This is a genomic window from Xenorhabdus bakwenae (genome assembly GCF_030272115.1).
In the GTDB taxonomy this organism is placed as follows: Bacteria; Pseudomonadota; Gammaproteobacteria; order Enterobacterales; family Enterobacteriaceae; genus Xenorhabdus; species Xenorhabdus bakwenae.
The window spans coordinates 2,189,329-2,246,999 of sequence record NZ_CP119194.1; the positions used below are offsets into that span (position 1 = coordinate 2,189,329).

Sequence of the window (57,671 nt, forward strand, 5' to 3'; positions counted from 1 at the left end):
TCGAATTGAAGAGAGTGGATGGAAAGTTATCGCGTATATCTCAGCAGATGACCTGTCTTTCTCCGTAACGCCCAGAAAAGGCGAATTGCCCGAACATGTCTGTTATGGTTATGTGGCAAAAAAAGTGGCAGAAAAAAACCATTCTTCAGGGGAATATATTATTGCTATACGGGGAACCGATCCCACAATTTTGCTGGAAGATGTTCATGATGGACTGATTGATTTTACCTCACCGTGGACTCGTTTCCCCAAGATAGCAGTCAGCCAGGGGTTTTTTAGTGTCTATGACTCAATGAAGCTGATTCCCATTGAGCCTGAGTCTCACCGTGTTTACAGCAATCTTAAATTGGCGGAAGCGATTGCCCGGCTTATCGGGGTAAATGGTCAGTTCACTATAGCTGGTCACAGTCTGGGGGCAGCAATTGCGTCTTACCTTATGTATGAAATAGGCTCGATAGCCCCCAATCATTCAGCCTGTTTATTTGCCTGCCCAAGACCAGGAAACCGAGAATTCGCCAAACTCGTTACCCAAAACTTTAGCAATTTTGCGGTGTTCAACTATATCGATGACGTCATACCTCATCTGCCTCCTAAAGTCCTGGGATATGCCTCATTGGACTATATCAACGCGTTTAAGCCTCAAACCAATTTAGCTATTTCAGATGGGCCGTTATGTAGCCACTATTTAATCAATTATATTGCCAGACTCGATCTGGAGGTGTGCAGAAGAGCCACAAAACAGGGTGATATCGATTCTTGCATTAATTTATAGTTAGGAACTCATCATCAACAAAGGAGCATAAAGATGAAATGGCGTGGTTATACATACAGTGCAGTATTAATGGCAAGTAGCCTGTTTTCCCCTGCATTATTATGGGCAAAAGGGGAAGCTCACTTGTTATTCCACATGGGACTGGGAGCCAACGGTACATTCTTTGTAGGCGGCACACTGCAAAATCAAGGCGACCAACCTGTGGCGGGAGGTTATCTGGCTATTTTACCCCTTAACGCAAAATGTGAGCCAGGTACACTGACCGTATACCCATTTGAACCATTGGCACCGGGGGAAAAGAAAGAATTTCGCGTTCCAATAAATACCCCGCTAAACAGTTATCGTTTAATGGGTTTTGGTGCCTATGACGATATGGGCTTTCCTCTTCCCGCCATAGATGAAACCGCAAAAATTATTCAAGAGCGCGAACCCGGTGAGCGCAAAGCTTGCCAGTCAGCCCGAACACCAACCTCTGTCAGTCAACCTGCACCCCAAAAGGGGGCATAAAAAACTATTGTGTAATTCCTCTATTCGATATTGTGTTGAGCCACTTCAGCTACATGGGGATCTTTTTCCAATGTCAACATTATCCCATCATCAGGCAATCCTTTTGCCATATATTGGGCGCTATATCCTCCCAATGTACCAATTTCGAGAATACGTCTTGCGCCACTCATTTGTACCATCATCATCAAAAACTGCCCTTGCAGCGCAGAAACATTAATAGCTGGCAATCCTTGAGCGGACATATGTTCAAGTGTTTATTCCAGGTGCGGGGATTGAGGTAACAGGGCTTGTTTAAGATAGTCGTCAACGTCTGTCCACTGTTGCTGGCGTGCTGCTAGCTGTGCATCGGAACTCATGATCATATTCCTTTCATTGTTAAGGTTAAGTATTGAGAGAACATATCATTTAGAAAAAATAATCTCGACGCTCTCTCTTTTGCTTATTCCAGTTGGCTGACACCTTTTTCAAACCTGTCTTAGCCTCATATTGTTGCTCAATCGCCTTTTCCACATTTTTCACCAAATCAGGGGGAACCAACGCCACCACACAACCGCCTCCTGTCATACGGACACCACCATGATCGCCAATCACGTCTTTGACTATTTCCACCAGCACATCTATTTCACGGACAGTAATGTCAAAATCATCACGCATGGAAATATGCGATGCAGCCATAAGCTGACCAAGACGAAACAAATCACCCGCATTCAAAGCATCAGCCGCCAGTTGAGTACGCAAATTTTCCCTGATCACATGGCGAGTCCGTTTGACAAGCAATGTATCGAGCAACGCTTGTTTAGCATTGAACTCCTCAAGCGTGATATCACACAACATATTCACTCCCAACAAATGGGCGGCTTCTTCACATTGCTGCCTGCGCATATTGTATTCGCTATCCACCAACCCCCGTTGTTTATTGGAATTGATGATCATCACAACCACGTTATCAGGCATACGTACAGATTGCGTAGCCAACGTAAAGCAGTCGATCAACAAGGCGTGACTTTCTTCCCCACAAGCAGAAATTAACTGATCCATGATGCCAGAATTACAACCAACAAATTGGTTTTCTGCTCGCTGTCCACTCAACGCAATCATTTTGGGACTAATATCAAGCTGATAAAGCGATTTAATGGCTTGCCCAACCACAACTTCCAACGACGCAGATGAACTCAAACCCGCACCTTGTGGAATATTGCCACTAATAGCAAGATCCATACCGCCAAATGCATAACCGCTTGCCACCAGAGCACTCATCACACCACGGATGTAATTTGCCCATATTTTTTCTGACTGAAAGAGAATTGGCTGGCAAAGATCAAATTCATCACACTGATTATGATAATCAACCGCTATCACCCTGACCCGCATATCCCGACGTTTAGCGGCCGCAACCACTGTCTGGAAATTAATTGCGCAAGGCAAGACAAAACCACCGTTGTAATCCGTATGCTCACCGATAAGATTCACCCGTCCCGGTGCCTGAAAAAAAGTGCGTTGGAGAAGAGTTAAAGCATGTATTAAAAGATTCAGTGACGTTTTGGACTAAAGTTTGCGTCTCTTTTCCCCCAGAAACGTTTCTTAGCGGAAATCAGCGTACCTTAAAATGAATGTCGCTGACATCCCGTAACCGCTGGGCAGCCTGTTCCGGCGTTAAATCACGTTGGGCTTCCGCCAACATTTCATAACCCACCATAAACTTACGGACGCTGGATGACCGTAATAACGACGGATAAAACAGTGCATGTAATTGCCAGTGATCAATCTTGTGTTTTTGTGATTTAAGATTGGTATCGCATTGATGCTCGAAGAAAGGCGCAAAATGCCAGCCCATTGAATAGGGAAAAGCGCATTGAAACAGGTTATCGTAGCGACTGGTCAATTTTTTAATCGCTACCGCCAAGTCATCACGTTGTGCTTGCGTCAGTTCATTCATGCGACGGATATGACTTTTCGGCAATAGCATAGTTTCAAATGGCCATACCGCCCAATAAGGTACAACTGCAAGCCAATATTCGGTTTCCACGACCGTGCGTATACCGTCTTTGCGTTCAGCCTCAATATAATCCATCAACAAATTAGATCCTTGCTGGTGATAATACTGCCGCAACAATTCATTTTTACGCACCAGCTCATCCGGCAGGAAATCACTGGCCCAAATCTGCCCATGAGGATGAGGTTGAGAGCACCCCATCATTTCGCCTTTATTCTCAAAAATCTGGATCCAAATATAACGCTGGCTCAACTCTTCAATCTGCGCATTCCATGCATCAATGACACGACGGATTTGCTCCAATGGCAGCTCCGGCAATGTCTTGCTGTGATCAGGAGAAAAACAGAGTACCCGACAAACACCACTCACTGGCTCAATTTTAAATAATGGGTTATCGGTAGGATGAATATCAAAGCGTTCCGGTAACAAGGCAGAATAATCATTCTGGAATATATAGACGTCCTGATAATCTGGATTGATATTACCTGAAGCGCGGGTATTGTTCGGGCATAAAAAACAGTGTTCATCGTAATCTAGCAAGGTAACGTGGAGAGGTTTTTCATCGATGCCACTCCACGGTCGTTCTGTTCGGTGTGGTGAAACAATAATCCATTTACCCGTCAAAGGATTGTATCGCCTGTGTGGACGATCAACAGAATTGAATCGTATCTTTGACCTATTGGATACCCCTTGTTTTCACCACACAACGCTTACAGAAAGCCAAACGTTTTTTGCTGTTTCTTACTTCGCTTTATAGCCATTGGGATTTTGAGACTGCCAACGCCAGGCATCCGCCGTCATTTCCACGATAGTCCGATTTGCTTTCCAGCCCAGCTCTCGCTCGGCTTTCTCCGGGCTTGACCAACATTCGGCAATATCTCCCGGACGGCGTGGACACATTTCATAAGGAACTGGCTTGCCGCAAGCACTACTGAACGCGTCTACCATTTCCAGTACGCTGGTGCCTTTTCCAGTACCCAAATTGTAGATATGCAATCCCGCTTTCTTACCAACGGCATTGAGGGCCGCGATATGCCCGTCAGCCAAATCCATAACATGGATATAATCGCGAACGCCAGTGCCATCGGCTGTTGAATAATCATTGCCATACACGGACAGTTTCTCCCGACGGCCTACCGCAACCTGGGCAATATAAGGCATCAAATTGTTGGGAATTCCCTGAGGATCTTCCCCCATCGTGCCGGAAGGATGAGCACCAACTGGATTGAAGTAGCGCAATAACACCACAGACCAATCGTTTTCTGCATGATGGAAATCAGACAGACAGCGTTCAACCATAAACTTACTGGTGCCATAAGGGTTAGTGGTATTACCTACCGCAGACTGTTCAGTAATAGGCACAACATCCGGATCACCATATACCGTCGCGGATGAGCTGAAGATGATGCTTTTTACCCCCGCTTTACGCATACTACGCACCAGCACCAGCGTTCCATTGACATTATTGTCATAATATTCGATAGGCTTGGCGACGGATTCCCCAACCGCTTTCAAGCCGGCAAAATGAATAACTGACTGGATTTGGTGGCAGGAGAAAATAGCATCAAGGAATGATTCATCTCGAATATCCCCTTCATAAAACAGTGGCTGCACTCCCGTCAATGCCTCAATGCGCGCCAGAACTTCATGATTGGCATTGCACAGGTTATCGATGATGATCGGCGTCATTCCAGCTTCAATCATCTGAACACAAGTATGGCTACCGATATATCCCATCCCGCCGGTTACTAATATTTCCACAACAACCTCTTTTCAAAAATGGTAATAACGAGGAGTATAAAAAGAGTTAGTACGTTAGTGAACTAAAATTAAGATATGGCAAAATCAGACCATAAACATTTTTAATTGATCCGCTCTCTAATAATCGCAGCCGATAATAAAAAACCATGATGAAAAAAATAACTTTTACTCCTTTCCTTACATCTGCTCAATCTACTGCCATAAATGATCCTTTTTTTACAGACGTACAGGCAGGTACGCTGTCAGAACACCCCGATCTTCATGTCATAAAAACTTATTTTGACCCGTCTTGCTATCGGGATGCACTATTTGACGAATATGGCATTACCTACCCAAGCCAATTACAGAATGCAGTGAATAAACGACGAGCGGAATATCTGGCTGCCCGTTATTGCACTCAACAGGTTTTAAACCGTTTGGGTTACTCTGGCTTTCAGGTAACCAATGCCCAGGATCGCTCCCCAATCTGGCCTGACAATATTTGTGGTTCGATTTCTCATTCAGCCAGCTGTGCTATTGCCTTAGCGGCTTCTTGTAATCAATACCGAATAATGGGCGTAGATATCGAGCAGGAGATTAAGTCAGATACCATCAAAAGTGTTTCATCCAGCATCATCACTGACAATGAAGTGAAATTACTGACAGAATGTCCATTCCCTTTTGCACAGGCATTCACGCTTGCGTTCTCCATCAAAGAAAGTTTATTTAAGGCACTTTATCCCCACGTAAAACGCTTCTTTGATTTTCATGCGGCTGAAATTACGTCAATTAATTGCAGCGATTACGCCATAAGCATAAAACTACTGCAAACATTATCTGATGAGTATCGAGCGGGTTCGCAATTCCACGGAAATTTTGCCTTAATGCCGCAGCAGCAAGTGTTGACGTATATTGTGCAGTGATATGCTTTATTTGAAAAAAAAGCGAAGCCTAAATTTTTTCAAACATTGTAAATATCGCAAATTGCGATATCATAAGGAAGTGATATGCGAGTTATCACGGCAAAAGTCATCATCGAAGCGATGCAAAAACATGCTCAATGGAAAGTTGGGTTAAAGCTCTGGTTGGATGTTTTTGATAAAGTATCTTTACGGTTTGAATCTTATGCTCAAATCCGTGAATTATGGCTTAAAACATCGACATGGAATGTTGATCGTATACCTCACGAATTACTGGAGGCAGGAAGCAAAAAAGGGCCGTTAGATATTTATCTATTTGATATCCATAAAAATAAATGCCGCATTATCACATGGCTTAATCCCAGATCAGGCACTTTTTACATTAAAGATGTTTGCCCCCATACCGAATATGATAAATGGTGGCGTAAGCAGACTAAATCAAAACGATCAAAAAGGTGAAGCATGAGAAAAACATCACTCGTTACTGATAAAAGGATTGATGGACTCATCGAAATTTTACCCCAAATGATGCAGTCAATATCTGAGCAAATCAGCCCGCTGGCACTTTTGTTCTCAGCCTGTATTGAGCCTGTAGAAAATGATGAAGATCTGAGTGCCCGCATGGCACTGATTGATGAGTTATACTCATATGCTGAAAATACCGAACATACCGCAGCAAAGTTCGCTGATTTTATCACCGATCGTGTCTATGAGTACGAAGCTAAAAATCGCCAAGTCCCCAATGTTACTCCACGTGAGGCATTGAGTTACTTGATGAAAGAAAGAGGCATAAGGCAGCTTGATCTGCGTGACATTGCAAACCAGAGCGTCATATCAGAGATACTGCATGGAAAACGTTCTATGAACATTGGGCAAGTAAAAGGCTTTGCCAAATTCTTTAACGTTCCTGTTGAAACCTTTATGGGTTCAGACTGAGAAAAAACTACATTTCTAGAGACACACTCAAATTAAAGGCTCACCTTTAGATGAGCCTTTATACGCGATAAACTTCAAGTTGCCATCCGCCAGACGGCGTGAAGCCTTATATTTCCCCGCTGCGCGGGGAAATATAACACGCATCTTGAAGCTGGATTGGTATAAAATCAATTTATAAGATTAATGCATTAAAGAGCTTTCTTTGATGCCTGTAAATACAGCAACTCCAGCCCAATTGTGGCGGCCGCCAATGCCGTAATTTCAGATTGGTCATAAGCCGGTGCCACTTCCACCACATCCATTCCAACAATATTCAATGGTTGTAAGGCACGCACTATTTTCAATGCCCGATCTGACGTCAATCCACCAATCACCGGCGTTCCTGTCCCTGGTGCAAATGCCGGATCAAGGCAATCAATATCGAACGTCAGATAAATCGGCAAGTCACCAACCACCGTTTTAATCTGCTCAACAAGATCATCAACACCGCGATCATTAACCTGACCAGCATCTAATACAGTGAAACCATTATCCGTATCATGTTCAGTACGAATACCTATTTGTACTGAGTGGTGAGGATCTATCAGCCCTTCATTTGGCGCATGGTAAAACATCGTACCATGATCAAATTGACTGCCATTTGGATAAGTATCTGTATGGGCATCAAAATGGATCAGCGCCATTTTGCCAAAGTGTTTTGCATGGGCACGTAACAGTGGCAAAGTGATAAAGTGATCACCACCAAATGACAGCATATGCTTACCCGATGCCAGCACTTTTTCAGCATGTGCCTGCAACTTATCACTCATATCCTGGGCATCACCGAAGCTAAATACCAGATCCCCGCAATCCACCACATTCAGGCGCTTGCGTAAGCTGAAGTTCCACGGCCAACGGCTGCTTTCCCATGCCAGATTAGTCGATACCTGACGAATGGCAGCCGGCCCGTGGCGGCTACCCGCGCGTCCCGATGTTGCCATATCAAAAGGAATGCCGGTAATCACCCATTCCGCATCACTGGAATAGGGTTGAAAGTTCAACGGAAAACGCAGGAAGCCAAAGGCATTTGAAACCAAAGAATTATCAATTTGGTTTCCTAAGGAGCTAATACTCATGATATATCCTCAAAAGTCCCATACTGGCTTATTACCAATCTCCAATAATTGGCAGTAACAAGTAACACAAGGGCTTATTTACACTATACCCATCCAACTTCAGATGCGTGTTATATTTCCCCGCGCAACGGGGAAATATAAGGCCTCGCGGCGTTTTGCGGATGGCAACCTGAAGTTTATCGAGTTATTATACAAAACACATGATCAGGAATGACTATTGATACAGATTAATGGCTAATCAGGATTACTCATCTTCCAAATAGGTGTAGCCATACAGGCCACTTTCAAACTCTTGCAAGAATTGTTCCTGCAAATTGTCATCCAGATCAGTCGATTTCACTTGATCACGGAAACGGGTCAATAATACCTGCGGATCCAGTTTGACATATTGAAGCATATTGGCGACAGAATCACCTTCCTCGCTCTGCTTATAAGTCACTACGCCATTTTCTGCAACATAAACATCAATGGCAGCCGTATCACCAAACAAGTTATGCATGTTACCCAAAATTTCCTGATAAGCTCCAACCATAAAGAAACCAATCAGTGGCGGGTTTTCTGGATCATAAGCGGGCATTGGCATCGTTGTTGCCACACCATCACCATCAACATAGTGATCAATTGTACCGTCAGAATCGCAGGTGATATCCAACAAAACAGCACGACGATCCAGCGGTTTATCCAGACCTTCAATTGGCAAAACAGGGAAAAGTTGATCAATCCCCCACGCATCCGGCATTGACTGGAACAGCGAGAAATTCACGTAGAATTTATCTGCCATGCGTTCCTGTAATTCATCAATGATCGGACGATGGGCACGGTTGCTTGGGTCAAGGTCTTGCTGAATGTGGCGACAGATATTTAAATACAGTTCTTCCGCCCACGCACGTTCTGACAGATCCAACATACCGTGAGCATACTGGGTATGGACATCATGCAGATCAAACTGGCTGTCATGCAGCGATTCACGCAGGGAACGGCGGCTACTGTCAGATTGCATCTCCAGCCAGGTTTCCCACAAACTGGTCAGAGGGCGCGTCGCACCTTCTGCCGGCGGCGTAGTTTGAGTAAATTCATTGTGCTCTACCCCAATAACATTGGAGACCAAAACGGTATGATGGGCGGTCAATGCCCGGCCGGATTCCGTAATCACTGTTGGGTGAGGCAGGCCATGTTCTTCACATGCATCCCCAATGCCCCAAATAACGTTATTCGCATATTCATTCAAACCGTAATTAACCGAGCACTCAGACTGGGAGCGTGTTCCTTCATAATCGACACCTAGACCACCACCAACGTCAAAGCACTGGATCTTGACGCCCAGTTTGGACAATTCGACATAAAAACGGGCAGATTCACGCACCCCCGTTGCCACATCACGGATATTCGCCAATTGGGAACCCAAGTGGAAATGCAGCAATTGCAAGCTATCCAACCGCCCAGCTGAACGCAATCTTTCAACTAATTGCAATACCTGCGCGGCAGCCAATCCAAACTTCGATTTTTCACCGCCACTGGCCTGCCATTTACCAGACCCCTGGGATGCCAAACGGGCCCGAACGCCCAAACGTGGGATCACATTCAGGCGCTTGGCTTCTTCCAGTACCATCTCAATTTCAGACATCTTCTCGATAACCAGATACACCTTGTGTCCCAGTTTTTCACCGATCAATGCCAGACGGACGTATTCGCGATCCTTATAACCATTACAAACAATCACCGTACCTGTCATGCCTGCATGAGCCAACACGGCCATTAATTCCGCTTTGGAGCCTGCCTCCAATCCAATCGGTTCATCAGCATTTGCCAATGTCTCAATGACACGGCGATGCTGATTGACCTTAATCGGATAAACAAGGAAGTAATCTCCTTTATACCCATAAGATTCACGTGCCCGTTTAAACGCGGCATTAATCGAACGCAAACGATGTTGCAAAATCTGGGGAAAACAAAACAATGCCGGCAACCGCAATTGTTCTTTTTCTTCCTGAACTTTCTTCACCAGAGTGACGAGTTCAATTTTAGCTCCCGGTAAGTCAGGGTTTGGGAAAACACTGACATTACCCAGATCATTGACATAGTAATAGCCGCCGCCCCAGTATGCGATGTTATAGGTCTGTCGCATTTTGCGAGCGATATTATCATTCATGGCAGTCTCCTTCATGGAGTCGAGATTTGCCTTCGCCTGTAAGGTCAATGACCCAAGACACTATTTTATCGTGCGTATCTTGCGCATTAAAAAATGTCAGGGAACAGCATGCTCTTAGATTATAGGAACGTTTAGAGAGGACTAAACAATATATTTACTGTGACTCATAATGATACCAACTCAATATTACCTGCTGCTTATATACTGCAAGTAACTATGCTGCGGGTAACATCGAAATGACTGCATATTTAAAAGGAAGGAACAAGATGTGGATACATCAATGGCATAATGTGGCTGTTGGCCGTTAATAATCAACAGATAATGGTTCATAACCCCATTCACCCCCACATGGCTTACCCACCGCAAGCCGTTTCTCAATTGAGAAGCAGGACATGTGTACATTTCCTGCAAGCGCCCGTAACTTCAAGTACAAAAAAAATGACTTATGCTACGCGCGCAGTTTATACCTGTAATCCAGCAAAATTGCAAAATGCAATTTACCTAAATAAGGCCGAACATCCCTCATACTTTTTAGATGGTGAAGCAAAAATGTCACACAATGGAAGATAATTAGAATTAAAAAAACTGGTAACCTTAGCAAGAGTGACTTAAAATAGCCGTCTAGACGGTAAAACATCCGCCATTAATCCAAGATTATATTTAAGGTAATAAAATATAATGACTACACATCTTTTTACTTCTGAGTCTGTCTCAGAAGGACATCCAGACAAAATTGCCGATCAGATTTCCGATGCCGTCCTTGATGCAATTTTAAAACAGGATCCTAAAGCTCGCGTGGCCTGCGAAACTTATGTTAAAACAGGCATGGTCATGGTTGGTGGTGAAATCACGACCAGCGCTTGGGTTGATATAGAGGAAATTACTCGCAGTACAGTACGTGAAATCGGCTATACCAGCTCAGATATGGGGTTTGATGCCAACTCATGTGCAGTTATCAGCGCCATTGGTAAACAATCTCCAGATATCAACCAGGGTGTTGACCGTACAGATCCTCTGGAACAAGGTGCAGGAGATCAGGGCTTGATGTTTGGTTATGCGACCAATGAAACTGATGTTCTCATGCCAGCACCTATCACTTATGCACACCGTTTGGTTGAGCGTCAGGCCGAAGTTCGTAAAAACGGCACCCTGCCGTGGTTGCGCCCTGATGCAAAAAGTCAGGTCACTTTCCAGTACGAAAACAACAAGATTGTTGGTATTGATGCTGTTGTCCTTTCAACCCAACACAGCGAAGATATTGCTCAAAAAGCACTGCATGAAGCCGTGATGGATGAGATCATCAAACCGGTATTACCTGCTGAATGGCTTACCCCGATGACCAAATATTTCATCAACCCAACAGGTCGTTTTGTCATCGGAGGGCCAATGGGTGACTGTGGTCTGACTGGCCGTAAGATCATTGTTGATACCTATGGTGGTATGGCTCGTCACGGTGGTGGCGCATTTTCTGGTAAAGATCCCTCCAAAGTTGACCGTTCGGCAGCCTATGCCGCGCGTTACGTTGCCAAAAACATCGTTGCGGCAGGTCTGGCTGATCGCTGTGAAATCCAGGTTTCTTATGCCATCGGTGTTGCAGAGCCAACATCTATCATGGTGGAAACGTTCGGTACGGAGAAAGTCCCAACTTCCACACTGATTCAACTAGTCCGTGAATTTTTTGATCTGCGTCCTTATGGCCTGATCAAGATGCTGAATCTGTTACACCCCATTTATCGCGATACTGCGGCTTACGGTCATTTCGGTCGTGAACAATTCCCGTGGGAAGCAACAGATAAAGCTGAAATTCTGCGCTCTGCGGCAGGCTTGAAATAAAGGCTTTGCTAACCTATGAAGCCCGCAAATACTGCGGGTTTTTTTATGATCAAAAGTACGGTATTCAGCCGTAATAAAATCCGTTAGCGTTAGCGTTACCCGTACATTCTGTGTGCAGTAAGGCATTCACTTAATTCTCGTTGTTCTGTTGGAGGCAACTTAATAAGATATATACTCATTTTTTGTGCATGCTGGCCGCTTTAATTTTCTCTGCATCGTCAATAACTTGATCGGCTGTTTTCCCATGAAGGGATTGAAAAAATTTCTGTTCCAATTTTTGTATATCTGCATGTTTGATATTTCCATTCTTGTTATCCTTGAACAGATCATCAAAGTCGATATTATTGATCATGACAACATTTAATGCGTCATCAAATTGTAATCTTTTATCTTCTGGTAAAGTATCTCTGATTTTCTCAATGGATGTTTTTACAGCGATGTCATTTGTTCCATCAATTTTGAGTTGATTATCACACCCAGTCAATGCAAATCCTAATAAACAAATCGTTAACAATTTTCTCATGATCAACCCCGCGATTACCGATTAAAGTAATCATAGCAAGAATGTGAACATATAAATCGTTTTAAGAAAAATTTTTATTATCAAATTAGGAATATTTATAACTTTATTATTGATTACTTTATGTAATTGAAGATAATCAATATACATATCGAATTCATTTGCTGAAATATTGAAATATCAATCTGCTATTCCTGATATCACTTCCTATAAAAGGATAAACCATGTTTAATATTCATTACCCATAAAACGTTTTCTGTCCGCGTTATTCCTATTACTCCCCATATATACTCGATAAACTTCAAGTTGCAATCCGCAAAACACATCTTGAAGTTGGATTAGTATATACTCGATAAGCTTCAATCTAACGTTAGAATAAAACAAGAAGATATAACATGCCGTTATTACTCTCAAAAAATATATTCCACTAGAAAATCATATTCTATGTAGTTTTTATATGTCGCGCATTTAACTATCAAGGTTTATATTTATTGATATAGCTCTTTTATATTTCAGTTCAGCTTTGCTCAAAATTAAGAATTAGTCTGATAATAAGTTGAGAATATATATCCTAGCATACCTCAAACCAAAGTACCCGGAGAATATAATGAAAAAACTACATGATATCGAAAAAACATTGTTGCCTTGTACATCTTATAAGATGCTGATTAATGGTGAGTGGCGTGATAGCGTTTCAAAAAATACGATACAAAGCTACAACCCTGCAACCGGTGAATTGTTGACAGAATACGCAGCAGGAAATGCCGAAGATGTTGAACTTGCCGTCAAGGCTGCCCAAAAAGCGCTGCCAGCATGGAGCAAAACATCCGCAACGGAGAGGCAATCGTTATTACTGAAAATTGCCGACTTGCTGGAAGCCGAAGCCGAACGTTTTATTGTCCTTGAAACATTGGATGGAGGTAAAACCCAGTCGCTATGTCGTCATTTCGATATTCCTTTTTCTGTTGATCATTTCCGCTACTTTGCCGGCGTTATCCGTGCTCATTCTGATACGACTGATGTCATCGATAATGACACACTGAGCTTAGTCATCAGAGAACCCATTGGCGTAGTCGGGCAAATTATTCCGTGGAATTTCCCGCTATTAATGGCTGCCTGGAAACTCGCGCCTGCCCTTGCTGCCGGTAATACTATTGTTATCAATCCTGCCAGCCTGACTCCAATCACGCTGCTTGAATTGGGGCGTATCATGAATCAAGTTTTACCAGCAGGTGTTGTCAATATTGTTACAGGGCGTGGCTCAGTGGTAGGCCAGGCAATCCTCGACCATGACGGCATTAACAAAGTCGCCTTTACTGGATCAACAGAAGTCGGTTACAACGTTGCCGCAGCTGCGGCGAAAAGGCTTATTCCGGCCACGCTGGAATTGGGAGGTAAATCGGCTAATATCGTTTTCCCTGATGCCAACATGAAAAAGGCCATCAAATATGCAGCCAATGCAATTTTGCTGAACCAAGGGCAAGCCTGTGAATCCGGTGCCCGTCTGTTCCTGCATAAAGATATTCATGATGAATTCCTGAATTCACTGAAAACAGTGTTTGAATCAATCAAAGTGGGCGACCCGATGCTGGCAGAAACAGAAATGGGCTGCCAGGTCAGTGAAGAACAGATGAACACTATTTTAGGTTACATCGACCTCGCAAAACAGGAAGGTGCAACCGTTTTGACTGGCGGAAAACGCATAACCGGGGCAGGATATGATGATGGCTTCTTTATCCAGCCGACGATCCTGACCAATGTCACCAATAAGATGCGGGTGGCGCAAGAAGAAATTTTCGGGCCTGTACTATGCGTCATTCCGTTCAGTAACGAAGAAAACGTTATCGAAATGGCCAATGATTCCGAATATGGCCTGGCAGGTGCCGTATGGACGCAGGATATTAACCGTGCCCTGCACATCGCCAAAGCAATAAAAACAGGCCGTATGTGGATCAACACCTATCATGAATTGCCCGCTCACACTCCTTTCGGTGGTTATAAGAAATCAGGACTTGGGCGTGAAACCCACAAGATGATGCTGGATGCTTATACAGAAGTGAAAAATATCTATATCAGCACCAAAGAAGAGTAACACAATCGCCACCTGCAAGGGTGGCGATTTTGAGCATGGCTTATTTAAACATTAAGAGTCAGAAGGAATTACAACCAGAAAAACCAGGCAATCGCAGAAATAATGGCAATACATACCAAATTCAGCACTATGCCTACTCTGACCATTTCAACTTGTTTGATATAGCCGGTGCCATAAACAATCGCGTTAGGGGGTGTTGCAACAGGTAGCATAAATGCACAGGATGCCCCGATACCAATTATCATGGTCAAAACCATAATCGGCATTCCCAGCGCTTCTGCAACTGTGGCAAAAATAGGTACAAGTAGCGCGGCGCTTGCAGTATTACTGGTAAATTCTGTCAGGAAGATAATAAACGTAGCAATCGCAATGATGATCACAAACCAAGGGCTGGCACCGAAAGCCTCCGCCATCCCATTTGCCATAACTTCACTGGCACCGGAATTTTTCAAAACGGCACTCAACGTCAGACCACCACCGAACAGCATCAATACGCCCCATTCAGTGTTATTTTGAATCTGCGACCATGTTGATACCCCAGTGATACCAATCAGGATAGCGGCACTCACTGCAATAATCGTATCCAGATCTTTGACACCGCCGAGTGCATCACTAATCAATGAACTGAAAATCCAGCACACTACGGTTAGCAGGAAAATGCCCATGGCAATAACACGCTTACCATTCCATTCCAGGTGCTCCAATTCCAGATCAAATTTGTGGTTCAAATTTGGGCGTAACATGAGGTACATCACCCCAATCATGACTGGCATAAGAACAATGACCATTGGTACGCCGTATTTCATCCATGTAAAGAAATCCATACCTAATTGTGCGGCAGCGATAGCATTGGGTGGGCTACCTACCAATGTCCCCAAGCCACCGATGCTGGCGCTATAGGCAACACCAAGCAACACAAAAACAAAGGTATTGCGCTCAGTACGTACATCCAGATTCGCCAGAATACCGAGGATCAGTGGTAACATCATGGCAGCAGTTGCCGTGTTGCTTATCCACATAGAAAGCAGGGCAGTAATACCAAATATCAGCAATACCGCCACAGATAAACGCCCACGGGCAATCATCAACAGACGATTAGCGATTAATCTGTCCAAGCCTTGGATATGTAGCGCTGTTGCCAGTGCAAAGCCACCGAAGAACAAAAAGATTATCGGGTTGGCAAAAGATTTCAGTGCATCGCCGGTATTCATCAATCCCATGCCGACCGCCAGAATAGGAATACACAGCGCAGTAATGGTGACATGAATGGCTTCCGTTAACCATAACACGCCAACAAATACCATTAATGCCAAGCCCGTATTTGCTTTTTCCCCATAGGGCAAAAACTTAAGCAATATCACAAGCAAAATGATGTCCAGCGCGAGAATAATTAAGCCTCTTTTATTTGAGGGTGTAGGCCCAATCGCTGGGGTTAAAGATTCAGAAGCGTCCATGAAGACTCCATAAAACAATGAAACATAACTCTGTAATGTAAAAAGAATAATTGATGAATCATTGTCACAAATGTTAAAGAATTACATTACAAATGAAATAATAAGGAGTATTAACAAGGAATAAAATACGAGTTGTATAATTTTGGGATCTGCTACGCGGGATTTGTCTGGCCACTGCATTATTGTTCAAAAAAAAGAACTGAATTTCTGTTGTTATATCACACTTTCATCCTGCACTTAAGATAAGTACCGGCATAAAAAATAAAATTTTCTTTCAATAAGAAGGCGAAAGAGACGACTCCCTTCCGCCAAAACATAAATAATTTTTATTTTTTAAAGGAAAAAACCGACAATTATGCCTGGCCTTTCACTTCTTTCAGACCGTTGAAAGGAGCACGATTACCCAGTGCTTCTTCGATACGGATCAACTGGTTGTATTTAGCAACACGGTCAGAACGGCTCATAGAACCCGTTTTGATTTGACCCGCAGCAGTACCCACCGCCAGATCAGCAATAGTTGCATCTTCAGTTTCACCGGAACGGTGAGAAATGACCGCAGTGTAACCTGCCTCTTTTGCCATCTTGATGGCAGCCAGAGTTTCAGTCAACGAACCGATCTGGTTGAACTTGATCAGGATGGAGTTTGCAATACCTTTTTCGATACCTTCTTTCAGGATCTTGGTGTTAGTTACGAACAGATCGTCACCAACCAACTGGATTTTGTCACCCAACACTTTAGTCTGGTAAGCAAAACCTTCCCAATCAGATTCGTTCAGGCCATCTTCGATGGAAACAATTGGGTACTCTTTGGTCAATCCTTCCAGATAATGGGTGAATTCCTGAGAGGTAAAAGTCTTGCCTTCGCCTTTCAGTTCATAGTTACCCGTTTCTTCGTTATAGAATTCAGAAGCTGCACAGTCCATCGCCAGCGTAATATCTTTACCCAGTACGTAACCCGCTTTCTCAATCGCTTCTTTGATTGCCGCCAGCGCTGCGGCGTTAGATTCCAGGTTTGGCGCATAGCCACCTTCATCACCCACCGCAGTGTTCATGCCTTTAGCTTTCAGCACTTTTGCCAGATTGTGGAATACTTCGGAACCCATACGTACAGCTTCTTTCAGTGTGCTTGCGCCAATCGGCTGGATCATGAATTCTTGAATATCGACGTTATTATCTGCGTGCTCACCACCGTTGATGATATTCATCATTGGCAGAGGCATGGAGAATTTCCCCGGAGTGCCGTTCAACTCAGCGATGTGCTCGTAGAGAGGCATACCTTTAGCTGCGGCTGCGGCTTTGGAGTTCGCAAGAGAAACAGCCAAAATCGCGTTAGCACCGAAGTTAGATTTGTTTTCAGTACCATCCAGCTCGATCATGATCTTGTCGATGTTAACCTGATCTTTCGCATCCTGACCAACCAGAGCCTGTGCAATTGGGCCGTTAACCGCAGAAACGGCTTTTAGTACACCTTTCCCCATGAAACGAGATTTATCGCCATCACGCAGCTCCAGCGCTTCGCGGGAACCGGTTGATGCACCTGATGGCGCAGCAGCCAGACCAACAAAGCCCCCTTCCAGGTGTACTTCTGCTTCTACCGTTGGGTTACCACGGGAGTCGATGATTTCACGGCCAAGCACTTTAACGATTTTGGACATTAGGTTTTCCTCAGTACAAGTTAAATTACGGGCAACGGATTAAAAATAAAACTATTTCCTTAAATAGTGATGCCCTTAAAAGCAAATTAGCTTAATTTCAATCCATTGCCCCATATCTTATTTCAACTGGCCTTTCTGATATTTGCCGGCAGCTTCGACAAAGCCGGCAAATAGCGGATGACCATCGCGGGGCGTTGAAGTGAATTCCGGATGGAACTGACACGCCACGAACCACGGATGCGCTGGGTTCTCGATGATTTCCACCAGTTTGTTGTCGATTGAATGGCCAGCAATGCGCAAACCTGCATCTTCAATGCGTTTCAACAGCAAATTATTCACTTCATAACGATGGCGATGACGTTCAACAATGTCATTCTGACCATAAAGTTTATGTACCAGACTGTTTTCAGTCAGACGGCACAATTGGCCACCAACGCGCATCGTCCCGCCGAGATCGCTCTCTTCGCTACGTACTTCTACGTTGCCGTTCTCATCACGCCATTCGGTGATCAGAGCAACAACCGGTAACTTACATTCAGGATCGAATTCAGTGGAGTTAGCCCCTGCCATTCCCGCAACATTGCGAGCGAATTCAATCAGAGCCACTTGCATACCCAAACAGATGCCCAGATAGGGAATTTTGTTTTCACGGGCATAACGTGCGGTCATGATCTTACCTTCGATACCACGGCCACCAAAGCCACCGGGGACCAAAATCGCATCCAGACCTTTCAATACGCCAACACCGCGCGTTTCAACATCCTGTGAATCGATCAGCTTGATATTGACTGTCAGGCGATTTTTCAGCCCACCATGTTTCAGCGCTTCAATCACTGATTTATACGCATCAGGCAGTTCAACGTATTTGCCCACCATCCCAATGGTCACTTCACCCGATGGGTTGGCTTCTTCATAAATGACCTGTTCCCATTCGGACAGATCCGCTTCCTGGCATTCGAGGCTGAATCGTTTACAAATATAATCATCTAAGCCCTGAGATTTCAAGAGGGCTGGAATTTTATAAATGGAATCAACATCTTTTAAAGAGATAACCGCTTTCTCTGGAACGTTACAGAACAGCGCAATTTTTGCACGCTCATTGGACGGAATAACGCGGTCTGAACGGCAGATTAATACGTCCGGTTGGATACCAATCGACAGTAATTCTTTCACGGAATGCTGGGTCGGCTTCGTTTTCACTTCACCCGCGGCGGCCATATAAGGCACCAGCGTCAGGTGCATGAACAGCGTGTTTTCACGACCGACTTCCACCGCCATCTGACGAATAGCTTCAAGGAATGGCAAGGATTCGATATCACCGACAGTACCACCGATTTCCACCAACACAACATCATGGCCTTCTGCGCCACGGATGATACGGTCTTTGATTTCATTGGTGATGTGAGGAATAACCTGAATGGTTGCCCCCAAATAATCGCCACGGCGTTCTTTGCGCAGCACTTCAGAATAGACACGGCCTGTTGTGAAGTTATTGCGGCGTGTCATTTTGGTTCGGATGAAACGTTCGTAATGACCTAAATCAAGATCAGTTTCAGCGCCGTCTTCGGTAACGAAAACTTCCCCGTGTTGGGTTGGACTCATTGTGCCTGGATCGACGTTGATATACGGGTCCAGTTTCATAATGGTGACATTGAGTCCACGGGCTTCGAGTATAGCCGCCAAAGAGGCTGCGGCAATGCCTTTACCCAGAGAGGATACGACCCCGCCGGTCACAAAAATATAATTAGTTTTCATGCTGAACCTGAAAGTTTAGGTTTAAAAGGATGATGAATATAACAGGACGGGAAAGCAGTATACCCTAACCTTAATTTCGCTACAAACCATCTAAACGGGGTAAGATGCCACATAAATAGCAGCACGGCGAAACAAATACCCTTCTTTCTCTTTAAATTCATTAAGTTATTGGTATGAAATTTTTTCATCCGCCGCAGGTTATTCAGCCGTTTAAGCGACTTCCTTTTCGCTATTTCCATCTTCTTCGCTATCCCTTCTGACTTTTCACTCGCTGCCACATCGCTTCCATTTCATCTAATGTAGCCGTTTCCAGTGACAATCCTTTGTCGAGGATCAATTTTTCGACATGACGGAAACGGTTTTCGAATTTCCGGCAGGCTTTTTGTAGTGCAATCTCCGGCTTATGCCCCAAATGACGGGATAAATTAACCACCGAAAACAGTAAATCTCCCAACTCTTCTTCCAGTCGATCTTTATCAACCACCGCCTGCTTCGCTTCGTCCATGACTTCATCAATTTCTTCATAGACTTTGTCCAGCACAGGACCAAGAGTATCCCAATCAAACCCGACCGAAGCGCAACGTTTCTGGATCTTATAAGCCTTCATCAAGGCCGGCAGACTGGCGGGAATATCATCCAGCACCGAATGCTGATCTTTTTCAGCCCGTTCTGCGGCTTTGCGTTGTTCCCAACTGCCTATCGCCTCTTCGCCGCTGATACCGGCTTGTTGATTGAAGATATGGGGATGGCGGCGCTCCAGTTTGTCACACACCGCCTCACAGATATCGTCAAACTCGAACTGTTGCTGTTCCTGCGCCATTTGGGCATAAAATACGATATGAAACAGCAGATCCCCCAGCTCTTCTTTTAGGGCGCTGACATCATTGCGCTCAATCGCATCAAGCACTTCATAAGTTTCTTCCAGAGTATAAGGGGCAATCGTGGCAGAGGTTTGTACTTTGTCCCAAGGACAGCCATCCTGGGGATGGCGCAACTGCGCCATTATTCCCTTCAGTCGTTCAATAGCATTCGGTTTCATCTTAATCCATGTCTTAATCAATGACCGTGCAAGCGTCTGGCTTCAATCACATCAGACAACTGATTGAGCTTCGCCAATACCCGCCCAAGCACTTGCAAGTTATAAATTTCAATGTTCATATCAATGGTGGCAAGCTGTTGCTTAACATCACTACGGCTGCTGACGCCCAACACATTAATTTTCTCATTGGCGAGGATGGTCGTGATGTCACGCAATAATCCACTGCGGTCATTGGCAACAACGCGTACCACCAGTGAATAGCCGCTGGAATAACTCTCCCCCCACACGGCATCGACTATCCTTTCCGGTGAACTGGCTTCGAGTTCCGCCAACTGATCACAATCAGCACGGTGGATGGAGATCCCTCGCCCGCGTGTAATAAATCCAATAATTTCATCACCGGGGATAGGCTGGCAACAACGGGCAATGTGGTGCATTAAGTTACCTACCCCTTCCACGACAATACGGCCATTATTTTTGCTGGTATTACGGGGCGTATAGGTTTTGTTCTCCAGATTGCGAAGCGCTTCGCGATCTTCTTCTTCCGCCGTAATTTTATTGAATTTGCTTTGCAGGAAATTCACTAACTGGTGAATGCGGATATCACCAACGCCAATGCCCGCCAACACTTCTTCCAACGTGTGGACATTATAACGGGCAATCAGCTCTTTCTCTGCTTCCTTGACCGTGATCCCCAGATGGGCCAGTTCATTGTCCAGCATCTGGCGGCCGGCAATGATGTTTTTGTCACGATCTTGCTTACGGAACCAATTGTGGATTTTGGCGCGGCCACGGCTGGTCGTCACATAGCCAAGGTTAGGATTTAACCAGTCACGGCTTGGATTTGGTTGTTTCTGGGTAATGATTTCAATCTGATCACCCATCTGAAGCTGATAGCTGAATGGTACGATACGTCCGCCAATTTTTGCCCCAATGCAGCGATGGCCGACATCACTGTGAATGTGATAAGCAAAATCCAACGGCGTGGAGCCGATTGGCAAATCAATCACATCTCCTTTTGGCGTAAAGACATAAACGCGATCGTCAAACACCTGACTGCGCACTTCATCCAGCATTTCGCCGCTATCCGCCATCTCTTCCTGCCATGCGATCAGTTTCCGCAGCCAGGCAATACGGCTTTCATAACTATCGGATTTACCACCAATCGCAGTGCCTTCTTTGTATTTCCAATGCGCCGCGACGCCAAGTTCTGCATCATCATGCATCTGACGAGTACGGATCTGGATCTCAAGCGTTTTACCATTCGGTCCCAAGACGACGGTATGAATCGATTGATAACCATTCGGTTTCGGGTTGGCAACGTAATCGTCGAATTCATCCGGCAAGTGACGATAGTGAGTGTGCACTATTCCCAGCGCTCCGTAGCAATCCTGCAAACGCTCGACAACAATCCGCACAGCGCGCACGTCAAATAGTTCATCAAAGGCGAGGGATTTTTTCTGCATTTTGCGCCAAATGCTGTAAATGTGCTTCGGACGCCCGTATATTTCAGCACGGACGCCCTCTTTCAGCATATATTTACGCAAAGTCGTTACAAATTTCTCGATATACTGTTCACGATCAATTCGGCGCTCATGCAGTAACTTAGCAATTTTCTTATATTCATCGGGATGCAAGTAGCGGAAACAGAAATCTTCCAGCTCCCATTTGAGCTGCCCAATTCCCAGCCGGTTGGCAAGCGGAGCATAGATATTGGAACACTCTTTGGCAGCCAGCACCCGCTCATCTTCACTGGCCTCTTTCACTTCCCGCAAATGGGCAATGCGTTCCGCCAGCTTGATAATCACACAACGAAAATCTTCCACCATCGCCAGCAGCATCCGGCGAACATTATCGACCTGTACCGAGCAAGTCGCATCGGTATGAGTGGCTTTCAGTTGGCGAATGGCATCCATGTCCAATACACCATGCACCAGATTCGTGATGCCCTTGCCAAATGTTTCTGTCACGGTTTCGCTATCGAGTAGTCCGGCATTAAGGATGGGAAAAAGCAGCGCAGCACGCATACTGTCATTATCCATGCTCAATGTGGACAGGATCTCCACCATTTCCACACCGCGCCATAGCAACAGCTCCGCATTAGGGTGACCCTGGACTTTTTCGTGACAATATCGCCAGGTTTCAACCAACTTTTCACTGGATTGTGGGTTAGTAATGTTTAAACTCGCGATCCACTTATTGACCGCAAATTCACCTGCCGGTGTGAGATGCGCACTTCTTACCGCAACCATAATTTCTCCCTACTCGATACCCATTGGCTCACTGCTGAACAGCGCCATAGACTCTAGATGGCCTGTGTGTGGAAACATATCCAGCATCCGCACACTGACAAGATGATAACCCGCCTCCAACAAGACCTTGCTATCCCGCGCGAGTGTTGTGGGGTTACAGGAAACGTAAACCACTTTTTCAGGGACCAATTTTACAATATGTGCCATAACACCCGCCGCACCAGCGCGGGCGGGGTCCAGCAGCACTTTATTGAACCCTTGTGCGGCCCAAGGCTGTTGGTGAATATCCGATTCCAGATTTTCATGAAAAAAAATCGACGTTATTAAGTTTATTGAGCCGGGCGTTATATTGCCCGCTCACCACCAGTTCAGCAACCCCTTCCACACCCACGGTTGCCTGTACTTTCGTGGCGATCGGCAGGGTAAAATTTCCCATGCCACAAAACAGATCCAATACCCTGTCTGTTGATTGTAAATCCAGCCACGCCAACGCCTGTGCAACCATTTGTTGGTTAACGGCATCATTCACCTGAATAAAATCTTGCGGGCTGAACACCAATTTCAATCCATTCACCTGATACCACGGTGCGGTTTGCCCTTCCATCAAGGGTTCAAGGGATTTTTCATCACCAAGCAGATAAATAGCGACATTGTACTGCACCGAAAAAATACGCAGTGTTTCCTGATCTTCCTGCTTAAGTGGATCAAGATGGCGCAACACGACGAGTGGCCCACTCTCAGCCAGAACCAATTCCACATGCCCTAAGCGTTTTACTGCATACAGGCTATTCAGGCACAGGTACAGCGGCTGCAATAATTGTTCTAATTCAGGACGCATAACAGGACAGCGTTTAATATTCACCAAATCGTTGGTCTGACGCTGGCGAAATCCCATAAACAATGTCTGTTGTTTGGCGTGATATTGCAGGCCGAGCCTGGCCCTGCGCCGGTAGCCATATTCCGGGCTGCGAATGATGGATTCGGCACTGATGCTAATTCCGGTTTCCCGTTGGATCAGGTGTTCCAGTACACTGGCTTTAGTTTTAACTTGCAGCTCAGTGGCAACGTGTTGTTGTTGGCACCCGCCGCACACTTTAAAATGTGGGCAGTGAGGTGCTACGCGCTGCGGGCTATCTGAGAGCCTTTTCACGACCTTAGCTTTAGCAAATTGCCGTTTTTCTTCTGTCAGTTGGATTTGTGCCTGCTCACCCGGCAATAATCCTGCAATAAAAATAGTTTTTCCCTGATGACGAGCAATGCCTTGCCCTTGTGCATCAAGGTTATCTGCGGTAACGGAAATAATGCCCCGGTTTACGGAACGACGATTTGGGGAGTAAAATTGCACCATGATTCTGACTGACGTTGAAAAATTGAGTTCTGATTTTCCCACAATGGACGCTTATGACCAAATATAGCCTACGCACCCGTATGATGAGCCTGATATTGGTTCCTGTTTTACTGGTCGGAACGCTTGTGAGTATATCATTTATCTCATACCGCTATTACGAGTTAAAGAGCCTGATAGTTCGCAGTGGGATCAGCATTATTGAACCCTTATCCATCGCCAGCGAGGTTGGCATTAATCTGGACAATTGCCAGCAAGTTGACGCACTGATAAACAGCCTGCACCGCCGAAACTCTGAAATTGTCAGGGCAATTGCGATCTTTGATAAGCATAACAAGTTATTCGATATTTCGAATGACAAGTATGATGTCAATCGCTTGAGGCTCACTGCCAACGAAGCCCTGCCCACAACCTTGTCCAAAACGGAATACGGCAACAGTATCATCCTGAAGATGCCAATTATTTCAGAAACCGCTTCCCCTAATCCCTGGAACACGTCCACCAGCGATGCGCTGCCGGTTGGCTATATCGCTATTGATTTAGACTTACGCGCCGCCCAGCTCCAGCAATACAAGGAGATTGCTACCTCCATCGTTCTGCTGATTCTGTGTCTTGGAGGAACAGCACTGTTTGCCCATGTGCTGGTGCGCAAAGTCACCCAGCCCCTGAACTGCATGGTTGAAGCCGTTGATCGTATCCGGCAGGGACAACTGAACAGCCGTGTAACAGGCGCCATGCCTGGGGAGTTATCCGCACTCCAGAATGGTATCAACACCGTGGCAGAATCGCTCTCGAAATACAAAGATGAGATGCAGCTTCATATCGATCAAGCCACTTCCGACCTGCAAATTACGATGGAACAGTTAGAAATTCAGAATGTTGAACTGACTATCGCTAAAAAACGTGCCCAAGAGGCAGTCAGGATCAAAACGGAATTTCTGGCCAATATGTCCCACGAATTACGCACGCCGCTTAATGGCGTCATTGGCTTTACCCGCCAGATGTTAAAAACTCCCATTACACCACAGCAGATGGAGTATCTGTATGTCATTGACAGATCAGCCAATAACCTACTGAAAATCATCAATGATATTCTGGATTTCTCACGGCTGGAATCCAATAAACTGGTATTGGATCAAGTCCCTTTTTTGCTAAGGGATACCGTCAATGAAGTTATCGAACTGCTAACACCGGCTGCCAACGCGAAAAATCTTCCCCTGCATCACCATATTGATGAGAAGTTACCCAATTTGATGATTGGCGATCCTATTCGCTTACAGCAAATACTGACTAACCTGATTGGTAATGCCATTAAATTCACGGATAAAGGCTCTGTCACGCTGGATATCAAATTACGCCAGCACCACCACCATCTTGTCCAGATCGATTTTACCGTGACTGATACAGGTATCGGTATCAAACCCGAATACCGTCCGATTCTGTTCCAGGCCTTCAATCAAGCAGATGCCAGCATTACCCGCCATTATGGGGGAACCGGACTGGGATTAAGCATCACTAAGCGACTGGTCAGTGAAATGAAAGGAGACATTGACTTTACCAGTGAAGTCGCTAAAGGGACGGTATTTTACTTTGATATCTGGCTGGAAAAAGAGGCGTATTCATTCGGGTCATTGCCAGAACATCGGCCAATCTGTTCTGCATCATCGCGTTTACCCATGACCGTTATGGCAGTAGACGATAATTCCGCTAACCTGAAATTGATCGGTACACTGCTGCATGAACTGGTTGAAAATACCTTTCTGTGCAGTAATGGCATGGAGGCGCTGGAAATAGCGAAACAGCATTCGCTGGATCTGATTTTGATGGATATTCAGATGGCAGATATGGATGGTATCCAAACCTCTGAGCAGATCCGACAATTGCCCCCGCATAAAGAGACGCCGATTGTGGCGGTTACAGCCTTTGCCTGCCACGAGGCGAAGAATGCACCGTTTATTGACTGTCTTTCCAAGCCCTTGGATGAAAACTGCCTGAAAGTATTGCTGAATCAATATTGCCCCCGGAAAAAACCACACGCTATTGACTGGGAGATGGCGTTAAAGCAAACCGCCGGCAAAGAATCATTGGCGCGGGAGATGCTGGAAATGCTGGTAAAATCATTGCCCGACATGAAGGGAATGATTAAACAGGCTTTAACCACCGATGGTGAAGCAATCCGCAAACACTTTCTGCATCATGTCCACCAACTGCACGGCAGTTGTTGCTATAACGGTGTTCCTAAACTGAAAGCCATTTGCGAATTGGTTGAAAAACAGCTGCAACAAGGGGTTACCCTAACTGATCTGGAGCCAGAATTGCTGGAGTTTATGGATGAGATCAATCACGTCATAGCAGCCACTCCTGATGTACTTGAGGCGACAGTCCTGAAAGTGCCTTGTACCGTTGCTCTTGTGCATGATGATTTAAACGCGATGGGGTAATGTGAAGAATTTCAGCCGTTGATTAACCAAGTTAAAACATGACGGACTCATCACCACCTGTTTTTTTCAGCTCTCCATGTTATCGGCTAATGTATTAGCCCGATAACATGGAGAAGACAAGCGCAGTGCGTCAGTATGGTTTTATTAAGCGAGAAACTCTTTTTGGCTGGCGATCAGTTTGGCACCACAAGCGGTTTGCATCCCCTCTACGGCGATCGCTTTTCCATGACTCTTTAAATTTTCACTGCCCTCGACAATAGGAAAAACGCCCTCGCATTTGGGGCACTCAACTAAATCTGATTCCCCAGCAACCGGAATGCCTTTGTAGGTGTAGCCCCCCACAGCAGTAATGACTTTTCCACCGTGATCGGTAGTGTCATTTAATAAAATAACGGCTCTGTTTGTCATATTGAACCTCATGTATGAAAAATTTGGTTATTAATGATTGATATCAACCACAACATCAGAAACTATAAATAAATCATGGAATGTTCTGATGTTGAGGGGTTTTAATAGATACTTATAACTATTCCCATTGGGATGTATTATTTATTTTCCAATAATCAATGGAATCCCTGTCTAAATCTATTTTTCCATCTGGGTATTCAACTCTTGCATTTCCTCGAGGATATATTCCCGGAGGGTTTTCTGAAACAATTATTTTTGGCATTTTAGTTTCATCCAAAGTGGGCATGTAGGTAATTTTCCATTCACTTCCAGGAATCAAATTTAATCCGAACGAAGTTGTTCCACCTGATTCTCCATATAATCCTATTTGATTTGGCGTATCATAATCCTTTCGGAGAAAAGGATAAATAATTGGATTATAATTAATATAATTTGTGAATTTTTTCATCTCCTTAGGTTTTTCTGATTCATTGATATAAATCGTTATACCTGTTCCAGTGTAGGGCACAGCATCTTTTATTAAATGATTAACGTCAGTATACATAATAACGAATACAATAGTATTGATGTGCCATTGACACCAGCCCCCCCCCTTGAAGAGGTATTTTTTCCTTAAAATAACCCGTTATGGGGTTTACTGAAATATTAACATCATCCCCTTGATGCCTAGGGGTATGATAAACAGCTCCTCCAGCAGTATTGTGAGTAGATAAACATTTGTTTGAAATATATCTTCTCTTCAAAATAGGAGTAGTATTCGGAGGAATAACACCTTCAACTGTGATCCATTGATTTTTTTCAGGAGGTGAAAATGGTTCAGAATTATCTTTATAAGTTTGCCAAGTGTCCGAAATGGCATTAGATAAAAAATCACACCCTGTTAGGCACAAAGTGAGTGGTAATAATATAAATGGCATCAACTTTATCATACTCTCTACGATTCCTATCTTTATTTAGAATAACGTTGTAAGGCAACAAAGCCTCTTTCATTTTTTCGGGTTACGTCCAACGTAGTGGCCAATTGATTATCTATTTCTCTTAAGAAATAATATTCTCTGATTTTTTTTCTTTGAAATATTGCACGAATCGAATGCGGTTCACTTTCAAGAAATGATAAATCTTCCTGCTTACTTTGCAATTTTTCATCCGGTGAAAGAGTGCACAGCTCTCGTAATCTCTTATCAATATATTCAGCATATAAGGCGCTACTATGGTCAAGAAGACCTGTCCCACGCTTACCTGTAGGATTTTCGTCACCCTGAAAAAATGAACGTATCTCTTGCTCTCTGTATTTATCTACTTTGGTCTGTTGTTCAATAAATTCTTTAGTCTCTTTTCTGGTTTTTTCATTTAACTCCGGAAGTAAATAAAGTTTTGATTCTGCATCAGGGAGAACATAAAAATAAACTAATTTACCATGGTGTAAAAAGGGCTCGTTATCACGGCTGAGTGACTTAATACTTTTTGCAGTGAGAGCACCAGCTGTACTTAATGATGTTCCAATAGCAGTATCAAATACTTCGATTGCGTATCCTACAAATTTATAATCTGCTTGAAGAGCTATATTATCCATATCTTTGTTAAACGGTACAGATGGAACAAAATCATCTTCATTAACATGACGATAATGAGTAATTTCAGTGAGTTCCTGCACTGCGCTTTGGGTGAATAAACGTGGCATACCGTAGGTATAGAGGCAAGGATTATAGGATTTGAGTTGTGCACTATGTAACAAGGCGAGGGCCCCCCCCAAACTATGACCGCAGACGAATAGTTTTCTTACTTTTGCTAATCCCAAAACATGTTCGAATACTGTTTTCCTTTTTTCTATATCAGGAACTTGGATATCTTTGACAAGATGAAAAGCTTCCCAAAAACCTTTATGAACTTTTCCTTTTTCGCTAAAACCGCTACATACACCTTTAGGTGTACAGCTTAATTCTAGCGGCTGGAATATTCCATCTGTGAGAATATCCTTTGTTTCCGTCATTTCAGTGCCGCGCCATCCAACAATAACTTCATTCTTGTTTGCCACATAAAAAAGCTGAGTATGTCCCTGAGGGACATCTTGTTTATTTGAGTCAATATAGACGACCTCAGTATAACGATCACTGAATGGGACATCATAAACAACCGGGGTAAAAGATTGGTCATTAAACTTATAGGGAAGTTTTGAAATATCAAGCATCTGGTTATTAAAAACATTCACAATAGAGCCAGTGGCGTACTTATTGTCATCACTATAAGTTAATATGCTCATCAATGAAAAATTATAGGCGTTAACCAGTGAATAATCTTTTTGATGATGCAATAATAAAGACCATGCCCTGAATGGGCAAACCTCAATCACATAGCGATAAGTATCGAAAGCGGAAGGTATGACTTCAAGACCTACTGGTTCATTGTTGGGAAAGTGGCAACTAGGAAGAGGTATCTCTTTTTTCCATCCTTTAATAACAGGCATTTTATCAACCAGTTCTCCAATCGTTGCATAATAATATTGACAGCCCAATTTTTGACTTTCTGCAAAAACGGTTGAAATTTTGGACATAGAATCCTTAGAGTGTGCATATTTGTATTCGCCGTTACGCTTCGTTCTCAGTGGGCGTTTTTCCATTTCATCGGCAAATTCTTGCCCACTGAGAAATAAGCGTAAAGGAGAAGCCAATAATTGCTCTTCCTTGATCATTCCATTCCCATCTGTTTTCCCTGTACGTGTAGTTTTGCTGTTTTTTAATGTATAAGGCATATTGGTTATGGGTTTATTATGTTCGTCAACGAGCTGGATTTCTATCTTATTCTTCAGCATATTCGGACAATTAGGGCAATAAACTGAATTTGCATTACTCATAAATCTTTCTCCTGTTCTTTTTCTTGTTCCATCGCTAGCAGATAATCCTGACAGGATATTTTTTCAGCATGATGCCCTGCCTCAATTTTTTTCCGCAACCATTGTTCAATCTGTTGTTCCAAACGGCCTTCAGGCTGATCCAATTGCCTCGCTATTTCTCCGTGGTTTTCCCATAAATCATTATAAAGTGAACTGGTTAACACTTTCAGACCATAAGGAGATTGCAGCCAGACTGCCAGCAAATGCTCACCCAATGTAAACGGAATTTCACTGTTACCTTCTCTACACGCTTCGGGACGGCAAAACCGCATCGGTTGCGGCCTGTCTATCATCAGTTCTGTGACAGGCGACAACATCAGTGACCAGTCGCTGGGCGTAAAAGCCGGCACCAGTGTGCCCAATATCCGTGCATCCATCATGCGAAACAGTACCGGCTCGCCATTCATCATTACCCATTGTCGCTGCTGCCAGTGCCTAAGCTGTTCCTGCCACAATGTATGGCTGCGGTAAGCCCAACCCCAACTGTTGTCACTGAGCTCATGGCGATCCAGCACTACCCCTATCTGAACTAATTGATTAGCCTTCGGTTGTACCAACCACGGACTCTGTTTCAACATATTGCGCATCGGGGTGCCGCTATACAGAGGAAATGCCTGCTCAACCCAGTCATGACGGTAAAATGGTTCTACAGGATTCGGTTTAGCCAGTGAATTGAGAATGAAGAATACAGGCGCTTTATTGGGTTCATTCAGCCAGGCTTGCCAGCTTATTGCTGATTCGGTGCTCTCCATGGTGATAGCTCTTTCCATTGTGTTTACTCTTTAACAGGTTTAATGACTAAACTGGCATCCTGTTGCGCCAGTTCTGCACAAGCCGGTTGCACCGGAAATTCAGTTGCCGGGAGCGCTTCCGCCATCGGGAGTTGCCCTACTTGTGAGAGTGGCGCTACTCCCTCCGGTAATTGCAGTGAAATCCCGCGCCCGCTGCCGCCTGAACCCTGCCCGACATTAATCGGTGAACAGAGAATGCCGCCCGGCGTGACTTTCAGAAAACTGCCGCCCACTTTCAATGTGATTTCTGCTGCCGCTTCCAGCACCACTTTGCCGCCGCTTTTCAGGTGAATTTCCTGTCCGCTGTCAATCACGGTGGCATCCCCGGTCTGGGTATGCTGGCTACCGGCAATCCGGTGCGATACATCGCCTTCGGTGGTGATTTTGCGTGAACCGGCGACCTGATGATGGTCATCGGCGCGGATATCGTGGTAACGGTTGTTATCAATACGTTGTTTCTGGTCGTGTTTGATATGCCAGAGCACATCATTTTCAATCTGGGCGGTAAAATCTTTCTGGCCGTGGAAATAAATTTCCTCACTGCCTTTGGCATCCTCAAACCGAAGTTCATTGAATCCTTTGCCCTTGTGGGTTTTGGTTTTAAACGTGGTGCGGGTTTTTTCTGCCGGTAAATCCAGTGGCGGGCGGTTCAGGCCGTTGTAAACACAACCGGTGACAATCGGTCGGTCGATATCGCCGTTGAGGTAAGAGATAATCACTTCCTGCCCGATACGCGGTATCGCCATAAAACCAAAACCGTTACCGTTCCAGCCCTGAGCAACCCGTACCCAGCACGAAGCGCCATCATCCGGCGGGTCATAGCGGTTCCAGTGGAAATGCACTTTAATCGCCCCGTCTTTATTGACGAAGATTTCTTCGCCCTCCGGCCCGACCACGATGGCAGTTTCATCGCCATCGGCCAGCGGTTTGTAGTGGAACGGCGGGCGGTAATCATCCAGACCGGAAATAAAACTGAAATGGTTGGAAAGTGTGGTGCCGTCACCGTTGTTATCGCCCAGTGTCTGCGGGCAACGCCCGTGGTGGCTGATACTGACCACCTGCCAGCGAACATTCAGAGGCTTATGGGGGTGATTTTTTATCTCGAAAATTTTGCCCGGCATCAGTTTGATGCAGTTACTGTGGCCACTGCCGGTTTGTTTCTGGTTATCCAGCGCTTCCTGCCGGTATTTTAAAAACGGTTTGGCGGCCGCATCTTTCTGGAACCGCCCGTAACTCTCAAACACGGTGTAAGGGGTCTGGCTGCCGAAATCGCGGAAACCTTCGCTGCTGTGCATATGGGAGAGGTGATAGCGCGGTTTTTCCGGGTTGAAATCTTTGTGGAAACTGCGTTGCGGACTCATCCCGACGCCCAGTTGCACCTGATAGATAGTGTCTGTTCCGTGGGCGGTTTCCGGCTGGGGCTGGTATTGCAGCGGCAAGCCCGCGGTCATGCCCAGATGGCTGTCACTGAAAAACAGCGTTTCATCCTCAAACCAGAAACTGAATCCCTCTTCCGCCGCTAACCGGCTGAAAAAATCATAATCGGATTCACGCTTCTGGGTCACATATTCCCGGTCCTGATGCGTATCGTAGCGTTTTGAATCGGCTTTTACCCGGTGTTTTTTCAGCAGGCTGTTTAAGATGGCGGGGACATTTTGCCGATGATAAATCCGGCTGTCCTGATTGAGCGTCAACCGCCAGCAGGCAGGGCGGACGGTGACGGTATAGTGCGTCTTGTTACCGTCAGTGCCCACCCAATTAGCCTGAGAGACAATCCCGGTGATTTTGCGCTGCACCGTTTCACCATAAAAAACCTGCAACACCGCTTCCTGCATTAGCAGCGAGGCCAAATCAATCTCAGTCTGCGGCCTGAACGGGTTCGCGTTACCGGCCCTGACCAGCGTCAGGTTGAGGGTAAACAGTTCCGATAATCCCTCTTGCAAAGAAAAATCGCCGACCGCAAAGGTGTCTTCCGGCACACCCGCGATACGGCAGGTAAAACGTAATCCACTTTTCATGTTTATTCCTTATTCCTTCTCGTTTATGACATGAATGCCTTACATGGCCGGGCGTAATCCATCGACGTGCCAGAACTGCCACAACACGTCAGGGTTGTCCGGGGTGAAAATTTCCAGCATGACGAACGTGGACTGGCTGATAAAGCAGGCCATCGCCTGATTGATTAACCGGCTGAAGCGGTACATCTCACCGGGCGTGCGGTAACAACCGGGAGCCAGCGTGAGCGACAACACAGACCCACGAATCGGTTGCCCACGCCTTAAGCGGTCGGTCAGGCGCTCTTTAACCTGCACAATGCCGTCAATATGTTGCTGGAACTGGCGACTCAGCGGACGGTTTGTCTCGCGGTGCGGGTCAAACAGGCGGAGAAACTGTTTCAGGCTGTCAGTGGCAAATAACATCACCGGCGGGCTGGAGAGGCAGGAGAGCAGCGGCCAGCCGTTATTTTCCTGTAACAAGGGCGGATAATCGGTCACCACAGGAATAATATTTTGTACATCAAGATGAGACGGTGCACTTTCCGGCGTCACGGTAATTGCACCCTGTTCCAGCGTCCGTGCCTGCTCATGGTAGCCGGTGAAAGAGCACGAGACAGCAATATCCGGCAGAGTGTGGGCCGGACTGCCGGTCAAATCAAAAAAGCACAGCCGGTGGCGGGTTCTGCCCAGAAAATCAGATTCAGTCTGGAGCTGGTAGTAAAACGTGTCGGGCTGCTCATCGTCATCGAAAAAACGCCCGGGAACAAACTGCTCAATCGGCAGCCAGTGATAAGGCGTGCCACGCTGCTCGTTGTCCTCGGGCTGCACCACCACCTGAACCTCCCGCAGCCGGTACAAGCACACTGACTCCCCCAATGGCAGCGGATAGCGGTGATCACCGGTTTCCAACCGGACAGGCGGGCTGGTCTGGTTTTCCAGATGAATCGCCGGAACACAACCCAACAAAAATGCCCCCTCGACATCATCCAGCGGCAATTCGCCCTCGAACCGCAAAATCAGCTCAAACGTGCCATCGTCATTGAGCGGCACTTGCGCACAGCGACTACTGATATCCAGCGTGACAAAGTTATAAAGCGCCGGCACCGCATAGTATTCCAGCAACGGTTGCAGGCCGGAACAGGGACTTTTGGTGGTGGGCAGCAACGGCTCGTCCAGCAGGCCATACCAGCCATAAGGAAAACTTTTAATGGTTCGCCGCCCGCCCTGTGTGTTCAGGCTGACATCACAGATATGTTGATCCAGCCACAGGCTGAGCTGGGCGGCACGCGCTGTGTCGGTGCCGAGGAAGAACGTCAGCGGACCACTTTGCCAGAAAGACGATGCCGAACCGGTTTGGCCTAGTGTCAGGATAATTTCACTGTGGGTACCCGTTTTTCTGACGGCGCGCTCCTGCACAATCAACGGTTCAATATGCAAAGGGCGGCAGGTTTTAAAGCCGAGCCACTGCCCGTTAAGGCTGGCAGACACCGATGTACCGATCGGGATCTCGGCCGTGCCCTGATGCTCGTCATCCGCAGGCGTAAACTGGACTATCGTTGTGGGCGGAATAGGCGACAGGGCTAACGGCCAGATACGGGAGAGCATGCCGTGAACAATTTCGGGAAAATCATCCTCCAGCTTGTCCCGCAGATTGGCAGTCAAAAACGCAAAGGCGTCGAAAACACGGACAATATCGGGGTCATGAGAGGAAACCAGAAATTCAGCCAGATGCGGCGACGCTTTCGCTATGTGCTCAGCCAGCTCTCGCAGGTAAGCACGTTCTTGCAGGTACAGCAATTCCTTGTTGTTTTTCATTGAATTTAACTTATGTTTTATCAATCAGGCTTCGGTATTAGGCTGAATATCAGCGAGATAAAATGCGCAATTGAACAGCAAAGCACATTTATTCTACACATTAATCAATCAAATTAATTAACGAATTAAATCAAATTTTGGGCGGATTTTGGCAGAATATAGGGGGATTATCAGAATATGCACGGTCATTCAGGCAAAAATCAGGCTGGCAGGAATCGTTAACGGTTTGGCTCTCTCCTGCCTGACCGTTAATATCTTTTTCTACAAAAATGATCCTTCGCCTGTCAGGATCGCCTTCGGGTGGCGAACGAAAACGCCCGTAGCTTGCAAGGAAAAGCAAGCAGTGCGGTACATCTCGCACTTTGGGAAGCGGATACCGTACCACTCTACCCCGTTACTTTGTGACCATAAACTTACGATATTCTTCGTAAGCGTAATTATCCGTCATGCCACTGATATAGTCCTGAATAAGACGTGCCCGATAATAAAACTCGATCACATCTTTTTCAGCCTCATCAGTGGCAACAATGCCCTCCACCGCTTCACCATAAGCCAAACGATGCTTGGTCGAAAGTTTGTGCAGCAGGCGCGTTTCAATAAAGTATTTTTTATGAAAATTATTCTGGTTCAATTCCATAAAATCCTGACGAGGCAGTGCCAGCAAAGGTTTATAGACATCCAGCAATCCGGTAATAATCTGGTATCCTTGTAATTCCAGCTCTTCCACTTCAGGGTGATTGAGAACCCGTTTACGGGTGACATTTTTCAACGTCTTCAATAAACGGTGTTCTTCCCCATTTCCTTCCAGCAGGGCGTGATTAAATGTCCCTGTATAGATTTCAGGCAGATGTTCAATAAACAATTTAGCGGTATAAGGCACCAATTTTCCGGTGATAAATACCCGTAAGTACATGAAAAACTGTTCGTGGATATTACGACGGACTTCGTTATTGGTGGTTTTCTTATAGGCTTGTATCACGGTAGATTCGAACAGGTCACCTTTCTGGTGTCCCCCATTTTCTTCCCACTCTTTTTTCAGGTATTCCACCAACTGCTCAACATTAAAAATATCCTTTTCTACCGCATCATCCAAATCCGCAATGCAATATGAGATATCATCGGCGGCTTCCATAATGTAGGTCAGCGGGAAGCGACAAAAATCGCCCATGTCCAGTTCTTTTTTCAGTTCACGGATAAAGCTCTCTTCTGACCAGTAGTAACCTATTTTCTTCATCAGGTAACTGAATTCATTCGGTATCTCTTCCAGACGATAGGCCGGACAGGTATATTTCAATATGCAGCCAATCTGGGCATACGTGAGATTCAAGCGCAGCAGATTATGTGCCAGACGGATAGCCTGAGCATTCCCTTCAAACTGACATAAATCTCTGCGCAATTGCCGACGGAATAGATCTTTCTTTTCTTCTCCCGTCAGGCGTAATGCCGCGACCTGACAGGCATCCTGCCGATCCTCCGTTTTCGGCGAATGGAGAGAGTAGTCAGGATCTAATCGGCGGGAGAACCAATCTTTAATCGCTGCCTCGCCAAAATGACCAAATGGGGGATTGCCAATATCGTGCATCAAACAAGCCATCTCAACCAGACTTTCAAAAGCCAGCAAGCGATCACTCAACCCATATTTTTCCAACAAGCCCTGCTTTGACAGCTCGGCAATAATCGTTTTTGATATATAGCGCCCTATTTGCTGTACTTCGAGCGAATGCGTCAGCCGACTGCGTACCGCCGCATTACGTTCCAGTGGAAATACCTGTGTTTTCTGTTGCAACCGCCGGATAGCGGCTGAGTTGATGATCCGCCCACGATCACTTTCAAATTGGCGATTCACTTGCTCTTCATCATCGGGATGAATGGAAGATTTACTGAACTTGCGTTGGTAATTCAACTTCTGCTTGAAATCAATCTTAGACATTAATCCCCCCATGCCAAATATAACGATTATTCAGAATTGGAATCTGCGGTAAATAGCCATTCAATGATACACTTGCCGATTAAATCGGCCTGTTAATAAGGCATCAATCCATTAATAATAAGCGAGTATGACACAATGAAAATAGGTGTAATAGGGGCGATGGAACAAGAAGTGACTTTATTGCGTGACCAGATTGAAGATCTGCAAACATTGTCACGAGGTGGATGCGAAATTTATACCGGTAAACTGAATGGCGTTGATATTGCCTTATTGAAATCGGGTATTGGTAAAGTTTCCTCCGCACTTGGCACCACCTTGTTGATTGAGCATTGCCAGCCCGATATCGTGATTAACACGGGTTCAGCCGGTGGCCTTGATCCTAATCTGAAAGTCGGAGATATCGTGGTTTCCGAAGAAGTTCGCTACCATGATGCCGATCTTACCGCTTTCGGCTATGAATCGGGACAAATGGCGCAATGCCCGGCCGCCTTTATTGCTGACGACAAGTTAATCGCCCTGGCCGAAAAATGTATCCAATCCCTCAACCTGAATGCCGTCCGTGGTCTGGTTTGCAGCGGTGATGCCTTTATCAATGGTTCTGAACCATTGGCACGCATTCGGGCTACCTTCCCGCAAGTTGCTGCGGTTGAAATGGAAGCGGCAGCCATTGGTCATGTTTGCCATCAATATCACATTCCTTTTGTTGTCGTTCGGGCTATTTCTGACGTTGCCGATCAAGAGTCCCATATCAGTTTTGATGAGTTTTTAGTTGTCGCAGCGCATGAATCAACGCGGATGGTCAATGCGATGCTGACCGAACTCAGCAAACAATAAAGCGTCTTTACAGTGGAGCATCGATAATGAAATCATGGTTGAAAATAATTTCCCACCGATCCATTTGGCTGGCATTCTTATTCCTTCTGTACAGCTTTTGGTGTGGTTTCAGTGCTCCACTTTATGCGGCAGCTTCCCGTGTTATTAGCCTTGCCCCATCAACGACAGAGCTGGCATATGCTGCGGGGCTGGGCGACCAGCTTGTCGCAGTTAGCGCTTACTCCGATTATCCCGAAGCCGCTAAAAAGTTAGAACACGTTGCTGATTGGCAAGGCATCAATGTTGAACGGATCATCGCCCTGAAACCTGACCTGATTCTGGCATGGCGTGGCGGTAATCCCCAACGTCCTCTGGAACAACTCGCTGCTTTAGGTATCCCCATTTTTTATTCGGATGTAAAAAAAAGTCGAAGATATTGCATCAGAACTGGAACGACTGGCTGCCTATAGCCCACATCCTGATATAGCCAAGAAATCAGCCACAGATATGCGCGATCAATTCAGCCAATTAAAACAAAAGTATGCCGACCTGAACCCTAAGCCTGTGTTCTTGCAGTTTGGTATGCAGCCGATTTTTACTTCCTCAAGCCATACTATCCAAAGCGAAATTGTCTCCGTCTGTGGCGGTAAAAATATTTTCGCTGACAGCCCCGTTCCGTGGCCACAGGTTAACCGTGAGCAAGTACTTACCCGCAAACCGGAAGTCATTGTCATCGGTGGAATGGAAGGGCAAAAACAACGGGTGGCCGATTTTTGGCGACCACAAATGAACGTTACTATTATCGCCCTGAATGATGACTGGTTTAGCCGTGCGGGACCCAGGATTATTTGGGCGGCAGAACAACTTTGTAAGCAGTTAAATCGTCCCAGTTAACTGGTTTATTTTTTTATCTTGGTGCGTTGTTTTAGCACACTGTGAGCCATGATCCCGCCAATCAATCCCCAAAATGCTGAACTGATACCCAGTACATTGGCGCCCGAAGCGGTGACAAGGAAGCAGATAATTGCCGCATCTCTGGTGTGCTCATCCCTGATCGCTTGATTCAGGCTATTGGTAAAAGTGCCAAAAAGTGCCAATCCGGCCAAAATTTTTATTAACGGGGCTGGAAATGCGCTAAACAGATAGAAAATTGCCCCACCAAAAATGCCAGCCAACAAATAGAAAAAACCGGCACTGACAGCGGCAACATATCGCTTATTGGGATCGGGATGGACATCGCTTCCCATACAAATAGCTGCTGTAATTGCAGCAATACAAATACTAAATCCCCCAAAAGGCGCCAGGATCATTGCCATCAATGACGTCCAGATAAGTAATTTGGAGGCACGGGGAGGATATCCCGCCGCCTGTAAGGTTGCGATCCCGGGTGCATTTTGTGACGCCATCGTGACGATAAAAAATGGAATGCCCACACCAATCAGTGTGGTTGCGCTAAATTGTGGCATCACAAATTCAGGCATGGAGAACATTACTTTTTCACCCGCCAACGTTAAGTCACCGCTAAGAATACAAATAACCAATCCAGCCGCCAGCGTCGAGATTATGGCGTATAACGGAAAATAGCGCCGGAAAATTAAGTAGACAAGTAACATGGCACCACAAAGCCAAAAGTTGACTTGTAGCATTGCAAACGCGTCCAAACCGAAACGAAGCAATATGCCGGCAAGCATCGCCGCCGCGATGGTGTGCGGGATGTAATTCATTAATCTGGCAAACAGTCCGGTGACACCGCATATCAGCATTAATGCCGAAGCGAAGATAAAAATGCCGATAGCTTCGTTAACAGATGTGTCCGGCAAATTTGTCGCCAGTAATGCAATTCCCGGTGTTGACCAGGCCGTTAAAATAGGAGTGCGATAATAGAGGGACAACCCCATTGTCGTGATCCCCATTCCCACGCCAAGCATACTGAGCCAGGCCCCTATTTGTGCTGGCTCAACGCCGATTGCCGCCACTGCCTGAAGAATTATTGCCACTGAACTCGCATAACCCACTAACACCGCAACAAACCCGGTGACAAGTGTTGCTGGTGAAAAATCCCTGAAAAATGATAGCGTAGACATATGACATTACCTTGCCGGACGTTATAACGGACGATGGTCAGAATATCATCGTCCGTTATAACGTTCAATTACGTATCCATTTTTTGAGCAGACGCCAATGAGTGATATCACATCGAAAATTGCTGAAAAATTTAAATCATTAAGATCTTCCCGCGGGCTAAGCCTCAGTCAGGCGGCTAAACTGACGGGAGTCAGTAAGGCGATGCTTGGGCAAATTGAACGCGGCCAATCAAGCCCGACAATTTCGACACTGTGGAAAATCGCCACAGGCTTTAATATTGCCTTCTCAACCTTCTTAGAGGGGGCGGCTCCCCAATCTCAGCCTGAATTACATCGATTTAATCAATTACCGATCTTTGAGCAAAACAACTCAGGTATGCGTGTCACGCCGCTCATCCCTTTTGATGATGAACTCTTCATTGATTTGTTCAAAATAGAATTAGTCCCCGGTGCTTCAAGTGAATCTTCTCCACATGAATTCGGGGTAATAGAGCATGTTATCGTACTCAGCGGGGAACTCGATCTGCGTCTTAATGACACCTGGCATAAAATTTCAGCGGGTGAATCCATGCGCTTTCATGCCGATTGTCACCATGCTTATGCCAATTCAAGCGATAAGACCGTCGTTATCCATAACCTTATTCACTATCCGCATAATTAATTAAAAAATAACCCCATACAGCGGAAAAATGACAGTCTCTTGCAAAATGGCCTTCTAAATAAGAGGCCATTTATTGCAATAGTGAATTTTCCCATTAGACACTGAAAGAAGAGCCGCAACCACACGTGGTTTTTGCATTCGGATTGGCAACAATAAAACGGGAACCTTCCAACCCTTCGGTATAATCCACGCAAGCGCCTATCAGGTATTGCAGGCTCATTGGGTCAACAACCAATTCAACCCCTTGTTTCTGGATCGTCATATCACCTTCGTTAATTTGATCATCGAAAGTGAAACCATACTGGAAACCGCTACAACCACCACCTGTAATGTAAACCCGCAAGCGCAGGTTCGGGTTATCTTCATCAGCAACCAGTACTTTGACTTTATTGGCTGCGGCATCAGTAAACTGCAAAGGCAATGCAGCATCATCGCTCATACTTTTACTCCAGTCCGGTTTTCCGGTAAAAATTCTCGGAAAGTTATTTTATGCTTTCTGATCATGTTAGCCGGGATTATCCAATACCTGACTGATTCGTTCAAGTTTTGCCACATGAATGCAACAATTCGACGAGGGAATGATGCTTATCACGCGAGTACTTAAGTACTTTTTTGATAAAAATAAATCAAAGTATGCTCTCATTCTGCCTCGCAAAGCGAGCAATCATAACGGAATACCTACACGGTGGTATATTGTTTGCTTTTTACTCAAATTTGTTGTTAGGAAAAGTTTATTAGGGAATGTAGTTAAAGACTTTCAATATATTAATTTTATTTACATAATTATATTGACTCCTATTTGTTTTAATATAACCTGATTTGCAATTTCAGTAAAAATAGCCTTCCAATAATTCGGTGTTAAATTTTCTATAAAGTCAATTCTAAATATAAATACTGTCATTCCTGTTATTTTTCGATAAAGAGTCAAAATCTGCTGCTGACCACACCCACAAAATGTGGTTTTCAGTGAAGAGTAAACTTTATACTTTGAAAGGATAATATAATGGCTGGACAACTCACGGTAGTTCCCCCAAACGGTAACATCATCAAAGGGCAACCATTCAGTGTGGTTGTTTTGATAACCAATGAACCAGGTATTCTGGATACTGTGAATATTAGTGTCGATACTTCATCAGGAGTGACATTAATAAAGAAATTTCCCCCCTTAATTGCTAGAGGAATAATTTCCCAGCAACTAATATTTCAAGCTGACGACAGCAACAGTGATCACGAAATCAAATTTACCGCAGATTCGACGAGCAAACCGAAAGGGCAGGCAACCTATCATCCTGTTAAGAACCCAGATCTGAATCCCGATACTTGTGTACTGAGAGGAGCAGCGGCTTATTTGTATGACGCTAAGCCTGTTGAATTAACAGGGCAACCTCCATGTGGAACCAACCCATTTGTTTCAGCGTCAATCAATCCGATGACAAAAAAGGGTGTTCCAATTTCAAACTATGATATTCCGCTTCGTGCAACGGCCCCTTTGCGAATATTCGGGGATCAGAGTGAAATTCCACCATATGATGTTGATCAGGAAAATCAATATTATTACTACCTGATCAGTAAACCATCGAATGCTGCTGTTAACCTAAAAATATACGCCACTCAGGGACTCAGTCAGTTCGTCGGGATTGAAACAATATTTAGTGAGATAGAATACAATCAAAAACAAACCATATTTATTAATACCACTACATTAACACATCTAGCAGTTTTGAACCGCCAATCATTGAGGAAACATACTCATCTTCGACTTTAACAAGATCAGATCAAACGGATAATTTTCATTTCATGATTCCGAATTACCCAGGGGCTAAATCTGGTGATTTCATCATCGGTTTTGTGACCGACGATGAAAAAGACATTTATAAGAAACAGCTATGCATTGGACAGTTAGAGCGTGAACATAACGGATATTATAAATTACCAGTCGATTACAGCAATCTATACGATGGTGATAATTTTATCAGCTATGTTGGGCTTGACCAACACGGCAACACATTAGGATCTAAGCCTAATTACATAAGCTATGATAGCGGGGGCAATAACAGCCCAGACCCCAATGATAAAGACCGGACTCTGGTTGCGCCGGAATTACATGATCAATTCGGTCGATTTATTGGCATATATCAGTCAGTCAATATCAACAGTATTGGTACAAAAGGGCTTGAGGTTTGGGTGCCATCAGATTCCAGTAATCTAGAACACACCATCGCACCAGGTGACATGATTACGATTAAAGCCTATATCTCATATTGTGTCGATACCATCTCTTCACCACCACGTCCTTTACCGATTGTAGTTATTGAAAATCACACCGTGAATCAGCGTGAAATAACAGATGGTTATTATAAGATTCTCATCAAGCCTGAAAAATTGCTGGGTTATGATTCATCAGATGATGATGTTGATGGAACTATTGCGGTCGATTATCTCCGTATTGCCGATAGTAAAAAATCGAAACTTTTTATTAGGAGCTTGGGTACAGTTGCGCCTTAACTAACGGAATCTGTGGCTTGTTAATAGATCTATTAGCAGCCACTTTTTATCAAAAAATTATATAGCTAGAGGTGATTGATTGTATACCAATCGTCATTGAAGATGCTTGATTTCTTATCCCAATCCGATCATGCTTACGACCATGAAAATTCATCTGACACCAGAACAAAAACGCGCCCTTGAATTGATGCATGAGACTACTCGAGACAGTCGAGTCTGTGATCGCATCAAGGCCATGCTTTTGGCGTCAGAGGGCTGGACAGCTCAGTTATGCCTGAATGAAAGACGGAGAAAATCAGGTAAAAGTCGTCGAAACCACGGGCAGTCGCACCCGTTTCAATATTCTGGGTATCCTCAATTTATAACGCATTGAAGACACGGTGATCCGTGAATATCCGAGTATCAATGCTGAAAGCATCGCATATTTTTTCGGTGCGCTCCGGAAAACTTACCCACTTTTGCAAAAAATCCATATTATTCTGGATGGTGCAGGTTACCACCGAGCCGAGTTGGTGAAAGAGATGGCATATGTCCTGAATATTGAATTGCATTACCTCCCGCCTTATATAGCAGAATCATACCAATATGGCATAATATCCCAATCCAATATGACAAGGCATAAAGTGAAATGGGTTACAGTCTAGATTTTCGAAAAAGAGTCCTGGCATACAAAGATAAACATTCGTTGACTTTCGAGCAAACGAGTGTCCATTTTGAGATTTCTATTCGTACCCTGTTCCGGTGGAGCCATAAAATAGAACCTTGCATGACGCGTGATAAGCCTCCCATGAAAATCCCTGATGAGGTGCTTATCGCGGATATCCAAAAATTTCCCGACGATTATCAGTGGGAAAGAGCAAAACGTTTAGGTGTCTCGCAGTCGGCTATTCATTACGCCTTGAAACGACTTCGGCTCACGCATAAAAAAAACGCTGGAACACCCTCGCGCTGACCCTCAGGCTCGTCAAGCGTTTGTCGAGCGGATCAATGGCTATGAACAGGCAGGCAAACCGATAGTTTACTTAGATGAAAGTGGTTTTGCTCAATCCATGCCACGTACACATGGGTATGCTGAAAAAGGACAGCGCTGTTTTGGTACACACGACTGGCAGGCGAAAGGCCGTATTAACGTGATTGGGGCCATTCTCAACAATCGCTTCGTCACCTTAAGTTTGTTTACCGGGAGCATTAATGCGGATGTCTTTCATGCATGGATAACGCAAGATTTATTGCCAAAACTCCCGCACGGTGCAGTGATAGTCATGGATAATGCGTCTTTCCACAAAAGAAATGACACGAGACAAGCGATAGTGGATAGCGAATGTCAACTGGAATGGCTTCCTGCTTATAGCCCTGATTTGAATCCGATAGAACACAAATGGGGTGGAGCAAAAGCAATAAGAAGACAAAAGAGATGTTCAGTTGATGAGCTGTTTACAGAGCATATTGAATATGCCATGTTATGATGATTTTGCTATAGCCCGAATCTCAATCCGATTGAGCGATTGTGGAAGTATATGAATGAGCAAGTGCGTAACAATGTTTATTTCCCGGATACGAAAACGTTTCGTGAAACCCTTCGTCACTTTTTTCATGTCACTTTGCCAGAAAAAGCGAAAGAACTGACGACTCGACTGACTGACAATTTTCAGATTTTAAAACCTGCATCTTCAAGTTAGATTGGTATAAGCCAAGATGAACTGGTCGTCATAATAAAAAAGAATGAAAAAGTTCGTGTTGGATATAAAATCATTGTACATCTGACGCCATATCTATCATCAATACCATTTTTTATCACAGATGAAAATATTGATGATCCAACGTATCAAATAACCATACCTTTTTCTGCTATTCCTCCCGGAAGTTATGATATTTACTATACCATCACTGACTTACTAAGTAATGAAGCTAAATCTGAAAGTATCTACGTCACAATTCAAAAGACAGAGCCACCAAAAAAGACAAATCCTCCGCAACCATCTCTTGAAGCAATACTAACAATAACCGGATATCAACCAATCGGTGATGAATATGAAATACTGACAATTCGGATTCACGATAAACAGACATCTGAACAAATTAAAAACGCGCCCATCTCTTATAAGATAGATCCAGCCATAAACATGAGTAATGTATCTGAAATTGCTTCAAACCCCGATACGATACAATCAATGACCACAAATGAATACGGACAATTTAGAATAAACCTGCAAGGTCAGAAGGGAGGATATGGCACTATAACGGCTACAGCCAACAATCATGTTGGAAGCATAAAATACACCATGGGACAATATTAAGGAGAGATTAATAATGGCAATAAAAACACTTTATCTTCCAGATATAAAAAATGGTTGGACCATTTTGTATTTATATCAGAGTCAACCTAACCCTGGTTGTGAATTTACTTTTACACTCAAAGATGGTCACGATTATGATAATATCAACCCCTATATAAACCCTCGGGGTGGAGGTATATCTCAATACGTAGGATTAGATGGAGAATGTATATTAGTTATTAATTCAAACACTGATTATATTGATAATACCTGGGCTGAAAGTATTATCATACCAAATTCGGGGGGGGGCCAATTCTGGGAAGAAGCTATTATGCAGCCTTTGAGTTTGACAAAAGCATAATGGGATACAATCAATTAGTTCTCAGCGTGACAGCATGGCCTCACATCAGCACCACATAAACGCCCATTGTGTAATGTTGGAAGCATAAGCTGTCTGCAAAATTATTGAGGCTGGTATTGACGGAAGTCTGACCATAGATGAAAGAATTTCCATCATTCCAATTGTGAGAACCCCCAACACCTGTCTCAGCCCAAGTTTGGTCAGGGGCATCAATTGATGCACCTTTAATGACCGTAAGATTTTCACCACTTGACAGATTACAGGGTTCTGTCTCATCACCGGAAATGGACGTCGTGTTCGAAGAGCCGCATGATGATGAGTCCGCTATTGCATAAACACTTATACCCGGAAACAGTAAAGCTACTCTAAGAGTTATTGGGAATACAGCATGTCTGTATATCTTCATAAAAGGATCCCTAAATAACCTGAATTTCGTTTAAAAAACGGCTAAGGTGCCTGAAGCAACAAAATAGTGGAGGCCATCAGGCTATAATAGTTTAATTTAGAAAAAATTTATTGTTTCGTCTAATACTCAGTCCGAAATTTATACTCCCATAACAAAAATTCAGCTTTTAAACAGTAAAATAGACTACGAATTAGATAGAGATTTACGCCTATACAGATGATAATAATGAAATATAATTCATCAATCCAACAGCGAATGTCGATGTCAAGGGGTTAGACTCTGTGAGGAATAGCACCAGAGCATGTTGACGTTCTGAGAGAGGAATTTGAACAGAATGATGATTTGGCTTCCCTGGTGGGGTACTTTAAAATGACGTTCCCGTATCCCGTTATCTTTCAGGAGCTTTTATTGATGAGCCAGTCCGAAACGCTTTACTCTCAGGCAAAACATGTGATCCCCGGTGGAGTCAATTCACCTGTACGTGCTTTTAACGGTGTTGGTGGAACCCCCGTCTTTATTCAACGTGCGAATGGTGCTTACCTTTATGATGTTGATGGCAATGCTTATATCGATTATGTCGGCTCATGGGGACCAATGGTTCTCGGACATAATCACCCCGCTATCCGCAATGCCGTTATTGAGGCCGCAGAGCGTGGCTTGAGTTTTGGCGCACCAACCGCAGCCGAAGTGGAAATGGCAAAATTGGTCACTGAACTGGTTCCTTCCATGGATATGGTGCGCATGGTGAACTCAGGTACAGAAGCCACAATGAGCGCCATTCGTCTGGCGCGGGGTTATACCCACCGTGACAAAATCATTAAATTCGAAGGCTGTTACCACGGCCATGCTGATTGCTTGCTGGTAAAAGCCGGATCAGGTGCCCTGACGATTGGTCAGCCCAATTCGCCAGGTGTTCCCGCTGATTTCGCTAAACACACCTTGACGTGTGTTTACAATGACCTGAATTCTGTCCGTGAAGCCTTCGAAAAATACCCAGAAGAAATCGCCTGTATTATCGTCGAACCCGTCGCGGGTAATATGAACTGCATTCCACCGCTACCAGAATTTCTGCCGGGTCTGCGTAAGCTGTGTGATGAATTTGGTGCCCTGCTCATTATTGATGAAGTGATGACGGGTTTTCGTGTCGCACTGGGTGGCGCACAAGAGTATTACGATGTTAAGCCAGATTTGACATCTCTTGGCAAAATTATCGGCGGCGGTATGCCTGTGGGTGCTTTTGGTGGCCGTCTGGAAATCATGGAAAAACTGGCACCCACTGGCCCTGTTTATCAGGCAGGCACCCTTTCTGGTAACCCAATTGCAATGGCTGCCGGTCTGGCTTGTCTGAAAGAAGTGGCCCAAATTGGTGTTCATCAGCGTTTAGGGGAACTGACCGACACGTTGGCAGCGGGTTTAAAACATGCAGCATCAGCAGCCGGCATCCCTCTGGTTGTTAACCACGTTGGCGGTATGTTCGGTATTTTCTTTACCGATGCGCAAAGCGTTACCTGTTATCAGGATGTCATGAAGTGCGATGTGGAACGTTTCAAGCAGTTCTTCCACTTGATGCTGGATGAAGGTATCTATCTGGCGCCTTCTGCGTTTGAAGCGGGCTTTATGTCCATCGCTCATTCAGATGAAGATATCCAACGCACTGTTGATGCGGCAGCACGTTGTTTTGCAAAACTGAAATAAATATTCTGCTTTCCCGAATCTCAGACGTCACTATTCTCTGTTATCAGTGGCGTCTTCACACCAAAGCCCGTATCGCAGCGGGGAAATATAAGGCCTCGCGTCGTCTTGCGGATTGCAACTTGAAGTTTATCGCGTATACATCTATATTTGCCCACCTACACCCTTAAACTTTTCAACAAAGGCAGCAATTTTCTGGAAAACGGTCTGCTTTTTCGTTCTGTATTCCGGGTTAAGTGGGCTTAACTTAGGTAGCGTTGAATTTAGCTCTGTACCATTTTCACTTGCATATTCTCGTTTTAATGATGCCGTAATATAGCGCTTAGCAGCATCTTCATTTAACTTTTCCGATCTAATTAACTCTTCTGCTTCACGCTTTTGTTCAATTTGAGCAAATTTGAAAAACTCATCAATGATACTGGCCTTGTCGATAATTTCATCCAAGTTAGTTTGATTAATGAAATCGACAATTAGACTTTCTTTTGCCCGATTGCCAAGGCTGGAACGAATTAAACGGCGAACTTCATCAATTAATTCTGCTTTATTTTTATTCTTTTTATTGTTTTCAAAAATCAACTCAAGAATGTAATCTAAATTAATTTCCTGCGATTTGAGCAAGTCCACTTCAAAGACGACATCATCCCAGTCAATAGTAGATTTATCTTTCTCGTTAGACGACTTTTCACGGCGTAACCAATCACGCGTATCATTATAGGTTGAGCGATAATCTTGAATAGTACGCTCAGTCGGCATCTCAATCGCTTGCATCGCGGCGATATCTTCATCACTTAGGTAGTATTTAGCCTTAAATGCCTCAACAGCCTCCGGATTACTGATATCTACATGTTGTAGAGCCTTTAATCCTGCAAATTCATCATAGTTTTGCAGTACATTCTCCGCACGCAAATATTCACCAAATAGTTTGGCAAAGTCTTTTTTATCTTGCTCTTTAACAATATCATCAGGATTAGGAAAGCGTCTTTGTAGCTCCGTCACTACCTCTAAAAATCCGCGACGTGCTTCACCGGTGACTAAATCAGTAAAGCCTTCCATGTATTCTTTATAGCTTTTTTCCAGCACTATGTTTTTGGTATTCTTATCGCCAAATAAAGTAATAGCCTCAACCGTAGCCTGTTCTAAATCACGGAAAGTGACGATATTACCAAAGGTCTTCGTGGCGTCATAAATACGGTTGGTGCGTGAAAAAGCTTGCATTAGGCCGTGGTAACGCAGATTTTTATCGACAAACAAAGTATTCAACGTCGGCGCATCAAATCCCGTTAAAAACATGCCAACAACAATCAGTAAATCTACTTCTTGATTTTTCACTCGCTGAGCAAGATCTTTATAGTAGTTTTGGAAACCTTGACTATCCACACCAAAATTCATTTTAAATGTTGCATTATAATCATCAATTGCGGCGCTTAAAAATTCTTTAGCACTACTGTCCATTGCAGTGAGTTCAAAACTTTCATCAATGATTTCACCAATAGCATCTTGTTCTTCATTGGCGGCAAAAGAGAAGATAGTGGCAACATTAAGCGGTTTTCTGTTCGTTTTATTTTTATCAGTCTCTTTTTGTAAATGCTTGAACGCTTCATAATAAGCTTTTGCAGCCTCCACACTGCTGACCGCAAACATAGCATTAAAGCCTTTGCCACCGGCTTGGAGACGATGCGTTTTTTGCCTGAAGTTATTTAAAATATACCGGGAAATTTCACGAATACGAACAGGATGTAAAAAAGCTTGCTTGTTTTCTGCCGCTGTTAATTTTTTTTCGTCTTGTTCGGTTTCAATGGACTTAAACTGTGGTCTTACATCGTTATAATCAACTTTAAACTTCAATACTTTTTCATCACGAATGGCATCGGTAATCACATACGAATGTAATTCTCGGCCAAATACACTACTGGTGGTGTCTGCACCCAAAGCGTTTTGCGGGAAAATTGGCGTACCCGTAAAACCAAATTGATAATATTTTTTAAATTTCTTCTTTAGATTTTTTTGTGCTTCACCAAACTGGCTGCGGTGTGCCTCATCAAAAATAAACACGACTTGCTTATTGTATATTGGTAAGTCGCTTTCACTTTTTATTAAGTTATTCAGTTTTTGAATGGTAGTAACAATAATTTTATTGTCATCTTTTTCAATATTTCGTTTTAACCCTGCGGTACTCTCCGAACCATTAACACTGTCAGGTGAAAAACGTTGATATTCTTTCATGGTCTGGTAATCCAGATCTTTACGATCGACCACAAAAAACACCTTATCGATAAAATCCAGCTCAGTAGCCAAACGTGCCGCTTTGAAACTGGTTAAAGTCTTACCCGAACCCGTAGTATGCCAAATGTAGCCACCACTCTCAGTATTACTCCAATTTTTAGCCTGATACGCACTTTTAATTTTCCACAAAATACGTTCAGTAGCCGCTATTTGATAGGGACGCATCACTAATAAAGTATTGCTAACATCAAATACAGAATAATGAATTAACACATTCAGCAAGGTATTTTTCTGAAAAAATGTCGCTGTAAAATCTTTTAAGTCTTTAATCAGCGTATTATCAGATTTGGCCCAATTCATGGTGAAGTCAAAACTGTTTTTATTACGCTTGGTAGTATTGGCAAAATAGCGAGTGTCTGTACCGTTTGAAATCACAAAAAGCTGTAAGTATTTAAACAGTGAATTTTCTGTATTAAAGCTTTCTTTACTATAACGGTGCACTTGGTTAAAAGCTTCTCGAATAGCAACTCCGCGCTTTTTAAGCTCAACTTGTACCAATGGCAGGCCATTCACCAAAATGGTTACATCGTATCGATTCGCTTGCGCCCCTGTTTGCTTGAATTGCTTAATGATTTGTACTTTATTACGGACAATGTTTTTCTTATCGACGAGATAGATGTTCTCAATATGCCCATCATCAAAAACAAAGTCGTGGATATAATCGTTATGAATCTTACGAGTTTTGTCTATGCTGCTATCGCTGGGCTTATCTAAGTACTGTTCAACAAAGCGTTGCCACTCACTTTCTGAAAAATTAACATTATTCAGTATCTGTAATTGCTCTCGCACATTAGCCAGCATATTTTGAGGCGTATTTAAGGTAGTAACATATTCATAACCTTGGCTGACTAAATCGTCGATCAATTCCCGTTCTAAATCACCTTCGCTTTGGTAGGTTTCATTTAGCTGCAATTCTTTAGTGTATTTATCGAGTACGATAAAGTTATTTGATTCAGCAACAGTTTTGTATTCGTACATACTTCACCTATAAATTCGATTACTCTAGTCTTCTGCCTGTTGAAAACGGTACATCGTATTAATTTCATTAACCAGATAGTGCAAAACACGCTTGTCATCATCCGTAAGCGCCGCGACCTCTTCACCTGCATGTTTTGAATGACTAGAGATATTAATAATCCTGGCTTCATAAGGGTTAGGTCTGCCATCATCGGTTTTTGACAATAAATCCCCCCACTTTTTATAGCCAAGGAATGTCGAGGTTTTTTCTAATATATTTCTTAAAAAGTTAAAGTGATACTTACTCAATCAGTGTGTAAAACACGCTCCAGATAACGTTGCTTTCTTCACCCTTTGATATTTTAACATTTTCAGTTTGTGCTTCATTGTCACGTTCGAAAGAAAACGTGACCTCTGCACCATTTTCGTCAAAATGCGGGGTTAGTTTTTCATCTGTATAGCGTTGAAAGTTAGCAATGATATTTCGGTCTTGCCCTTGGTCTTTCAGCACCCAATCTGTAAATGAATTCGGCTGGATTTTGAGTTTAGGTTCGGTATTCTCAGATAAGTCGTTATCCCAGTAAAACAAGTCTTCGGTAAAGGCGTTGTAATATAAAATCTTGTTGCGAGATAACTCAGCGTGATCCGTATCATTACTTTCATCATTATCGATTTTTGGCGCAATCAGTTGTTTAAATTCCCGCGAAAGCCGGGTTTTACCCGTGCCATTAAAGGCATAGATCAACTGTACGTTCTTGTTGGCCTCTTTTAATTGCTGTGCTATTTCCGTTAGCGTTTTACTCATATCATGCCTCTACCTCTGGTTTGGGAAAACTCAACAGCAGATCGCGATAATATTCATATTGCTTTTGACGTAGTTCAATTTCACGCGGTAAACCTTCGCTGATGGAGTTAGTTAAGGCGTCGAATTTATCTAGAATACCGACAAGACGATTCTGTTCTTCAATGGATGGAACTGGGATAGATATTTTTGCAAACCCATTAATCAACAATGTGTTGACTTTGGTTCGAGCAACATATTTTGCTTTCTCAGCAATAAATGGAGTTGTTTGCATACAATAGGAAACAAATTTCGGATTCATCGCATGACGGAAAGCATAACAGTGATCATGAATAGCTACTCTTTCATTTCCGATCCACGCAACAGCTTTGCCTACATCCTCAACTGTTTCTCCAACATCGGTTATCACAACGTCCCCCGGCTCTGCATAGCGTAAAGTCGTTGCCATTTCAGGTCTAACTTTTGAAAGCACATGACTGGTTGATACACCATACTGTGTATAAATTTCACCGTAGTGGATAACGCTTATACCGTGTTCTACATAATCAGCTTTAGTAAAACGTTTGCCACGAATAAATTCACCAATTTCCCCTAATGTCTTCCACTCCACCTCACTTTCTTCAAAACTTAACAACTGGTCACGATAGTAGTTGTACTGCTTTTTACGGGCGGTAAGCTCAGCGGTAAGCTCAGCGGTAAGCTCGGTAAAGGTGTCCAAAATGCAGACGATTTCGGTTTGGAATGCAAGCGATTTTTCTAGTTTTTCAGGATATGGAATAGGGATTTGGATTTTCGCCATATCAGATGCAGAAACATCAATTACTTTTGCTCCTTTTGCATATTTCCTTTTTTCATTTGCAAATTCGGTTGTTTGAGTGAAATAAGCAAAATATTTCCCTAAGATAATTGGGCTTGGTTTGAAAATTGTGGCATGCCCACCGGTAACTGCTTGTTGCTCGCCCAGATAAACCAGAGCCTTACCAACGTCTTCAAGGTTTTCACTTGTGTTTGTGATTACAACATCACCTGTATTAACCTTCCTTAATTTTTTGGCCAGCTCAGGCGAAACAAATGATTTAGTTTTTGTCGTAGAAAAACCGTAATAAGTATAAATTTGTCCATAGTGAATTGCCGGCACACCGGTTTCGGTAAAATCTTTTTTTTGTAATCCATTACCACGAACTAACTCACCAATTTCTCCCAAGGCCATCCATTCCACCTCGACACCATCAAGCAGTTTTTCCATAAAACTCATATTGCTCATGCCTTACTCTCCGTGCCTTCAATCTCAGCAACAATGGCATCAATATCCGCTCGCAACTGGTCGATTTTTTTAACGGTAGTCTTTAGTTCGGCATTGAGTTTTGTAATATCAATCTCTTCACGATTATTTTTAGCTTCAACATAGCTACTCACCGACAGGTTGTAATCGTTAGCAGCGATGGCTTCAAAACTGACTGATTTTGCCAAATGTTCAATATCAGCTTTGCTATCAAACACCTGCATGATTTGTTCGATATGATCATCGGTAAGTATGTTGTTATTGGTTTCTTTTTTAAACAGAGTGCTGGCATCAATAAATTGAGTGGTGGTATCAGTTTTGTGTTTAGACAGCACAAGAATGTTGACAGCAATGGTCGTGCCAAAAAACAGGTTAGGTGCCAATGAGATCACGGTTTCAACATAGTTGTTATCTACCAGATATTGGCGGATTTTTTTGTTCAGCCCCACCACGGTAAAAAATACCGGGAAAGCAAACAATCGCCGCGCGGCCTTTGCTGGATAAGTAACTCAATGCGTGCAGTACAAAGGCAAAGTCGGCTTTGGACTTCGGCGCTAATACACCCGCGGGAGCAAAGCGGTCATCGTTGATCAGTGTTGGATCATCATTGCCAATCCATTTCACCGAATACGGTGGATTAGAGACGATAGCATCAAAGGGCTTATCATCACCGAAATGCGGATCTAGCAGGGTGTTACCTAGCGCGATATTGAACTTGTCGTAGTTAATGTTGTGCAAAAACATATTCATACGCGCAAGGTTATAGGTGGTATGGTTAATCTCCTGACCAAAGAAACCGTCTTCAATAATGTGGTCATCAAAGTGTTTTTTAGCTTGTAATAGCAATGAGCCAGAACCAGCGGCGGGATCATAGATTTTGTTTACGCTGGTTTGCCCGTGCATGGCGAGCTGAGCGATTAGCCTGGAAACGTGTTGTGGTGTAAAAAATTCGCCCCCTGATTTACCCGCATTAGCAGCATAGTTAGAGATTAAAAACTCGTAAGCATCACCAAACAGATCGATTTTGTTACTTTCGAAGTGACCAAATTTAAGCCCTGCCACACCGTTTAAGACAGCGGCCAAGCGGATATTTTTGTCTTTAACAGTATTACCTAAACGGTTACTGGTGGTATCGAAATCAGCAAAAAGCCCTTTGATCTCGTCTTCTGATGGGTAACCGCTGGCAGAGCTTTCAATAGCTACAAAAATGGAATTTAAGTCTTTATTTAAATTATCATTTTTATTAGCATTTGCGGCAATATTAGCAAACAGCTGACTTGGGTAAATAAAATAGCCTTTGGTTTTAATGGCATCATCTTTAATATCGTCAGTGATAATATCATCTGAAAGCTCAGCGTAGTTGATACTCTCATCACCGCCTTCCATGTAGTTTGCAAAGTTTTCACTTATAAAACGATAAAACAGCGTACCGAGTACATACTGTTTGAAATCCCAGCCATCAACTGAACCTCTCACATCGTTGGCAATTTGCCAAATTTGACGCTGTAGTTCGGCTCGTTGTTGGGTACTTGTCATTGTGAAACTCCACTTTTAATCCGTTTTTGAATGGCCTTCGGCCCATAATCAGGCCGGTATTATAACGAGTAAAGACGTTCTAATCATTTTGAATTGCTACAAGTTTAGTCGTCATCTTGGGGCATTTTGGACATCCGTGGTTTTGATATTAGCTTAGCGACGATGATCAGAGCATCAATGAAGCCCTTTTTCTATCTAAAGCATACGGTACTGCTTAGTGTATGATTTACCAATAACTTATCACTGACCAAACATCTCACGTAGCCAGCCAGGCGCTTCTTCTTCATTCTCCTCGATAGGCTGTTGTGCCGATTGCTGGCATAACTTCTGAGGATCATCAGTCCAAACCGGTAATACTCTGATACCGCTTCCTTCACAGTTGAAACTGCCATCTTCATTGACGGACATATCCACAATACCTTCCGGTGGACGGTTATTCAGTTCCAGTGGCGTTTCATTTTCCAGATAACGACGGTAAATCGTCAATGCACCTGTCGCTCCGGTCAAATTGGTCGGCCCATTGTTATCACGCCCAGCCCAGACAATCGTGACTTCTTTGCCATCAATGCCTGTAAACCAGCTGTCACGCAGATCATTCGTTGTTCCGGTCTTACCTGCCAGGTGATATTTGCCATATTTCCCTGTCAGTGAACGCCCTGTACCCCTCTCCACGACCTGCTGCATACCGTATAGCGTCAGATAGGCGGCCTGTGGCGGTACAACACGCTCTGCCTGTGGATAACTCTGGTAAATCACCGTACCATCTTCAGCAATGATGGAGCGTAACGCAGAAAGTTTCGCCCGATTACCCCCACTGGCAATCGTCTGGAATTCTTGTGCCATTTCCATTGGCGTCAGGTTAATCGCGCCCAATAACATAGCCGGGATCTGTTGGATCTCTTTCGCAGGAATACCCAGTGCAATCAAGGTGCTGGAAATGCGGTCTAACCCGACATCCAGTCCCAAATTCACGGTCGGCACATTCATCGAACGCGCTAACGCGTCGATCAGCATGACACGCCCGCTGAAAGTACGGCTAAAGTTCTTCGGTTCCCAGGGCTTTCCCCCCGCCTGAGGGACAGAGAGAGGTTCATCCGCCAGCCAGGTATTCAGCCGATATTTATCCGGCTGGCTCAGTGCCGTCAGATACGTAGCAGGTTTAGCAAGCGAGCCAATCAAACGACGGGCATTCAATGCCCGGTTAAATCCAGCATATTGCGGCTGGGAGCCGCCAACCATAGCGCGAACCTCACCGCTGAAACGGTCAACAACGACCATCGCCCCTTCCAGATCATCCATCTTGCGTACTTTTCGCAGGGCAGCAACGCCCTCTTCAACGGATTTTTCCGCCGCATCCTGCGAAACAGGATCGAGGGTAGTAAAGATCTTTACCCCTGACAAATCATTGACTTTATCGCCCAATTTTCCCTGCAATTCCTGACGAACCAATTGCATAAAGGCGGGTTGTGGTGTAATCACCCCGCTTTTCGGTTTTACCCCTAATGGACGGGCACTCAGTAAATCATACAGTTCCTGATTGATGATGTTCCGGTTCTGGAGAATTTTCAAAACCACATTGCGCCGCTCCAGCGCCGTTTTAGGATGACGCCATGGGTTATACCACGAGGCCCCCTTGACCATGCCCACCAGCAACGCCTGCTGATCCAAACTCAATTCATCAATCGGGCGACCAAAATAGTACAGACTTGCCAATGGAAAACCATGGATCTGCTCATCACCACTTTGTCCTAAAAAAACTTCGTTCAAGTACAATTCCAGAATGCGATCCTTGCTATAACGCGCATCCATCAGTAACGCCATATATGCTTCATTCGCTTTACGGCTAAAGGTACGTGCATTGGAGAGGAACAGGTTTTTCACTAATTGCTGCGTCAGGGTACTTCCCCCCTGAACCGCACGTCCTGCCGTCAGGTTAGCCAAAAACGCACGGGCAATGGAAAGCGGCCTGACGCCATCATGTTCATAAAAGTAACGATCCTCTGTTTCCAGCAACGTCTGAACCAGTAAATCAGGAAAGCCGGAACGCGGGACAAACAGGCGCTGTTCACCATTCGGTGATTGCATCATGGTGATCAATTTGGGATCAAGACGGAAAAAACCAAACTGCCGCTGGTTTTCCATGTTTTCAATGCTGGCAAGATGATTATTATCAAAAGTCAGTCGAGCCTGAATTTGCTCTTCTTTACCATCAGGGAAATCAAATGGGCGGCGCAGCATCTCTATGCTATTCCCCCTGACGACAAATTCCCCTGCACGGGTGATCTTTGTCACACTTCGGTACTGCATGCCTTCCAGCAAGTGGATCATTTCATCCTTGCTGTAATTCATGCCGGGTTCAAGATTGACCATCCGTCCGTACACTGCGGCCGGTAAATCCCAGACTTTTCCGTCAATACGCTTGCGGATTTTGTTATCCAGATAGAAGCCATAAATGACAATGAGTACCGCCAGTACAATAAAGATTTTCAGCAGCAACCACAAAAACCAGTGCCCTCTTTTTTTAGGCGGGCGGGATTTAGGACTGCGGGCGCTCTTCCTTTTTTTCGTCATGACTTCATCCTCATCGTTATCGTCAACATCATCATTTTCATCATCATAGTCATCCCGCCGATTGCGTTTATCAGATGTTCGCCCACGACGAAGTTCTGATTTTTTACCCTTACGTCCGATTGGCTGACGATCATCATCAGACATAACGAATTCTCCAACTATTTATTAAATACAGGTAGATAAATACAAACAATTACAGCCGTTTTTTCACGTATCTGGTCGGTGCGGTGTTGGCAGGATCATCCGGCCACAAATGTTTGGGGTAACGCCCTTTCATCTCTTTTTGCACTTCACGATACGTTCCCTGCCAAAACGCGGCAAGGTCTTGCGTGATCTGTAATGGACGATGGGCGGGAGATAACAATTCAATGACAACTGAAACCCGTCCTTTCGCCAATGCTGGATTTTGCTGCTCTCCGTACATTTCCTGCATTCTCACTGACAGTACAGGAGGCTTATCATGGAAATACCGGATAGTGATCCTGCTGCCCGTTGGCACAGTGTAATTAGCAGGCAATTCATTATCCAGTATTTGCCGCTGTTGCCAATCAAGCAATCCCCTCAGACAGGAGGACAACTCAATCTGGCGCAAGCCTTTTAAGTCATCAACATCACCCAGGGCGGGCAGCAACCACTGTTCAAGGGAGTTCAACAATGCTTCGTCATCAACCGCAGGCCATTCCACCTCCGGTAGCCATTCTGTCGCTCTTTGCAGGCGGATGCGCAACTGCAACGCTTCCGGTGACCAATTCAACGCCGATAATCCTTCCTGCCTGACCCAATTCAGCAAGGCTTCTTGTAATTCCGACGCCGAAGGTTTTGCCAGTGGCTGGGCTTTAACAATTAATCGCCCACATTGCAAACGCTTCCACGCCCGTAATGAGCCTTTATTATCATCCCACTCCACGGTTGTATGCTCAGTAAACAGATGAGGGTATTGCTTTATAGTCTGTTCAATCGCCAACGGGCAGGCAAGCAAAACCTGTGCATCAGGATGGCTGCTTCCTTGCTGTAATGAGGGAGTCATTAACCAAGCCTCTCCCGACAGCGGCTCTTCACGTTCCAGTGCCACCCCCAAGCCATTGGCTAACTG

The 57,671-nt window shown here is 44.4% G+C and carries 42 protein-coding genes and 6 pseudogenes (2 of these 48 only partly in view); 18 read left to right on the plus strand and 30 right to left on the minus strand.

Features of this window, described 5'->3' with window-relative positions; translation table 11 throughout:
* Window positions 1-772, plus strand: partial view of a lipase family protein gene (locus PXH59_RS11170; protein WP_285808370.1) — the 3' portion only. Its footprint begins 101 nt before the window's first position; the window shows 772 of its 873 coding nt (coding positions 102-873); its start codon lies off the left edge, out of view; its stop codon occupies window positions 770-772.
* 33 nt (window positions 773-805) lie between these two features.
* Window positions 806-1,279, plus strand: coding sequence for a membrane-associated Zn-dependent protease 1 (locus PXH59_RS11175; RefSeq protein WP_047767634.1), 474 nt, complete (start codon window positions 806-808; stop codon window positions 1,277-1,279).
* Window positions 1,280-1,299: 20 nt separating this feature from the next.
* On the opposite strand, the gene PXH59_RS11180 is transcribed toward PXH59_RS11175, so the two are convergent.
* From PXH59_RS11180 to galE, 4 genes and pseudogenes are all read right to left on the minus strand, one after another.
* A complete protein-coding gene (locus tag PXH59_RS11180; RefSeq protein ID WP_434223316.1) occupies window positions 1,300-1,521 on the minus strand; it encodes an O-methyltransferase in 222 nt (73 codons plus the stop codon).
* 163 nt (window positions 1,522-1,684) lie between these two features.
* Window positions 1,685-2,837 (minus strand): annotated as a pseudogene (gene galK / locus PXH59_RS11185) (galactokinase); the annotation flags it as partial.
* Between the two features lie 33 nt (window positions 2,838-2,870).
* On the minus strand, window positions 2,871-3,941 hold the full coding sequence (locus PXH59_RS11190) for a UDP-glucose--hexose-1-phosphate uridylyltransferase (RefSeq protein ID WP_285811747.1): 1,071 nt from the start codon (window positions 3,939-3,941) through the stop codon (window positions 2,871-2,873).
* A gap of 72 nt (window positions 3,942-4,013) precedes the next feature.
* The gene (galE, locus tag PXH59_RS11195; RefSeq protein ID WP_285808375.1) at window positions 4,014-5,033 is read right to left on the minus strand and encodes a UDP-glucose 4-epimerase GalE; all 1,020 of its coding nucleotides are present in this window, start codon (window positions 5,031-5,033) and stop codon (window positions 4,014-4,016) included.
* 146 nt (window positions 5,034-5,179) lie between these two features.
* Here galE and PXH59_RS11200 point away from each other — a divergent pair, with 146 nt between their 5' ends.
* The 3 genes from PXH59_RS11200 to PXH59_RS11210 all read left to right on the plus strand — a co-directional run bounded on the left by PXH59_RS11200 (window position 5,180) and on the right by PXH59_RS11210 (window position 6,868).
* The gene (locus PXH59_RS11200) at window positions 5,180-5,935 is read left to right on the plus strand and encodes a 4'-phosphopantetheinyl transferase family protein (protein ID WP_285808377.1); all 756 of its coding nucleotides are present in this window, start codon (window positions 5,180-5,182) and stop codon (window positions 5,933-5,935) included.
* A gap of 84 nt (window positions 5,936-6,019) precedes the next feature.
* Complete coding sequence (locus PXH59_RS11205; RefSeq protein WP_047767630.1) at window positions 6,020-6,391, plus strand: type II toxin-antitoxin system HigB family toxin; 372 nt, start codon at window positions 6,020-6,022, stop codon at window positions 6,389-6,391.
* Between the two features lie 3 nt (window positions 6,392-6,394).
* The gene (locus tag PXH59_RS11210; protein WP_053014209.1) at window positions 6,395-6,868 is read left to right on the plus strand and encodes a helix-turn-helix domain-containing protein; all 474 of its coding nucleotides are present in this window, start codon (window positions 6,395-6,397) and stop codon (window positions 6,866-6,868) included.
* Window positions 6,869-7,056: 188 nt separating this feature from the next.
* Here PXH59_RS11210 and speB read toward each other — a convergent pair whose 3' ends face one another.
* Both speB and speA read right to left on the minus strand, forming a co-directional pair.
* Window positions 7,057-7,983 (minus strand): agmatinase, encoded by a 927-nt coding sequence (gene speB, locus PXH59_RS11215; protein ID WP_285808380.1) that lies wholly within the window; start codon window positions 7,981-7,983, stop codon window positions 7,057-7,059.
* Between the two features lie 244 nt (window positions 7,984-8,227).
* On the minus strand, window positions 8,228-10,132 hold the full coding sequence (gene speA / locus PXH59_RS11220) for a biosynthetic arginine decarboxylase (RefSeq protein WP_285808381.1): 1,905 nt from the start codon (window positions 10,130-10,132) through the stop codon (window positions 8,228-8,230).
* Window positions 10,133-10,810: 678 nt separating this feature from the next.
* On the opposite strand from speA, the gene metK reads away from it, so the two are divergent.
* The gene (metK, locus tag PXH59_RS11225; protein WP_047767623.1) at window positions 10,811-11,965 is read left to right on the plus strand and encodes a methionine adenosyltransferase; all 1,155 of its coding nucleotides are present in this window, start codon (window positions 10,811-10,813) and stop codon (window positions 11,963-11,965) included.
* 175 nt (window positions 11,966-12,140) lie between these two features.
* Here the strand turns inward: metK and PXH59_RS11230 are convergent, their stop codons facing one another.
* Window positions 12,141-12,488, minus strand: a complete 348-nt coding sequence (locus PXH59_RS11230) for a DUF6694 family lipoprotein (RefSeq protein ID WP_047767621.1) — start codon at window positions 12,486-12,488, stop codon at window positions 12,141-12,143.
* 604 nt (window positions 12,489-13,092) lie between these two features.
* On the opposite strand from PXH59_RS11230, the gene PXH59_RS11235 reads away from it, so the two are divergent.
* Window positions 13,093-14,577 carry an aldehyde dehydrogenase family protein gene (locus PXH59_RS11235; protein ID WP_285808382.1) on the plus strand — a complete coding sequence of 495 codons (1,485 nt, stop codon included), beginning with the start codon at window positions 13,093-13,095 and terminating at the stop codon, window positions 14,575-14,577.
* A gap of 68 nt (window positions 14,578-14,645) precedes the next feature.
* Here the strand turns inward: PXH59_RS11235 and PXH59_RS11240 are convergent, their stop codons facing one another.
* The 6 genes and pseudogenes from PXH59_RS11240 to rlmD form a co-directional block, all read right to left on the minus strand.
* Window positions 14,646-16,031, minus strand: coding sequence for an SLC13 family permease (locus tag PXH59_RS11240; protein WP_047767617.1), 1,386 nt, complete (start codon window positions 16,029-16,031; stop codon window positions 14,646-14,648).
* A gap of 353 nt (window positions 16,032-16,384) precedes the next feature.
* A complete protein-coding gene (eno, locus tag PXH59_RS11245; protein ID WP_047767615.1) occupies window positions 16,385-17,686 on the minus strand; it encodes a phosphopyruvate hydratase in 1,302 nt (433 codons plus the stop codon).
* Window positions 17,687-17,803: 117 nt separating this feature from the next.
* On the minus strand, window positions 17,804-19,441 hold the full coding sequence (gene pyrG / locus PXH59_RS11250; RefSeq protein ID WP_285808383.1) for a glutamine hydrolyzing CTP synthase: 1,638 nt from the start codon (window positions 19,439-19,441) through the stop codon (window positions 17,804-17,806).
* 247 nt (window positions 19,442-19,688) lie between these two features.
* Window positions 19,689-20,480, minus strand: a complete 792-nt coding sequence (gene mazG / locus PXH59_RS11255; RefSeq protein WP_285808384.1) for a nucleoside triphosphate pyrophosphohydrolase — start codon at window positions 20,478-20,480, stop codon at window positions 19,689-19,691.
* Between the two features lie 17 nt (window positions 20,481-20,497).
* Window positions 20,498-22,732, minus strand: coding sequence for a GTP diphosphokinase (gene relA / locus PXH59_RS11260; protein WP_285808385.1), 2,235 nt, complete (start codon window positions 22,730-22,732; stop codon window positions 20,498-20,500).
* A gap of 9 nt (window positions 22,733-22,741) precedes the next feature.
* Window positions 22,742-24,080: pseudogene (gene rlmD / locus PXH59_RS11265) on the minus strand (23S rRNA (uracil(1939)-C(5))-methyltransferase RlmD).
* 53 nt (window positions 24,081-24,133) lie between these two features.
* Here rlmD and PXH59_RS11270 point away from each other — a divergent pair.
* Window positions 24,134-26,518, plus strand: coding sequence for an ATP-binding protein (locus tag PXH59_RS11270; RefSeq protein ID WP_285808386.1), 2,385 nt, complete (start codon window positions 24,134-24,136; stop codon window positions 26,516-26,518).
* A 144-nt stretch (window positions 26,519-26,662) separates the two neighbouring features.
* On the opposite strand, the gene PXH59_RS11275 is transcribed toward PXH59_RS11270, so the two are convergent.
* From PXH59_RS11275 to dgt, 8 genes are all read right to left on the minus strand, one after another.
* Window positions 26,663-26,926, minus strand: a complete 264-nt coding sequence (locus PXH59_RS11275; protein WP_285808387.1) for a PAAR domain-containing protein — start codon at window positions 26,924-26,926, stop codon at window positions 26,663-26,665.
* Between the two features lie 118 nt (window positions 26,927-27,044).
* Window positions 27,045-27,470 (minus strand): hypothetical protein, encoded by a 426-nt coding sequence (locus PXH59_RS11280; protein WP_285808389.1) that lies wholly within the window; start codon window positions 27,468-27,470, stop codon window positions 27,045-27,047.
* Window positions 27,460-27,855 carry a hypothetical protein gene (locus PXH59_RS11285; protein ID WP_285808391.1) on the minus strand — a complete coding sequence of 132 codons (396 nt, stop codon included), beginning with the start codon at window positions 27,853-27,855 and terminating at the stop codon, window positions 27,460-27,462. The genes PXH59_RS11280 and PXH59_RS11285 overlap by 11 nt, the downstream gene beginning before the upstream one ends.
* A gap of 20 nt (window positions 27,856-27,875) precedes the next feature.
* The gene (locus PXH59_RS11290) at window positions 27,876-29,777 is read right to left on the minus strand and encodes a lipase family protein (protein ID WP_285808392.1); all 1,902 of its coding nucleotides are present in this window, start codon (window positions 29,775-29,777) and stop codon (window positions 27,876-27,878) included.
* Window positions 29,774-30,586, minus strand: coding sequence for a DUF4123 domain-containing protein (locus PXH59_RS11295; protein WP_285808393.1), 813 nt, complete (start codon window positions 30,584-30,586; stop codon window positions 29,774-29,776). The genes PXH59_RS11290 and PXH59_RS11295 overlap by 4 nt, the downstream gene beginning before the upstream one ends.
* A 5-nt stretch (window positions 30,587-30,591) precedes the next feature.
* On the minus strand, window positions 30,592-32,625 hold the full coding sequence (locus tag PXH59_RS11300; protein WP_285808394.1) for a type VI secretion system Vgr family protein: 2,034 nt from the start codon (window positions 32,623-32,625) through the stop codon (window positions 30,592-30,594).
* 39 nt (window positions 32,626-32,664) lie between these two features.
* Window positions 32,665-34,419: a type VI secretion system baseplate subunit TssF gene (locus PXH59_RS11305; protein WP_285808395.1), complete on the minus strand. Its 1,755-nt coding sequence runs from the start codon at window positions 34,417-34,419 to the stop codon at window positions 32,665-32,667.
* Between the two features lie 394 nt (window positions 34,420-34,813).
* Complete coding sequence (gene dgt, locus PXH59_RS11310; RefSeq protein ID WP_285808396.1) at window positions 34,814-36,349, minus strand: dGTPase; 1,536 nt, start codon at window positions 36,347-36,349, stop codon at window positions 34,814-34,816.
* A gap of 135 nt (window positions 36,350-36,484) precedes the next feature.
* Here dgt and mtnN point away from each other — a divergent pair, with 135 nt between their 5' ends.
* Both mtnN and btuF read left to right on the plus strand, forming a co-directional pair.
* Window positions 36,485-37,183, plus strand: coding sequence for a 5'-methylthioadenosine/S-adenosylhomocysteine nucleosidase (gene mtnN, locus PXH59_RS11315; protein ID WP_285808397.1), 699 nt, complete (start codon window positions 36,485-36,487; stop codon window positions 37,181-37,183).
* Window positions 37,184-37,209: 26 nt separating this feature from the next.
* Window positions 37,210-38,056, plus strand: a pseudogene (gene btuF / locus PXH59_RS11320) (vitamin B12 ABC transporter substrate-binding protein BtuF).
* Window positions 38,057-38,061: 5 nt separating this feature from the next.
* Here btuF and PXH59_RS11325 read toward each other — a convergent pair.
* Window positions 38,062-39,246: a benzoate/H(+) symporter BenE family transporter gene (locus PXH59_RS11325; protein ID WP_285808398.1), complete on the minus strand. Its 1,185-nt coding sequence runs from the start codon at window positions 39,244-39,246 to the stop codon at window positions 38,062-38,064.
* A gap of 97 nt (window positions 39,247-39,343) precedes the next feature.
* On the opposite strand from PXH59_RS11325, the gene PXH59_RS11330 reads away from it, so the two are divergent.
* Window positions 39,344-39,907: a helix-turn-helix domain-containing protein gene (locus PXH59_RS11330; RefSeq protein WP_285808399.1), complete on the plus strand. Its 564-nt coding sequence runs from the start codon at window positions 39,344-39,346 to the stop codon at window positions 39,905-39,907.
* A 94-nt stretch (window positions 39,908-40,001) separates the two neighbouring features.
* Here the strand turns inward: PXH59_RS11330 and erpA are convergent, their stop codons facing one another.
* Entirely contained in the window at window positions 40,002-40,346 is a 345-nt protein-coding gene (gene erpA, locus PXH59_RS11335) for an iron-sulfur cluster insertion protein ErpA (RefSeq protein ID WP_047771810.1), read from the minus strand.
* Between the two features lie 564 nt (window positions 40,347-40,910).
* Between erpA and PXH59_RS11340 the strand changes: the two genes are divergently transcribed.
* The 7 genes and pseudogenes from PXH59_RS11340 to hemL all read left to right on the plus strand — a co-directional run bounded on the left by PXH59_RS11340 (window position 40,911) and on the right by hemL (window position 47,150).
* Window positions 40,911-41,672 (plus strand): hypothetical protein, encoded by a 762-nt coding sequence (locus PXH59_RS11340; RefSeq protein WP_285808400.1) that lies wholly within the window; start codon window positions 40,911-40,913, stop codon window positions 41,670-41,672.
* Between the two features lie 32 nt (window positions 41,673-41,704).
* The gene (locus tag PXH59_RS11345; protein WP_285808402.1) at window positions 41,705-42,412 is read left to right on the plus strand and encodes a hypothetical protein; all 708 of its coding nucleotides are present in this window, start codon (window positions 41,705-41,707) and stop codon (window positions 42,410-42,412) included.
* A 278-nt stretch (window positions 42,413-42,690) separates the two neighbouring features.
* A pseudogene (locus PXH59_RS11350) lies at window positions 42,691-42,978 on the plus strand (transposase); the annotation flags it as partial.
* A 62-nt stretch (window positions 42,979-43,040) separates the two neighbouring features.
* Window positions 43,041-43,364, plus strand: a complete 324-nt coding sequence (locus PXH59_RS11355) for an IS630 transposase-related protein (protein ID WP_047769920.1) — start codon at window positions 43,041-43,043, stop codon at window positions 43,362-43,364.
* Window positions 43,345-44,091 (plus strand): annotated as a pseudogene (locus PXH59_RS11360) (IS630 family transposase). The gene PXH59_RS11355 and the pseudogene PXH59_RS11360 overlap by 20 nt, the downstream one beginning before the upstream one ends.
* 631 nt (window positions 44,092-44,722) lie before the next feature.
* The gene (locus PXH59_RS11365) at window positions 44,723-45,049 is read left to right on the plus strand and encodes a hypothetical protein (protein WP_285808404.1); all 327 of its coding nucleotides are present in this window, start codon (window positions 44,723-44,725) and stop codon (window positions 45,047-45,049) included.
* An 817-nt stretch (window positions 45,050-45,866) separates the two neighbouring features.
* Window positions 45,867-47,150, plus strand: coding sequence for a glutamate-1-semialdehyde 2,1-aminomutase (gene hemL, locus PXH59_RS11370; protein ID WP_285808405.1), 1,284 nt, complete (start codon window positions 45,867-45,869; stop codon window positions 47,148-47,150).
* A 141-nt stretch (window positions 47,151-47,291) separates the two neighbouring features.
* On the opposite strand, the gene PXH59_RS11375 is transcribed toward hemL, so the two are convergent.
* The 7 genes and pseudogenes from PXH59_RS11375 to hrpB form a co-directional block, all read right to left on the minus strand.
* On the minus strand, window positions 47,292-50,408 hold the full coding sequence (locus PXH59_RS11375; protein WP_285808407.1) for a type I restriction endonuclease subunit R: 3,117 nt from the start codon (window positions 50,406-50,408) through the stop codon (window positions 47,292-47,294).
* Window positions 50,409-50,432: 24 nt separating this feature from the next.
* Complete coding sequence (locus tag PXH59_RS20095; RefSeq protein ID WP_327213537.1) at window positions 50,433-50,612, minus strand: hypothetical protein; 180 nt, start codon at window positions 50,610-50,612, stop codon at window positions 50,433-50,435.
* A gap of 76 nt (window positions 50,613-50,688) precedes the next feature.
* Complete coding sequence (locus PXH59_RS11380; RefSeq protein WP_352232060.1) at window positions 50,689-51,192, minus strand: hypothetical protein; 504 nt, start codon at window positions 51,190-51,192, stop codon at window positions 50,689-50,691.
* A gap of 1 nt (window position 51,193) precedes the next feature.
* Window positions 51,194-52,453: a restriction endonuclease subunit S gene (locus PXH59_RS11385; protein WP_285808409.1), complete on the minus strand. Its 1,260-nt coding sequence runs from the start codon at window positions 52,451-52,453 to the stop codon at window positions 51,194-51,196.
* Window positions 52,450-54,007 (minus strand): annotated as a pseudogene (locus PXH59_RS11390) (type I restriction-modification system subunit M). The gene PXH59_RS11385 and the pseudogene PXH59_RS11390 overlap by 4 nt, the downstream one beginning before the upstream one ends.
* A 240-nt stretch (window positions 54,008-54,247) precedes the next feature.
* The gene (gene mrcB, locus PXH59_RS11395; RefSeq protein ID WP_047769269.1) at window positions 54,248-56,722 is read right to left on the minus strand and encodes a bifunctional glycosyl transferase/transpeptidase; all 2,475 of its coding nucleotides are present in this window, start codon (window positions 56,720-56,722) and stop codon (window positions 54,248-54,250) included.
* A 49-nt stretch (window positions 56,723-56,771) separates the two neighbouring features.
* Window positions 56,772-57,671 carry the final stretch of an ATP-dependent helicase HrpB gene (hrpB, locus tag PXH59_RS11400; protein ID WP_285811748.1) on the minus strand. Its footprint extends 1,581 nt past the window's final position, so 900 of the gene's 2,481 nt are visible here — the last part of the coding sequence; its start codon lies off the right edge, out of view; it ends in the stop codon at window positions 56,772-56,774.

Coding starts and splice junctions, on each gene's coding strand:
- PXH59_RS11345 (WP_285808402.1), top strand. CDS start 41,705: ATGATTCCGAATTACCCAGGGGCTAAATCTGGTGATTTCATCATCGGT.
- PXH59_RS11330 (WP_285808399.1), top strand. CDS start 39,344: ATGAGTGATATCACATCGAAAATTGCTGAAAAATTTAAATCATTAAGA.
- PXH59_RS11175 (WP_047767634.1), top strand. CDS start 806: ATGAAATGGCGTGGTTATACATACAGTGCAGTATTAATGGCAAGTAGC.
- PXH59_RS11300 (WP_285808394.1), bottom strand. CDS start 32,625: ATGAAAAGTGGATTACGTTTTACCTGCCGTATCGCGGGTGTGCCGGAA.
- PXH59_RS11305 (WP_285808395.1), bottom strand. CDS start 34,419: ATGAAAAACAACAAGGAATTGCTGTACCTGCAAGAACGTGCTTACCTG.
- PXH59_RS11235 (WP_285808382.1), top strand. CDS start 13,093: ATGAAAAAACTACATGATATCGAAAAAACATTGTTGCCTTGTACATCT.
- hemL (WP_285808405.1), top strand. CDS start 45,867: ATGAGCCAGTCCGAAACGCTTTACTCTCAGGCAAAACATGTGATCCCC.
- mazG (WP_285808384.1), bottom strand. CDS start 20,480: ATGAAACCGAATGCTATTGAACGACTGAAGGGAATAATGGCGCAGTTG.
- eno (WP_047767615.1), bottom strand. CDS start 17,686: ATGTCCAAAATCGTTAAAGTGCTTGGCCGTGAAATCATCGACTCCCGT.
- PXH59_RS11240 (WP_047767617.1), bottom strand. CDS start 16,031: ATGGACGCTTCTGAATCTTTAACCCCAGCGATTGGGCCTACACCCTCA.
- PXH59_RS11375 (WP_285808407.1), bottom strand. CDS start 50,408: ATGTACGAATACAAAACTGTTGCTGAATCAAATAACTTTATCGTACTC.
- speA (WP_285808381.1), bottom strand. CDS start 10,132: ATGAATGATAATATCGCTCGCAAAATGCGACAGACCTATAACATCGCA.
- PXH59_RS11280 (WP_285808389.1), bottom strand. CDS start 27,470: ATGTATACTGACGTTAATCATTTAATAAAAGATGCTGTGCCCTACACT.
- erpA (WP_047771810.1), bottom strand. CDS start 40,346: ATGAGCGATGATGCTGCATTGCCTTTGCAGTTTACTGATGCCGCAGCC.
- PXH59_RS11275 (WP_285808387.1), bottom strand. CDS start 26,926: ATGACAAACAGAGCCGTTATTTTATTAAATGACACTACCGATCACGGT.
- PXH59_RS11285 (WP_285808391.1), bottom strand. CDS start 27,855: ATGATAAAGTTGATGCCATTTATATTATTACCACTCACTTTGTGCCTA.
- dgt (WP_285808396.1), bottom strand. CDS start 36,349: ATGTCTAAGATTGATTTCAAGCAGAAGTTGAATTACCAACGCAAGTTC.
- PXH59_RS11325 (WP_285808398.1), bottom strand. CDS start 39,246: ATGTCTACGCTATCATTTTTCAGGGATTTTTCACCAGCAACACTTGTC.
- PXH59_RS11295 (WP_285808393.1), bottom strand. CDS start 30,586: ATGGAAAGAGCTATCACCATGGAGAGCACCGAATCAGCAATAAGCTGG.
- PXH59_RS11210 (WP_053014209.1), top strand. CDS start 6,395: ATGAGAAAAACATCACTCGTTACTGATAAAAGGATTGATGGACTCATC.
- mrcB (WP_047769269.1), bottom strand. CDS start 56,722: ATGTCTGATGATGATCGTCAGCCAATCGGACGTAAGGGTAAAAAATCA.
- metK (WP_047767623.1), top strand. CDS start 10,811: ATGACTACACATCTTTTTACTTCTGAGTCTGTCTCAGAAGGACATCCA.
- PXH59_RS11380 (WP_352232060.1), bottom strand. CDS start 51,192: ATGAGTAAAACGCTAACGGAAATAGCACAGCAATTAAAAGAGGCCAAC.
- mtnN (WP_285808397.1), top strand. CDS start 36,485: ATGAAAATAGGTGTAATAGGGGCGATGGAACAAGAAGTGACTTTATTG.
- PXH59_RS11340 (WP_285808400.1), top strand. CDS start 40,911: ATGGCTGGACAACTCACGGTAGTTCCCCCAAACGGTAACATCATCAAA.
- PXH59_RS11385 (WP_285808409.1), bottom strand. CDS start 52,453: ATGAGCAATATGAGTTTTATGGAAAAACTGCTTGATGGTGTCGAGGTG.
- speB (WP_285808380.1), bottom strand. CDS start 7,983: ATGAGTATTAGCTCCTTAGGAAACCAAATTGATAATTCTTTGGTTTCA.
- PXH59_RS11270 (WP_285808386.1), top strand. CDS start 24,134: ATGACCAAATATAGCCTACGCACCCGTATGATGAGCCTGATATTGGTT.
- pyrG (WP_285808383.1), bottom strand. CDS start 19,441: ATGAAAACTAATTATATTTTTGTGACCGGCGGGGTCGTATCCTCTCTG.
- relA (WP_285808385.1), bottom strand. CDS start 22,732: ATGGTTGCGGTAAGAAGTGCGCATCTCACACCGGCAGGTGAATTTGCG.
- PXH59_RS11365 (WP_285808404.1), top strand. CDS start 44,723: ATGGCAATAAAAACACTTTATCTTCCAGATATAAAAAATGGTTGGACC.
- PXH59_RS11205 (WP_047767630.1), top strand. CDS start 6,020: ATGCGAGTTATCACGGCAAAAGTCATCATCGAAGCGATGCAAAAACAT.
- PXH59_RS11355 (WP_047769920.1), top strand. CDS start 43,041: ATGGGTTACAGTCTAGATTTTCGAAAAAGAGTCCTGGCATACAAAGAT.
- PXH59_RS11180 (WP_434223316.1), bottom strand. CDS start 1,521: ATGTCCGCTCAAGGATTGCCAGCTATTAATGTTTCTGCGCTGCAAGGG.
- PXH59_RS11230 (WP_047767621.1), bottom strand. CDS start 12,488: ATGAGAAAATTGTTAACGATTTGTTTATTAGGATTTGCATTGACTGGG.
- PXH59_RS11200 (WP_285808377.1), top strand. CDS start 5,180: ATGATGAAAAAAATAACTTTTACTCCTTTCCTTACATCTGCTCAATCT.
- PXH59_RS11290 (WP_285808392.1), bottom strand. CDS start 29,777: ATGAGTAATGCAAATTCAGTTTATTGCCCTAATTGTCCGAATATGCTG.